Below are 57,671 nucleotides of genomic sequence, written 5' to 3'. Positions count from 1 at the left end.
AGAAAAATAAACAACAATATTCCTCTTTATGATTATTTCAAAATTCAAATTTTCACAGGAGAAAATGAAGAGGCTAAAAAAACATTGATTGAATTTCGTAAAAACAATAGAAATTTAGACGGAACTATTGTATTTCATACTCCTATTTATAAAGTTTGGATTGGTAATTTTAGAACACGAATAGAAGCTGAAAAAAAACTATTAGAGTTAAAGAAAAAATACCCTAATGCGTTTCTAATCAAACCGAACAAGTAATAATTCAGTTATAAATAAAAAAGGGAGATATTTAAAAATTTAAACATCTCCCTTTTTAAAAATATTATTTTTTTATCTTATTACATATAACAAGGCATTTGGAAAGAAACCAATCATCAAATTAGCTATTAAACCTATGATGCCTAACACTAAATAAACGACAGGCATTTTAGCTTTTTCTTCATTATATGGCATTTTTGTGTACATAACTAAAATTAATCTAAAATAGTACCCTACACTTATTATAGACGCTATAATAGCCGCTATAACTAACACTATCCAACCAGAGTTCATAATTTGATTAAACAAGAAAAACTTAGCAAAAAAACCAGAAAAAATAGGAATTCCTGCCATGGAAAGTAATGATGTAGTTACAACTAATGCCGCAATAGGATGTGTTTTTGCTAAACCATTAAAAAGATCAATAGTTTCATTTTCTTTATCTTTTGTAACATATAAAACCACAGTAAAAATAGCTAATCCTGAAATGGCATAAGCAGCTGCATAATAAAACAACATATTGGCTGCTAAATTGGTAATGAGTAAAGTCATTAACATAAAACCTGCATGTGATATTCCTGAAAAAGCTAACATGCGTTTAACATTATTTTGACGTAATGCCATTAAATTTCCTACTATCATAGACAATATAGAAATTACTACAATTAATAATTGAAATTGATAGGTTTGAAAGGGAACTAATATCGTAGTTAATTTTAATAGAGTTGCCAAAGAAATCACTTTTGCTAAAGTTGCCATAGTTGCTGTTGTAAGTGTAGGTGAACCTTCATAAACATCAGGTGACCAAAGATGGAAAGGCACAGCTGCTACTTTAAACAGCATTCCTATTAACAAAAATAGCAAACCTATATTATACCATTGAGGATAAGTTGTAGTATGCACTATTTGATAAATTGTTTGTAAATCAAAACTTCCTGTAGCGCCATAAATTAAAGTAATACCAAACAATATAACACCTGAAGCAAATGCACCCATCAAAAAATACTTCATTCCTGCTTCATTGCTACGTAAATTTAAACGATTACTTGCAGCTAAAACATATAATGAAATAGAAAGTACTTCTATTCCTAAAAAAAACATCGCTAAATTTCCAAAAGATACCATGGCTACCCCTCCTGCCAAGAGAAAAACTTTTATAGAAACAAAGTCCGAAATTCTAGACATTTTTTCTTTATAAAATTCACCTCCCATTGCAATAAGAAAAATGGCAATAACAATAAACAAGCTAGAAAAAGCGACAGAAAAACGGTCAACAAACATCATGTTGTTTAAGTAAGTTCCCAAAAGATTATACTCAGAAATATTATAACCTAAAATGGCTAATAACCCAACGATGGTTATAGGTACAATAGCTTTCCTTGCATTTAGCATTTCAGCTAACATGACAATTACTCCTAATCCTGATATAGCAACTAATGTATTCATCTATAATAATGATTTAAGATTTTTGAAACTAGATTTTAAAATATAATCTCAAAATCTCAATTTAATTTATAATATTAATTTTTAAAACGATTTCTTTTAATGCTGGCGTGATTAAATCACTGATTGGCTTTGGATATAATCCAAAAAATAATAAAAAAGCAATCAAGATTATAAAAACAGTAATCTCTTTTGAGTCTATAGTTTCAAAAGTTTTAACATTTGTTTCACCTAACATCACATTTTGAAACATTTTTAACATATAAAAAGCTCCTAAAATGATCGTTGTTCCCGCAATTACGGCAAACCAAATATTTATATTATACAAGCTATACAAAGCTGTAAACTCACCAATGAAATTAAAAGTTGAAGGTAATGCCACTGATGCTAACATTATAATCATAAACACAGAAGCAAATTTTGAGTCTTGAATACGAATACCTCCCATATCAGCAATTTCTTGGGTTTTAAAACGTCTTTCTATAACTTCAGCAGCAAAGAATAAACCTACTACTACAAAACCATGTGCAATCATTTGTAAGACGGCTCCTCTTAATCCATCTAAAGAAAGTGTATAGATTGAAGCAGCTATTAATCCAACGTGTGCTAATGAAGAATATGCTAATAACTTTTTTAAGTTACGTTGTTTTAAAGCAATTACAGAACCATAAACTATCCCGATTATACTCAATACTAAAAATACATTCATATAGTTTTTAGCTGCTAATGGCGCTAACGGTAATTGCCAACGTATAATACTATATAATCCCATTTTTAGCATGATTCCTGATAATAGCATTGTGCCAACAGCTGGTGCTTTTTGATATGTATTGGCTTGCCATGTGTGAAATGGAAAAATAGGAATTTTAATAGCGTACGCTAAAAAGAAACCTGAAAATATCCATAATTGCTCTGTTTCTGTTAACTGAATAGCATATAAATCTACTAATAATAGAGAGCCTGCCTTTTGAAATAAATACACAAAAGCGGCTAACATAAATAGCGAACCTGCTAGTGTAAATACAAAAAACTTCATAATAGCACGTTTACGCTCCTCTAAATCTCCATTTCCCCATAATAAGGCAATAAAATAGATAGGCAATAAGGCTAACTCCCAAAAAATATAATACACTAATCCGTCTACACTTAAAAAGTTCCGACCATCGCAAAATTCATAAAAACTATTAGGGAATAGAATACTTTACTATTTCCAAATGAATTTCCAAAAGATGTGTAAATTATTATTGTGGTAAGTATCGTTGACAACAAGATCATAGCCAGAGATAAACCATCTACTTTTAACGCTACATATATATTAGGATATTCAATCCATTGATGAATAAAACTAGGATTACTAGCACTTTGAAAAACATTCAAGGTATAAAAAGAGAATACGGTGGCAGCTAAACTAACGATAAGGGCTACACTCTTTGCGAACTTATTTCCTGATAAATAAGTGGCAACTGATCCGAATAATAATAAAACAAGTAAAAATGATACGTTCATTGTACTATTGTATTAAACTAAAAATATATAAACCAAAATGGAAGATAGACCTATTACAAAGGCTAATAAATACACTCCTATATTTCCATTTTGAATTAATTTTCCTTGGTTGGCTAATAGTTGAGCTGTTTTGGCAAAACCTAATACTGTTTCTGAAATAATAACTTCAGTATATTTTCTAAAGAAATGAGACAATTGGTAAATAGGTTTTACAATAACCGCTTCATAGATTTCATCTACGTAAAATTTGTTATACGCTACTTTAGCAAAACCTTCCATTTGTTCATCTTGAACAGGAACTTGTTTTTTCGCAATATATTTTGAATAAGCTAAATAAATACCAATTAACGCTCCAACTGTTGCAATAGCCATTAAAACATAGGCTGTTCCATCTAAATGATGCGCTTCGTGTGCTTTATGGAATAAAGGAGCTAAATAATGCGATAACCACGTACTACCGGTAAATTGATTGCTCCACCTACTACAGCTAAAGCCGCCAAAATCATTAAAGGAGTAGTGATTAACAATGGACTTTCGTGCAAATGTTTCTTTTGTTCTTCTGTACCTCTGAATTCACCAAAGAAAGTCAAATACATTAATCGGAACATATAGAAAGCTGTCATAATTGAAGCAATAGAACCTACAACCCATAAAGCTTTACTACCATGGAAAGCAGTCATCAAGATTTCATCTTTTGACCAGAAACCTGCAAAAGGGAAAATACCTGAAATAGCTAAAGTAGAAATCAACATGGTCATATACGTGATAGGCATTACTTTTTTCAAACCTCCCATATTACGCATATCTTGTTCTCCGTGTAAAGCGTGAATTACTGAACCCGAACCTAAGAATAAACAAGCTTTAAAGAAAGCATGCGTGATTACGTGGAAAACAGCTACTTCATAAGCACCTAAACCTAAAGCTAAGAACATTAAACCTAACTGAGATACTGTTGAATAAGCTAATACTTTTTTGATGTCGTTTTGAACCAAACCGATAGCAGCTGCAAGCACTGCCGTAGCAGCACCAATCATAGCAATGATTTGTTGTACTGCTGGCGCTAAATCAAACACAAAGTTTAAACGTGTTACCATAAAGATACCCGCGGTAACCATCGTAGCGGCGTGTATTAATGCCGATACTGGAGTGGGTCCTGCCATCGCATCAGGTAACCAAGTGTATAAGGGTACTTGGGCTGATTTACCTGTAGCGCCAATGAATAAACATAAAGCAGCTACTGATAATAATCCTGCATTTTTAGTTGCTAAACCTTTATCAAAAATACCGTGAGCAATTTCTGAATATTCTAAACTTCCAAAAACATACGCTAAAATGAAGATTCCGATTAACAATCCTAAATCCCCAACACGATTCATGATAAAAGCTTTCTTTGCTGCATCGTTATAGTCTTGGTTTTTATACCAAAATCCAATTAACAAGTACGAACATAATCCTACTCCTTCCCATCCGATGAATAAAATTAATAAGTTACTTCCCATAACTAACGTAATCATAAAGAATACGAATAGGTTTAAGTAAGCAAAAAACTTATGTATGTTTTCATCGTCGTGCATATAGCTAGCCGAATACATGTGGATAAGTGTACCAATACCTGTTACGAATAATAACCATAAAACTGATAATTGGTCTAATAGGAATGAAAAGTTAATATTGAATTTTTCCAAAGAAATCCATTGGAATAAATCAATTTGAACACCTTTTCCAGTCGATTGGATTAAAGTGAAAAAAATAAGTTGTTGCAAAGAAAGATATTAAAATAGATAACGTTCCTAACAATCCTACAAAGCCTTTTCCTGCTTTTTTACCCCAAAATATATTGGCTAAAAAACCAAATAAAGGCGCTAACAATAATACTAAAGCTAAATTCTTTTCCATTAGTATTTATCCTTTTAAATTCTTTAAATTATCAATATCAATCGAACCTGTATTTCTAAAGATAGAAACCAAGATTGCAAGTCCTACAGCTACTTCTGCTGCCGCTACTGCCATAGAGAAAAATACGAATACTTGTCCTTGTGCATCTTGATGATAGGTTGAAAAAGCAACAAGTAATAAATTTACTGCATTCAACATAATTTCAACCGACATAAACATAATAATTGCATTACGACGGTATAACACACCAAAAGCTCCAATACTAAACAGTAAAACTGCTAAGTATATATAGTTTTCAATTCCTATTTGTGATAAAATATTCTCCATCTTATTGAATTGATTTTTCTTTTTTAGACAATAATACTGCACCTATCATTGCTACTAATAATAATACAGAAGCAAATTCAAATGGTACCATGTATTCATTTAATAACACTTTACCCAACACTTTAATCGATTGGAAATCGGCACCTGCGTTTTTATACTCTTGAATTGTAGGCATTGCTTTAACAAATGTTGCCAATAACACAAAAGCTAATAATCCAAAGGCGAGTGTAGCAGATATTTTGGATAGCATATCTTTATTGGGTTCGTTTTCTTTGTTCAAGTTCATCAACATGATGGTGAATAGAATCAAAACCATAATAGCTCCAGCATATACTATAATGTGTACTAAGGCTAAGAATTGCGCATTGAATAACAAATAATGTCCTCCAATACTAAAGAAACATAACACCAAATAAATGGCACTATGGATAGGATTTTTACTTACCACAGTCATAAAACCTGTAGCAAGAGTAATCGCAGCTAAAATATAGAAAAGCGTAATTATCGACATTTTAGTTTGTTTTTGAGTTCTTAATAGCCATATCTAATGGCATTACTAATTTATCTTTACCGTAAATAAAATCTTCACGATTAGATGCTGATTTTACAATCACTTTTGATTCTGTCAAATAAATCGCATCTTTAGGACAAGCTTCTTCGCATAAACCACAGAAAATACAACGTAACATATTGATTTCATAGGTTGAAGCATATTTTTCTTCTCTGTACAAATGCTCTTCTCCTTTTTGACGTTCAGCAGCTGTCATGGTAATTGCCTCTGCAGGACAAGCTACCGCACACATACCACATGCCGTACAATTTTCACGACCTTGCTCATCACGTTTCAACATATGTTGCCCACGATAAACAGGACTGAACGGACGTACTTGCTCAGGATACTTGATAGTTACCTTTCTTTTGAACAAGTGACGAATCGTGGTAAACAATCCTTTAACAATCGCAACCAGATACAAGCTTTCCCAGAAAGTCATCTTCTTATTAGAGACCTCCTTTTTTCTTCCTGATAATGAAATGGTTTCTATTGACATTTTATCACTTTTTATAACCTATTTGGTTTCTTTCTTTTGTATTATCTTTCTTTTCAATGAGTTCATCTAGATAGTTAAATACTAGTTCGATGTTTTTACTGTGATTAGAAAGTTTCTTTTTAATTTCTTCGATTTCTAATTTAATGTTCAAATTATCTGATAAAGCTTCACGAATTTTAGTAAAAACTCTTATAATTTGAATATTCATCTTAATAGCTGTTGGACTGTTTAGTACGCTAGATAACATAGCAACACCATTTTCAGTAAAAGCTATTGGTCTATATCTTGTACCTCCCCAACTTGAGGTGCCAAATTGGCACCTCAAGATTTCAAATTCTTCCTCGTTTAGTTCGAACATGAAATCTTCAGGAAATCTTTCAATATTTCTTCTAACCTGACGTTTTAAATTTTTAGTCTCAACTTGGTAAAGTTCTGCTAAATCTTTATCCAACATCACCTTTTGACCTCTTATGAAATAAATCTTATTAGAAATAATTTCATCAGGGATTGAAATTTCTTTTTGGCTCATACTAATAAATTAGGCGTTAATAAATTAATTTAAATTTTAATTTAAGAAGCCAAATATAAGCCTCAAAAATTACATTTTATCAGCAATCACAATCACAATTCCTGTAATCGCTACATTGGCAATAGCTAGTGGAATTAACATTTTCCAACCTAAATTCATCAACTGATCATAACGGAAACGTGGAATAGTCCAACGCACCCAAATATAGAAGAAGATGAAAAACAATATTTTTGAAAATAAAGCTAAAATTCCAATGATGTTAGCAGCATTTTGACCTAAGCTTTCAGCAACCATATCCATAAAAGGATAGTTGTAACCTCCAAAATATAAAAGTGAAATGATAGCTGACGAAACAAACATTGCCGCATACTCACCAAATAAATAGAATCCCATTTTCATCGATGAATATTCTGTATGGTGACCACCAATTAACTCCGCCTCACATTCAGCTAAATCGAAAGGTGTTCTGTTAGTTTCCGCAAAAGAACAAACTAAGAAGATGATGAAACCTAAAGGTTGGTAAAAGATATTCCAGTTCATTCCGTGTTGTTGCGAAACAATCTCTCTTAAACTTAAATTACCATTCATCATAATCACAGCAATGATAGCTAATCCCATAGCTACTTCGTAAGAAATCATCTGTGAAGAAGCACGCAAAGCAGACATTAAGGAATATTTATTGTTTGATGCCCATCCACCTATCATAATACCATAAACACTGATAGATAAAACTGCAAAAACATATAAAATAGATACATCTAACTCTGCTGCTTGTAGAATAACTGTTCTCCCGAAAATTTCAAGTGAATTACCCCAAGGCAATACAGCACTGGTAATTAATGCCATACTCATGGAAATAGCTGGACCTAATATGAATAAGAATTTATTAGGTGTATCAGGCATAAACTCTTCTTTAGCAAATAATTTCAAACCATCTGCTAAAGGTTGTAAAATACCTCCTTTACCTGCACGGTTAGGACCAATACGGTCTTGTAACCAAGCTGCAATTTTACGTTCTGCTAAGGTAGTATACATAGCCGCTAACATCGTAATAGCAAAAACGGCTACGATAAGAATTCCTTTTTCTATAATAATCGCACTGTCCATTTCTTATTGTTTTGAATTTTCAGTGTTCTCTAAAGGAACATCAGTCATACTAATTTTCTTACGGTCTTGCTCACGTCCTAATAAGATTTGGTCTTCTGTTTGGATTTCCACTTTTGGAGCGTTAAGCGCATATTTGTTTCGGTTGATTACCGAGAATTTTTCGAATTTACGAGGTCCTTCGATAGTCCAATCTTTAACATCTTTCTTATCAAAACGACATGTATTACAGATAAACTCTTCGACTTCATGGAACTCATCTTTACGACCGGTCACACGTTGAATTTCGTTACCAAACATCCAAACCGTAGTTTTACCACAACATTTGTCACAATCTCTGTGTGCATCATACGGTTTACTAAACCATACACGTGATTTGAAACGGAAAGTTTTATCAGTTAAAGCACCTACTGGACAAACATCAATCATATTTCCTGACATTTCGTTGTCGATAGCTTTAGAAATACAAGTTGAAATATTGGCATGGTCACCTCTATCCATCACACCATGAACACGGTGGTCTGTTAATTGGTCAGCAACCGCCACACAACGTTGACATAAGATACAACGATTCATGTGTAACTGAATATTTGGACCGATATCTTCTGGTTCAAACGTACGTTTTTCTTCAATAAAACGGGTTTCTGATTTACCGTGTTGGAAACTCAAATTCTGTAAATCGCATTCCCCTGCTTGATCACATATAGGGCAGTCTAAAGGGTGGTTGATTAATAAAAACTCTGTTACCGATTTACGTGCTTCTTCCACACGGGTAGAATTTTTACTATTTACTTCCATACCGTCCATTACACCTGTTACACAAGAGGCAACAAGCTTAGGCATAGGAGTTGGGTTTGCATCGCTCCCTTTGGTTACTTCAACCAAACAACAACGGCATTTACCTCCGGTTTTTTCTAACTTCGAATAATAGCACATGGCAGGTGGCACGCTTTCGCCTCCTATCATACGAGCCGCTTGCAGGATGGTTGTTCCTGGTTCGACTTCTATCGATTGTCCGTCTATGGTTACTTTCATATTATCAGCCCCCTAACCCCCAAAGGGGGAATCGGGAAATTTAAGTTAATATTATTTAGTCTCCTGCTCCTCCCCTTTGGGGAGGTTGGGAGGGGCTTTATATTGTTTGCTTCGCTACTAAATGTCTTACTTTTTCGAAAGGTTCATTTACGTAGTGGTCTCTATTTTTAATTTTTTCAGGGAAACGAACGTGATATTCAAATTCTTCTCTGAAGTGACGAATAGCTGCTGCTACTGGCCACGAAGCTGCATCGCCTAATGGACAGATGGTGTTTCCTTCAATTTTTGATTGAATACTCCATAACAACTCGATATCTTCCTCACGTCCTTGTCCGTTTTCAATTCTCCAAAGGATTTTTTCTAACCAACCTGTACCTTCACGACATGGGGTACATTGACCACAAGATTCATGATGATAGAAACGTGAGAAATTCCAAGTGTTACGAACGATACAAGTAGTGTCATTATAAACAATGAATCCACCTGAACCTAACATGGAACCTGTTGCAAAACCGCCATCAGATAATGATTCGTAAGTCATCAAACGGTCATCACCATTGGCTGTTTTATAAATTAAATGCTGTGGCAAAATAGGTACAGAAGAACCACCAGGCACTAACGCTTTCAAAGGACGGTCATCAATCATACCGCCTAAGTATTCGTCAGAATTCATAAATTCTTCAACTGTAAGACCTAACTCGATTTCATAAACACCGGGATTTTTAATATGTCCAGAAGCTGATATTAATTTAGTCCCAGTAGAACGACCCACACCAATTTTAGCATATTCTTCCCCTTTGTTCATTACAATCCAAGGCACTGCTGCAATAGATTCTACATTGTTTACTACAGTTGGATTAGCCCATAATCCAGAAATTGCTGGGAATGGAGGTTTAATACGTGGATTTCCTCTTTTACCTTCTAACGATTCGATTAATGCTGTTTCTTCTCCACAAATGTAAGCACCAGCACCACAATGCACGTGTAAATCTAAATCGTATCCAGTTCCTAAAATGTTTTTTCCTAACCAACCCGCTGCATAGGCTTCCTTAATTGCTCTCTCAAGCGTTTTGAAAACCCACATATACTCACCACGGATGTAGATATACGATAAATTAGCACCTAATGCATAAGAAGAAGTAATCATACCCTCAATTAACAAATGAGGAATGTACTCCATCAAGAAACGGTCTTTAAAAGTACCGGCTCCGATTCGTCAGCATTACAAACTAAGTGACGAGGACGACCTGATTTTTTATCGATAAAGCTCCATTTCATTCCCACAGGGAAACCAGCACCACCACGACCACGAATACCTGAAGTTTTTACTTCTTCAGTTACTTCATCAGGAGTCATTTGCTTTAATGCTTTTTCTACAGAAGCATAACCCCCATTTTGACGGTATACTTCATAGGTTTTGATTCCCGGGATATTTATTTTTTCTAATAATATTTTTCTTCCCATAGCACTATTTATCCAATAATGTTACTTTACCAGCTTTACAGTCCTCTATAAGTTGGTCTATTTTTTCTTTTGTTAAATGTTCGTGGTAAAAATCTCCTAATTGTAACATAGGCGCATAACCACAAGCACCTAAACACTCTACGCCACGCACTTCAAATAATCCGTCGGGGGTAGTTTCGCCTAATTTTACACCTAACTTATCGCAAGTGTAATCCATTAGGTTTTCTACGCCACGTGTAGCACAACAAGAGGTTTGACAAAACTCAAACATATATTTACCAATAGGTCTTCTATTGAACATGGTATAGAAAGAAACTACTTCGTAAACCTCTACTGGTTTGATTCCAAGAATTTCGGCTACTTTGTCTTGCAACGCATAGCTTAACCAGTGATCATGTGCATCTTGTACCTCGTGTAATACCGGGATTAAAGCCGATTTACGTTTATCATCAGGATAATGACCGATTAATTCATTAATACGCGTCATTAACTCTGGTGTGATATTTATTTCTTGTTTATAATGGGTATAATCGTGTTTTTCCATAGCATTAAGCGTCTAATTCTCCCGCAATAACATTTAAACTTGATAAAGTAGCAATAGCATCTGATAAGTTTTGCCCTTTAACCATATCGATATAAGCTTGGTAATAAATAAAACAAGGTCTGCGGAAATGTAAACGATACGGTGTACGGCTTCCGTCAGTTACCAAGTAAAAACCTAATTCACCATTTCCTCCTTCAACTGCTTGATAAACTTCAGTTAATGGAACTGGAACTTCACCCATGACAATTTTAAAATGCCAAATTAGTGATTCCATAGTGGTATATACATCCTCTTTTGGAGGTAAATAATATTCTGGAACATCCGCATGGAAAGGACCTTCAGGCATTTTAGCTAAAGCTTGCTTGATAATGCTGATACTTTCCCAAACTTCTGCATTACGCACACAGAAACGGTCATACGTATCGCCTGATTTTCCAACTGGAATATTGAATTCAAAATCTTCGTAAGACGAGTACGGTTGTGCTACACGCACATCATAATCAATACCCGCTGCACGTAAATTAGGACCTGTAAAACCATAACTCATGGCTTTTTCAGCAGCGATAGAACCCACGTTAATAGTTCTATCCATGAAGATACGGTTACGATTTAGTAAGCTTTCAAATTCAGCCCAAACCGCAGGGAAATCCGCTAAGAAAGAGTCGATTTTTCTCCAAACTTCTGGCGACCAATCTCTTTCAAAACCACCCATACGTCCCATATTAGTAGTCAAACGTGCACCACAAATTTCTTCGTAGATTTCATAAATTCTTTCACGATATTCAAATACATAAAAGAATCCCGTCATAGCACCTGTATCTACTCCTAAAATAGAGTTACAAATAATATGGTCAGCAATACGCGCTAATTCCATTACAATGACACGCATGTACTGTACCCGTTTAGGAACATCAATTCCTAATGCTTTTTCTACAGTCATCCACCAACCCATATTATTGATAGGCGATGAACAATAGTTCATTCGGTCTGTCAAGACATTGATTTGGTAAAAAGGACGGTTTTCTGCAATTTTTTCAAAAGCACGGTGAATATAACCTACTGTTCCTTCTCCATCAATAATTCTTTCTCCATCCATTAAAAGGATGTTTTGGAAAATACCGTGAGTAGCAGGGTGAGTAGGTCCTAAATTCAATATAGCAAGTTCGCTACCATCCTCGTTTCTTCTTTTTTCGATGATGCTAGCATAACGCTCTTCTGGTTTTAATAATAACTCTGACATTGATTTTCAGTTTTATTAACAATTATGAGTAGTTCTTCCAAAGAAACGATCGTCTTTATCTGTACGCCCACCATCTTCTAATGGAAATTCCTTACGCATTGGAAATACTGTCATTTCATCCATATTCAAAATACGTTTTAATTGCGGATGTCCTTTAAACTTGATTCCGTAGAAATCATAGGTTTCGCGTTCTTGCCAGTTAGCACTTAAAAAGAGAGCTGTAACAGAGTCAATTTCAGGGTTATCTATCGGTAGAAAGCATTTGATGCGGATACGAACACCATCAATCCAATTGTGCATGTGATATACTGTACCTAATTGACGACTGTCTTCATATTCAGGATAATGTACACCACAAACATCGGTTAAAAAGTTGAAACGTAAGGTAGTATCTTCTTTTAAGAATTTCATAACTTCTACAATAGCATCTGAAACTACTTCGAAAGTTAAAATATCATGTATTAGAACGAAATCAGATACTTTTAATCCGAATTGTTCCATTAATTTTTGTTGAATAAGAGCGTTCTCTAATGCCATATTATTTGATGTTATAAGAACCTAATAATTCTTTATATTCGTCTGAACTACGACGGCGAACCGACTCATTTTTCACAATTTCTTGTAGTCGCATAATGCCGTCTAAAATTTGTTCGGGTCTTGGTGGACAACCCGGTACATAAACATCTACAGGAATTACTTTATCTATACCTTGTAAAACTGAATAGGTATCAAATACCCCACCTGATGAAGCACAAGCACCTACGGCAATAACCCATTTTGGTTCTGACATCTGCTCATATACTTGACGTAAAATAGGTGCCATTTTTTTAGAAATAGTCCCCATAACTAAAAGCATATCGGCTTGACGAGGCGAGAAACTCATCCGTTCCATACCAAAACGTGCCACGTCATAATGTGCACCTGCTGTTGCCATAAACTCAATACCACAACAAGAAGTAGCAAACGGCAAAGGCCATAACGAGTTAGCACGTGCTAATCCCACTACATCACTTAGTTTAGTAGCAAAAAAACCCTCTCCAGCATATCCGTCTGGTGCAGCTACCGTTTTATATTTTGAAGAATCACTCATTTTAGATTATTTTGAATTTTGAATTTTGAATTTTGAATTAGTTGTTTTTAATCCATTATTCATCATTTAAAATAAATTCATTATTCCCACTCCAATCCTTTTTTCTTAATTACATAGTAAAAACCTACTACTAACAAAAACATAAAAATTCCCATTTTTAGTAGTCCATCCATTCCCATTTCACGAAAATTTACTGCCCAAGGATACATAAATATAACCTCGACATCAAATAAAACAAAAAGAATAGCTACTAGGAAATATTTTACAGAAAAAGGAATTCGCGCATTACCTATTGACTCAATACCACATTCAAAGTTTTTATCTTTATTGGCAGAATGGCGCTTAGGACCTAATAAACTAGAGATAAAGATTGTAGCTCCTACAAACCCAACAGCCAGTCCTACTTGCATCAGAATAGGTATAAAATCCAGTTGATTTGATTGCATAATTATGATAATTAATCCAAGCTACAAAGATAAGGGCGTAGGGCGAAATATCAATTTTTGTAGAAGAAAATCGAGTAAATAATTGTTATTTTTATTCATTCTAAACAATAATTAAAGATATAAAAAAACCGCTTAGGATGCTAAGCGGTTTTTTATTAATCTTCTACAGGATTTCCAGTTTCATCTAAAAACCTATATTCTAAATACGTGTATGCGTCACGTGGTATTATTTTAATCCATCTTTTATGCTCAAAAAACCATTTTGAACGTATTGATGGAAAACCTTTTGTAAGGTAAGCAGCAATAAACGGATGCACGTGCAAACGCACCTTTTTATACTTCTTGATAATTCTTTCCAACTCAGAAGCTATTTTATCAACTATGGCAATAGGAGCTTCAATTTCTCCCTTTTCATTATTTGGATCTTCTTCTCGAGTTTTTATACTTACCTCAGGTCGAACACGCTGACGCGTTATCTGCACAAGACCAAATTTACTTGGAGGTAAGATTTTGTGTTTTGCCTTATCATCACTCATTTCTTCTTTTAAGAAATCAAATAAAACTTTTCGATTATCTGGATTTTGCATATCAATAAAATCGACCACAATAATCCCTCCCATATCACGAAGCCTTAACTGACGCGCTACTTCTGCTGCTGCAATTAAATTAACTTCAAGGGCTGTATCTTCTTGCGATGTTGCTTTATTTGATCTATTACCGCTGTTAACATCAATAACATGCATAGCCTCGGTATGTTCAATAATCAAATAAGCTCCTTTGCTCATGGAAACAGTTTTACCAAAAGAGGTTTTAATTTGACGCTCTATTCCGTATTTTTCAAAGAGCGGAATTTCTTTCGAATTATAGAGTTTAACGATTGATTCTTTTCCGGGAGCTATTTCTTGCAAATACTCCTTAGTTTCCTGTAACAACTGTTCATCATCTGTTAATACTGAGGTAAAAGTATCATTAAAAACGTCTCTTAAAATAGAAGAGGCTCTATTTAATTCACCTAATACTCTAGAAGGATGCTGAGCCGTTGGAATTCGCTTACACATTGCAGACCATTTGTCTAACAAATTATGCAAATCTTTGTCAATTTCGGCTACTTTTTTGCCCTCGGCTACTGTACGTACAATAACCCCAAAACCTTTTGGCTTGATGGATAATACCAAACGTTTTAAGCGTTCTTTTTCTTCTTTTGAGTGTATTTTTTGAGAAACGGATACTCTCTCTGAAAAAGGAACTAAAACGATATACCTACCAGCTAAGGACAGCTCCGAACTAATTCGAGGTCCTTTGGTTGATATTGGCTCTTTTACAACTTGAACTAAAATTGATTGGTTAGCATTTAAAACATCTGTTATTATACCATTCTTATCAATTTCAGGCTCAAACTGAAATGTTTTTAGGAAAAAATCGTTGAATTTACCTGTGCATACTTGTTTAATAAATTTCAATTGAGAAGATAAATTGGGTCCCAAATCATGATAATGCAGGAAAGCATCTTTATCAAAACCTAGATTAACAAAGGCAGCGTTTAACCCTGCTACTGGTTTTCTAATTTTTGCAATATAGATATCCCCTACTTGAAATGCACCTGAACTATCTTCGTCTTTATGTAATTCTATTAGTTTTCCATCTTTTAATAAGGCAAAATCTACAGCACTTTCACTTGATCTAATAATTAGTTCTTTATTCACGGCGTAAATTTTTATCCCGACTTTTTGGCAACAGGCAATAAGCAAAAAACTTATTCCTTATAGCTAATTGTAAGGATGGATTAAACATTTCTTTTACAGGTAATAAACCCGTAGGATTTAAATAATACAGATTAGAAAATATTTAAAGAAACAATCCTTAATCTATAATCTTAAATCTCATTTTCAATGAACGTTTAAAAAGAAAAAAGTAGTTTAAGAACTACTTTTTCTTTTTATGACGATTAGCTCTCGCTCTTTTTTTACGTTTGTGAGTCGCTACCTTATGTCTTTTTCTTTTCTTACCACTTGGCATAACTTTGTTGGTTTTATGTTAATAATTATTTCGATTCTTCTAATACTTCTACGTTAACTTTTTCTTTCACCCCTTCTACAAATACTTTTGCAGGTTTGAAAGCTGGGATATTGTGAGCTGGAATTTTGATAGTTGTATTTTTTGAAATATTTCTACCTGTTTTTTCCGCTCTTGTTTTAATAATAAAACTTCCAAACCCTCTCAAATAAACATTATCACCTGTTTCTAACGAATTTTTAACTTCGTCCATAAAAGACTCTACTGTAGCCTGAACATCTCCTTTTTCTAAGCCTAGTTTATCAGCAATTTTAGCTACGATATCTGCTTTTGTCATTTTATATAATAATTAAGTTTATTGCATTTTTTTGAGTTTGCAAATATAGAAATAAAAAAAGAATAATTCAAGTATAATTGATTAAAATTTAATCACATAAACATTTATTTTTGTAAACCAATTTAAGAACATGAATTTTAGCGATACAATTATAGCTTGGTATCAACTTCACAAAAGAGATCTTCCTTGGCGTAAAACAACAGATCCTTACTTGATTTGGCTGTCTGAAATAATCCTACAGCAAACCCGTGTAAACCAAGGACTTCCCTACTATCAGGCCTTTACAAAAGAGTACCCAAAAATACAAGATTTAGCAAGAGCTGAAGAGCAAGAAGTTCTTAAATTATGGCAAGGTTTAGGCTATTATTCTAGGGCTCGAAATCTTCATGCTACGGCTAAATACTTAACAGAATATAACGATGGAATATTCCCTAACAACTATCAAGATCTTCAAAAATTAAAAGGAATTGGTGAATATACGGCTGCTGCTATTGCTTCTTTTTCTTATAATGAGTGCGTTCCTGTTATAGATGGCAACGTATATCGTGTTATTGCTCGTTATTTTGGCTTAGACACGGATATTAGCTTACCTAAGACTAAAAAGTCTTTTTTTCAACTAGCTTCGGAGATTATTAATCCAAATGAACCTGCTCAATTTAACCAAGCTATCATGGAGTTTGGGGCATTACAATGCACTCCTCAAAATCCGAATTGCACTATTTGTCCGATACAAAATAGCTGCTACGCACTAAGCACAAACAATATCACTAACTTACCTTTCAAAACAAAGAAAACAAAAATAACAAATCGGTATTTTCATTATCTATTAATTATTGATCAAAAGCAAAAGGCTTTATACCAACAAAGAACTCAAAAAGATATTTGGCAAAATTTATATGAACTTCCTTTATTTGAAACATTAAAAAAAGAAAAAAATAAGTGAAATAAAAAATCGTATTTCTGAACAATATTCAAATAGTAAGTCCATTACTCTTTTAGAGCATGAACAAATAATTCATAAATTATCTCATCAAAATTTAGATATTAATTTTTGGAAAATAGAACTTTGCACAGATCATGAAGTTGGATTATCATATAATGAGTTAAAAAAATTACCTACTCCCATTATTATTCATAATTTTTTAGAAAGAACTCCATATTAAAATTTTGATTATATTTGATACTATTATAAAATACATGCCATTATGAACGGAACGTTAAACAAAGTAATGCTAATTGGGCATTTAGGAGATGAAATAAAAATGCACTATTTTGACGGTGGTAACTGCATTGGTAGATTTCCATTGGCAACAAATGATATATATATCAATAAAACAACTGGAGAAAAAATAACTTCAACGGAATGGCATAATGTTGTAGTCCGAAATAAAGCTGCCGAAATTTGCGAAAAGTATCTGACAAAAGGAGATAAAATATACATTGAAGGTCGTATCAAATCAAGACAATGGCAAGCCGAAGATGGCTCAACTAAGTACACTACTGAAATACAAGTAACTGAATTTACCTTTCTAAACACAAAAAAGATTCAGAATCGTTTAAAAATTCGTCAGAAACGCCCAAAAGTGCTAATTTTGACAATCCAATAGAAAACGATTTACCCTTTTAAACATGAATAAAAACATAAAAAGGCTTTTATTAGCACTAACTACTTGCTTCATTACAATTAGCTGCAAAAATGACGTGATGCCTAAACCAAAAGCCTATTTAAATCTAGAATACCCTAATGCTCACTATATTAACTTCAAAAAAGCCTGTCAATATGAGTTTAAATACAACTCATTAAGCAATATCAAAGATCAAGGCGAATGTAATTTTCATATTGATTATCCTAAACTAAAGGCAACTGTTTATCTAAATTATCGCCCCGTACAAAACAATATAGAAACACTTTTACGTGATGCTCAAAAACTAACTTATGAACATGTTGTAAAGGCGGACAACATTACGGAACAGCCTTATATTAACTCTGAGCATAAAAAATTTGGCATGTTTTATGAAGTTGGAGGCAATGCTGCTTCTCAATCGCAATTTTATGTAACAGATAGTACTAAACATTTTTTAATGGGATCTATCTATTTTTACGCAAAACCTAATTTTGACTCTGTTTTACCTGCAGCTCATTATATCAAAAATGATCTTAAAGTACTGATGGAGAGTTTAAAATGGAAGTAATTTTTTAAAATCAAGCAGATACTAGAATACTATTTTTGTAAAAATCTATTTTTAAACGTTTGAGTTTTTCTTTTGATATATATCAAAAGATTTCATTTTTTTAGTTAAAACTTTGCAATGTAAATCAAATGAAAAAAATGGAACATTACAAGAAAATCATTTCTGCATTGCTTTTATTAATACCTCTCATGCTTAATGCTCAAACAGCACCAAGTCTTGAGACATTAATTAGTGAAGCTTTAAAAAGAGACGCTTCTATAAAAAATCAAGTTTTAGAATCTCAAACAATTACTTTAAACAAAAGAAAACTTAAGGATGTATTTTTACCTAAGGTAGATATATCAGGAAAAGCAGGCTATCTTGATATAACAAACATATCGCATTCTAAAGCAATAGACATTGCTCCTATAAGTCCTCTTTTCCCTCGGAATAGCAATTCCTGAGGGAGCCTTAGATAATAACTTTAATTTATCTGGATTTGAGGGAGCTGCAAAAATCGACGCAACTATTCTTCTTTATTCGGGTGGAAAAATAAAACACTTAAAACAAGCACTTGAAGAAAAAAACAAGGCCGTAATGGCACTTAAATTAAAAAATGAAGATGATGTAACCACTCAAATCATACAATCTTATGATCAGTTTGCATTACTAATTCAATCAAAAAAAGTTCTAAATGAGGGCTTGAAAAGATTAGAAGCTAATAAAAAATTAGCAGAAAAAGCACTAGGTTACGGCCTTATAACAAAGTATGACTATCAAAAAATAGATCTAGCGGAGGCTACTCTTAACTCCAAATTGGTCGAGTACGAAGGTAAAAAAGAATTACTGATCATTCAATTACATATTTTAACAGGTATAGAGACTGAAAAAATAGCATTAATAGAACCTACACTACAAAAAATAAATTACACAGTTTCTGACAGTAGTATAGAAAATCGAGCTGAAATAAAGGCGTTAGATCACGGAATGAAAGCCATAGACGCTAAAATAAAAGCGGATAAAACATGGTGGATTCCCAAGGTTCAAGCTGGCACTTCCTTATCTTATCTAGGTTTTTATAATGGTCATTTATCTTCATCCAAAAATTTGACTCCAAATATTAACAAAAAGCTAAACATGGATCTAACGAATAAAAATCTTTTCCCTATTTTTCGAATTGGATTAGGTTTTAAGTGGGAGATTTTTGACGGAAATGAAAGCGATCACGAAATCGAGAAATCTAAAATTGAAAAGGATATTTTAGAAAATAAAAAATCGGATGCGGAAAGAAAACTAACGTTAAACCTAGCTAACAACCAAACAAATTACAAGATAGCTGATGCGCAAATAAATCTAAAGGCAAAAGCAAAAGAAATTGCTCAAAATGCTTTAGATCAAGCTGAAAAGGAGTTCAAATATGGCTTAATAAAATCAAATCAATTAATTGAGGCTGAAAATGATTTACAAATGGCTGAATTAGAATATCAAACATCTATTTTTAATCAGAGAAGAGCTGCAATAGAGCTCATGAAATCAACCCAGAGCTTAGATATTCAGAAACTTTAAAATCAAACTTATTACAATGAAAAACAATACCATAAAAACATTCGCTATAATTAACTTATTTACATTAGTAGCTTGCAACAACCAAGTAAAAGAGAGAGAGATAGAAGGAAAAACTAAAAAAGAAACTGTTTCTTTTGCTCCAAAAGTTACAGGTAGAATTTTAAAAATATATGCTGAAGAAGGACAAATAATACATACGGGAGATACTTTAGCTCTTTTAGATGTACCTGAAGTTTCTGCAAAGATTGCACAAGCAAAAGGAGCTACTACAGCAGCAGTTGCACAAGCACAAATGGCTAAAAATGGAGCTACTTCCGATCAACTTATTCAACTAAGAGCTAAACAGAAGGGACTTTCAGAACAGTTTGAATACGCTAAAAAATCATTCAATAGAGCACGAAACATGTATAACGATAGTTTGATGGCTCAACAACAGTACGATGAAGTATTGGCAAAATACCAAGGAGCTAAAGCACAATTAGATGCTGTTAATGCGGAATTACATGATGTAGAAATCGGAACAAGAATTGAAAAAATAAATATGGCAGAAGGACAAGCGTCTCAAGCAAAAGGTGCCTTACAAGAAGCTAATGTAGTCTATTCTGAACGCTATATTATAGCCACTAATGATATGGAAATTGAAACCATTTCGTTAAATGTGGGGGAATTAGCTACTGCTGGATACCCTTTATTTAATGGTTATATTCCTAATTCTACATTCTTTCGTTTTACTATACCAGAAAGTAAAATTTCTAAATATCAAAAAGGAATGAAAATAAACATAATATCTAAGTATAGTAATCAAGAATTTACAGGTAATATAGTAGCCCTAAAACAACTAGCTAAATATGCTGATATTACGACAGCGTATCCTGATTATGAACCAGGAGAGGCCGTTTATGAAATAAAGGTTATACCAACAGACAGAGTCAAACTAAATAATTTATTAGTCAACTCAAGAGTTACTTTGAAATAATCTTAACACTTAAAAAACATGACACAGTTAAGATATTTATTAAAAAGAGAGTTTAAATTATTTTTAACAAACAGAACCATTTTTTCTGTATTTTTTATAGGCCCTATCATATATGCACTATTATTAGGTTTTACTTATCAGAAAGGCAAAATAACAGATATCCCTGTCATTATAATTAATCAGGATCAATCGCCTATGTCTAATCAAGTAATTGAAATGCTTGAAGACAACAAGACTATTAAAGTTTTAAATTATCTAAATGAACCTTCTAATTTAAAAGAAGAAATAATAAAAACGCAAGCAAGCGCCGCTATAGTTATACCCAAACGGTTTGAAGCTAATATTCTTCAAAAAAAATACCCTGAAATAAATGTGTATTTTAATAATTCGAATGTTTTAACAGCTAATTTTGCTTCAAAAGCCATTCAGTTAACGTTAGGTACATTTTCTGCTGGTGCAGAAATAAAATCCTTTCAAAGAAAGGGGATGAATTTTAATCAAGCTAAGGAAAACATTGAATCTTTTAAAGCTAATTATATTTCATTATTTAACACTACGGGAAACTATCTACTTTTTATGTGGCCTGCTATAATGGCTGTTGTGCTACAACAAGTAATTCTTTTAGCTATGGCTGTTACGTTTTCAGAAGAATTCAAAAGAGATTCATTTATAAGAGATTTTACAGGAAAACATCAATATCCTATTTTAATAATGTTCATTAAATGTTTACCTGTTTGGTTATTTTCGTATCTAAACATTTTGGTTTTTTATATATGTGCTTTGTATTTTAGAATCCCTATTCCAGATAACATTCTAAATTTCTTTTTACTAACAAGTGCATTTATAATAGCAACGACTAATTTAGGTGTCTTTTTAGCATTCTAATACCCGATGCTCTTAAAGCAACGCAAGTTTTAATGGTAATTGCATCTCCAGCATTCATTATTAGTGGCTTTACTTGGCCTAGTAATGCTATGCCTGCATTTATAGAAAATTTCAGCAAAATAATCCCTTTAACACCTTATTTGGAAGCTATGAAAATCATGGTAATAGAAAAAGGCCCAAGTTATTTGACTTCAAAGTTTTTCTGGCATTTATTTATTCTAGGCTTGGTATTCTTTTTCCTAGGGTGGGGCGTTTTAAAAATAAAAATCAAACAAATTTTTAAAGATCTCCATATTTCCTGAGATCTATTTTTCTTAGGCGTTTAAAAAAACAAAACAGTAAAGGCGTTTCAATGTATTGGAACGTCTTTTTTTATATTTTTGCAAAAACGTTGTAAGAATGAATTTAATTGAAGAGCTAAAAAAACATATAAAAGTTGATAATGAAATTGAGCGTTTTTTAAGAGATGAATGCAAGACTAAGACCTTTAAAAAAGGGGAAATACTAAGCCAACAAAATCATTTTAACCATACTGTTTTTTTTGTTAACGAAGGCTTAATAAGGATGTTTTATTTTGAAAATGGAAAAGATATTACTGCTGATTTTTATGATGAAGGAAGAACAACTGCCAATATTGACACTCTTTTTGAAAACAAACCTACTCGCTATAACATCGAAGCCTTAGAAAACTCCGTTATTACCACTTATAATTATGAGAAACTACAAGAACTTTGTATGAACTCTATAGCGGCAGCTAATTTTAGTCGATATCTTTTAAGTAAATTAACGCTTCAAATGTCTAAAAGAATCTCTTCACTACAATACATGACAGCCAAAGAGAAGTACATCCAACTTTTAGAAGAAAACAGAAATATCATTCAAAGGGTTCCTCTAGGTATGATTGCTTCTTTTTAGGAATATCACAAGAAACTTTAAGTCGTATAAGAAGTAATATTTAAATTATATGCCTTTTTTGAATAATATTTTCCGAGTTTACTGTCCTTTCACTTATTAAAAAACGAAATTCTTTTCTAAAATTTATTTTTTATATATTATCACTTGCATACCATTCTGCAAAAGAGCTTTCTGTTTCTTGTAATCGCAATGAGTGTAACTGAATTTGAGCAGGCAAACGTTTCTTAATTTTAGCAGCAAAATCAACTACCATATTCTCACTGGTAGGCTGGTAATCAACCAATATAACATGATGCCCTCTTTGTTTTAATTCATTTGCTAATTCTATGTGTGGTGTAGTTTCGTTAAAAACTGTGGCATGATCAAAAATATCTACTATTTCTTCTTTCACAATTTTTTTTAAATCTGAAAAATCAATAACCATTCCGTATTTTACATTTTCTTTATCTGTTATTGGACTTCCGATAACGGTTACAGAAAGTTTATAACTATGTCCGTGAACATTTTTACACTTACCGTCATACCCATAAAGGGCATGCCCTGTTTCAAAATTAAACTGTTTGGTAATTCTAATTTTACTCATAATAAAAATAAAAAAGCAAAGGTATAAAAAAAGCGCTCACATAGCGAGCGCTTTAAGTTTTTATTGTTCTATTAAGACTATGCTTCAAAAGGAACCACAGAAACATAAGACTTATTGTCTTTCTTTTTCTGAAATGCTACAACACCGTCAACTTTAGCGTGTAAAGTATGATCTTTACCCATATAAACGTTTTCACCAGCATTATGTTTTGAACCTCTTTGTCTTACAATGATGTTACCTGCAATAGCAGATTGACCACCAAAAATCTTAACACCTAAGCGTTTCGATTCTGATTCTCTACCATTCTTAGAACTACCGACACCTTTCTTGTGAGCCATGATGTAATGGTTTTAAAAGTTAATATTATTCGTTAGTATCTTCTTTTTTAGCTTTAGTAGCTCTTTTTTTAGGAGCTGCTTCTTCAGTAGCTACTTCTGCTTTAGGAGCTGCTTCTTTTTTAGGAGCTGCTTTTTTTTGAACCACTAGCGGATATTCCTTCTACTAAAATTTGAGTAAGATACTGTCTGTGACCGTTTCTTTTTTGTAACCTTTTCTTCTTTTCTTTTTGAAAACGATTACTTTGTCACCTTTTAAGTGTTGTAATACTTTTGCTTCTACTGAAGCACCTTCTATAGCTGGGGCGCCTAAAGTTACGTTTCCGTTATCATCCAATAAAAGAACTTTGTCAAAAGTAACTTTTGAACCTTCTTCATTAGCTAGACGGTGTACGAATACTTTTTGGTCTTTGCTTACTTTAAATTGTTGCCCTGCTATCTCTACGATTGCGTACATAACAATAATGGTTTATTAATTTTTAAGTTTGCAAATATACAATTTCTTTCGAAATCAACAACTTATCATTTAAAAAATTCTTACTATCTTTAAAAAAAACTAATTACTTTTATTACAATGATTTAAAATGTATTTTTGACATTTATCATAATCTTTCTATAATCGTATCTACACAATTATTTTAATTACTTATGCACATACCCAATATATCTCCTCTAGGTGGAACTCTTCAAAATACGCCGCTAGATTTTACGCTTTATAATTTAGAAAACGGATTAGAAGTCATTTTATATTCTGATTGCACTATTCCTGTAGTCGTTACATCTATCATGTATCATGTAGGATCTAAAGATGATCCAGAAGACAGAAGAGGATTTGCTCATTTTTTTGAACACCTTCTTTTTGAAGGTACTCAAAATATAGCACGAGGAGAATGGTTTAAGCTGGTTTCTGCTAATGGAGGTACTAATAATGCCAACACTAGTGAAGACCGAACGTATTACTACGAAGTATTTCCTTCACATCAATTAGAACTTGGTTTATGGATGGAAGCAGAACGTTTGCGCCATGCCGTTATCAACACCATAGGGGTTGACACACAAAAAGAGGTTGTGAAAGAAGAAAAAAAAATGCGTTATGACAATCGTCCTTATGGTCAATTATTAGCACAAGTAAAAAAACATCTTTTTCTAGTCCATCCTTATAAAAACACTACCATTGGCGAGATAGAAGATATTAACGCTTCAACCTTGACAGAGTTTCAAGATTTTTATAAAAAATATTACACTCCAAATAACGCTGTTTTAGTAGTAGCTGGCAATATTGAAATAGAACAAACACAAAATTGGATTCAAAAATATTTTAGTTCTATTCCTTCTAGCTCTAGTATTGAACGAAAAAAAATACTTGAAGAACCTATTAAGAAAACTATTTTTGCTGAATATGAGGATCCTAATATACAAATTCCAATGTTGGTTCTTGCTTACCGAACACCTTCTATGAAAGAAAAAGAATCGAGAGTATTGGACTTTGTGTCTAGTTATTTTAGCGATGGACAAAGCTCTAAACTCTATAAAAAATTGGTAGATGAAAAAAAAATGGCACTTCAAGTTGGTGCTCTCAACATTTCCTTAGAAGACTATGGATTGTACATTATTTATGCACTTCCTATGAATGGCATTGATTTAAAAGATCTAAAACAAGAAATTGATAAGGAAATAAAACAATTACAAGAGAATCTTATCTCAAATCATGATTTTCTAAAATTAAAAAACAAATATCAAAATCATTTAATTGATGGTAAAACAAATTTAGAAACTATTGCACACGATTTAGCTTCTTTTCATCTCTTGTACAAAAACATTCATTTAATCAATACTGAATCAGACTTACTAAACAGTATTAATCCAAATGAGATACAATTAGTTACCCAAAAATACTTAAACACTAATCAACGTTTAGAATTAATCTATAAGCCTAAAAAAACAGTATGAATTTAGCTATACAACCCTTGGCAGGTACACTTCCCCAATTACAATTTCAAGAACCTAATTGTTTTGATCTACCTAATGGTCTAAAAGTATTGGTCGTTGAAAATCATACGCTTCCTCGTGTTTCCTTACATTTACAAATTGACAATCCTCTTTTTAATGAAGGTAACAAAAAGGAGTCAGCACCCTTACTTCTTCTTTATTAGGTAAAGGTTCAAAAAAAACACTTAAAGAAGATTTTTACGAAGAAATTGACTTGTTAGGTTTTGAATTTTATTTACATGCTTCTGGTGGAAAAGCCATTGGTCTATCAAAATATGCAGGTCGAATGATAGAACTTTTTTCAGAAGCTCTTTTATCCCCTCATTTTACAGAAGAAGAATTAGAAAAGGAACGTTTAAAAATAATAGAAGCATTACGTTCAAACGAAAAAAACATTCAAAACATACTCAATAAGGTAGAAAACACCTTGGTATTTGGTTCATCTCACCCAAAAGGTGAATATGTTACAGAAGAAACATTAAATAATGTTAAGCTTATTGATATACAGAATTATTACAACACTCATTTTACGCCTCAAAATGCTTATTTAATCATTATAGGCGACGTACAATTTGACATTGTAAAAGAAAAAGTTATTTTCGAATTCTCTAAATGGATCAAAAATAGTAGCCAAACATTTATCATTCCAGATCCTCCCGTAATTGATGAAACCGAAATAAACTGGGTCGATCTCCCCAATGCTGTTCAAACCGAAATTAGTATTGTAAATACAATATGCTTGCCCATGAATAGTCCAGATTATTTTTCAGTTCTTATGGCTAATCAAATTTTAGGAGGAGGTGCTGATGGTCGCTTATTTCTAAATTTAAGAGAAGACAAAGGTTGGACCTATGGTGCTTACTCTTCTGCATCAGCCAATAAGACGATAACAAAATTTAAAATTTCAACACAAGTTCGCAATGAAGTAGTGGCTGATGCTGTTAATGAAATATTAAAAGAAATTCATAAATTACATAATGAATTAGTTCATACTAACGAATTAGCATTAGCCAAATCTAAATATATTGGTCATTTCATCATGCAGTGTCAAAAACCAGAATCAATAGCTCGCTATGCTCTTAATCGCAAAATACAAGAGCTTCCTATTGATTTTTATTCCAATTACATTCAAAAAATAAATACTGTACAACCAGAAGATATTTTGCGCGTAGCTCAAAAATATTTTTTAGCCAATAACTGTCTGATTATCATTGTAGGAAATGGAACTGAAATCAAATCACAACTTATTAAAACCAAATACAAAATAAAAGAGTTTGATAATAATTGTAATTTATTAAGCTCTGATTAATCATACTAAACCAATTATTTAATTTTAACCCAAATTACGTAACAGAAACGCACTACAGATAAAAATATCTTTGGATCTAAATTTTTTTGTACTTTTTTATTTCCTTTACCTTTCCATCTTCACCATAGAGTCTAATGCGTAATTCTATCTAACTTAATTTAAGGAATTGATAAAGAAGTAGTTTCGATTCCGTATTTTTTAATCATTTTTTTAATTTGTATCGTTTTTTTATTCTTCATTTCTTGAATATATTGGTCTGTATTTATTGGTATATAATGTTGTTTTTTGACTATCATATTCCAAATTATAACTGCTATTTTTCTTGCTGTTGCTGTAATTGCAGCACCTCTTCCTTTTTTAAAAGAAATCCTTTTAAAGAACATAACGAGGTAACCTTCTTTTTTTCTTTCAATTGTATTTGCCGCATTTCTTAATGTCAATGCAAATTTATTTTTCCCTTTTGGAGTTCTGCTACTCAAAACCTTACCTCCACTAATTTTATTATTTGGAGCTAACCTGAGCCAATTCACAAATTGCTTGGAGGTCTTGAATTTATATATATCGGTGCCTATTTCGGCTAAAAAACTAGTAACGGTTCCTGAGCAAACTGATTCTATAGCAAAGAGATCTACTCCAAAAAGTTTTAAACTATATTTCTGTACATCAAATTTGGGTTGGTTTTTCCCTTTATTCTGTTTCTTTACCAATTCGATATCTTCTGATAAAACAATTTCTCTGGTTTGATTTTTCAGCACTTGATCAATACGAGTATCGGTGTTTTTTATTTTATCTTGAATAAGTCTGTAAATATCATAACAATCGGAAAGCTCATGTAGGTATTCATTGTTTATTTTACCTTGCAAAGCGTCGGCTATTTCTTCTTTGCTTTTTTTAACTCGTTTGTCGCAATATTCAGCTAATTTTTCACCTGAAGTTTCACCTGATAGTATCATCTCAATTACTCTTATTCCAGAAACTCCTGTGATGTCACTTATCACAACGTCGAGTCTGAAGTTCATTAAACGTAATGCTTTTTGCATTTTGTTTACAAAGCTTGAACTTTGTTCAATCAAACTAGAACGATGTCTATGAAGTGTTCTTATCTGCAAAGTGCTTTCAGAGGGCAAAAAGAACCTCGTAATAGCCCTAAAGAATGAAGTTTCTGTATCCATTGTGCATCTTTCACATCTGTCTTTGCTTTGAGGTTTTTTGTTTGAGTCCCTTGAACCAAAAGAACTTCAAAACCATTTCCCTGCAAGATCATAAACAAAGATTGCCAATAACTCCCTGTGGACTCCAAAGCAACACTACGAATCTTGTTCTCTTGAAGATAAGCTACCAAAGCGCATAATCCTGATTGATAAACATTAAATTCTCTAATTTGATTTTCATCCTGTCCTATGGCTACAAAATGAGAACGTGACCCAACATCAATTCCTGCAGCATTGGGATTTACAATTTGCATTTTTTCGAAACTTTTCATAAAATATTTTTTTATTAAAATGCGAGGAAATGTAATATCTTTGCTTAAATTATTCTATACGAGATAACATGGTGTTTCATCATTGATTGTCTCAAAGGGCTTCCAAATGGAAGCCTTTTTACATTTCAGCCAAAATCTGGGAGGGGATAAATTCACCATTTTATACATAGGCTTCGCTCGCAAGTACAAGTTAGCTCTCATTTGTCAAAGAACAATACTTTCTTGAAATCTGGGTTAATGCTTAGATATACTATTAATATCCATTTCTTTCTTAAAACGATCCTTTTCAATCTGCCTTAGAAAAAGTAACTTTGCCTAATAGAAAAGTTAAAATTATGATTCTTACGGACACTCATACGCATTTATATTCATCTCAATTTACTGAAGATCGTTCTGAAAGTATAAAAAGAGCAATAGATCTTGGCATAAATCGTTTTTTTATCCCAGCAATTGACTCTAGCTATTTAGAAAGAATGTATAAATTAGAAAAAGAGTATCCTGAAAACATTTTCCTAATGATCGGATTACATCCATGTTATGTAAAACCCGAAAGCTATAAACAAGAATTAGCCTTAATAGAAGAAGAATTGACCAAAAGAAATTTTTATGCTATTGGAGAAATTGGAATTGATTTATACTGGGATAAATCAACTTTAGAAATTCAAAAAAAAGCCTTTAGACATCAAATACAATTAGCAAAAAAATACAAACTTCCTATTAATATTCATTGTCGTGATGCGTTTGATGAAGTATTTGAAATATTAGAATTAGAAAAAGGAGAGGGTCTTTCAGGAATTTTTCATTGTTTTACAGGAACTTACGAACAAGCATTAAAAACGATTGGCTATGGTTTAAAATTAGGCATTGGAGGAGTTGCTACCTTTAAAAATGGACAAATAGATCAATTTTTAAATCAGATTAATCTTAATCATATAGTATTAGAAACAGATGCTCCTTATCTGGCTCCTACTCCTTATAGAGGGAAAAGAAATGAGAGCGCATATATCATGCTCATTGCTCAAAAATTAGCTACGCTTTACAACTGTAGTGTTGAAGAAATAGCATCTATAACGACTCTTAACTCCAAAGAAATATTTGGTATTTAATATTTTAACAAAATAAGGAAAAGCTAAATCTGATGCACTATTTAGGTTTTTAAAATTTCTTTATTCAAAATTGTTTATTTTTTTGTTCATTTGTATTAGAAATTTGAATTTGCGATGCCAAAATTTGATGCTATAAGACCGTATTATGATGCCGAAGTAAATCAAGCATTACAAAATGCTGCAAATCATCCCATTATCAAAGAAATAATGAATTTTGCTTTTCCAAACGTAGAAGATAGCGTTTGGAAAGAGCAGTTGTTGCGTACGCACTCTATTCGTGATTTTCAATGTAACTTTTTATATCAAGCTATTCAAAAGATAGTAAAAAAGAGCTCAGATGGATTGAGTACTTCTGGATTTGAAAAATTAGAGCCTAACACCTCTTATCTTTTTATATCCAATCATCGTGATATTATACTTGACACCTCTCTACTCAATATTTCATTATTTGACCATGGATTGGTAATGACAGCATCAGCAATAGGAGATAATTTGGTTAAAAAGACTTTTTACGTTCATTATCTCGATTAAATCGTAATTTTATTGTTCAGAGGGGACTTCCTCCTAGAGAACTTTTACAAAGTTCGCAATTAATGTCTGAATACATAGAACAACTATTATTACGTGAAAACCGATCTGTCTGGATTGCTCAACGAGAAGGAAGAACTAAAGACGGACATGATGCCACCCATACAGGCGTTTTAAAAATGCTCGCAATGGCTGCTAATGAACGAAATGTTTTAGATTATTTCAAACAAATTAAAATCGTTCCTGTTTCTATTTCTTACGAATACGACCCAACTGATGCTTTAAAAATGCCACAACTAATGGCAGAAGCTAACAATGAAACGTATCAAAAAAGTTCCAATGAAGATTTTGATAATATATTAAGAGGTATTATAGGTCAAAAAAAACATATTCATATTCATATAGGGAATATACTAGATACTGAATTGGATCATATTAAATTGGAAACATCAAACAGCAACAAACAAATTCAAGAAGTTGTCAAAATCATAGATGATTCTATTCTTCAATCTTACCATCTATGGCCAACAAATTATATTGCTTATGATTTACTTTTCAAATCCAATCGTTTTGAATTAAAATACAGTCTACAAGAAAAATTACTTTTTGAAAGACGTTTAGAAATGCGAATAGATAGTAAAAATCAAAAAATAATGGAAAGCTTCTTAGCAATGTATGCCAATCCTGTTGTTAATAAATTAAAGTATGAGCCTAATCTCTAAATCCAATATATTACTAATTTATACTGGAGGCACTATCGGGATGGTAAAAGATACCGAAACAGGTGCTCTAAAAGCTTTTAACTTTAATAAATTATTAAAGAATATCCCTGAGTTAAAGCTATTAGATTGTAATATAGCAACTATTTCTTTTGAAAAACCAATAGATTCTTCCAACATGAATGTGGAAGGATGGGTAAAAATAGCTCAAATTATAGAAACTCATTATGATCAATATGATGGTTTTGTAGTTCTACATGGCTCGGACACCATGTCTTATTCTGCTTCTGCTTTGAGCTTCATCTTAGAAAATTTAGAAAAACCCGTCATATTTACCGGATCTCAATTACCTATAGGTGATTTACGAACCGATGCCAAAGAAAATTTAATAACAGCTATTCAAATTGCGTCTTTACAAGAAAGAGGAAAACCCGTTATTTCAGAAGTTTGTTTATATTTTGAGTATAAACTTTATAGAGGCAATCGTACAACTAAAATAAGTGCTGAACACTTTAATGCCTTTATTTCGCCCAACTTTCCTTTTTTAGCGGAGTCTGGTGTTCATTTAAAAGTAAATGAAGAATATCTCCTTAAAAAAAGCATAGACAAAAAATTACACGTTAACCTTCAATTTGATACACATGTTGCAATTCTAAAGATGTTTCCCGGCATATCAGAATCTGTTATTAATGCTATTCTATCAATACCTCATCTAAAAGGCATTGTATTAGAAACATACGGATCAGGCAATGCCCCCACTCTTGATTGGTTTATTAATCTATTAGATCAAGCTATACAAAAAGGGATTCACATTGTAAATGTAACACAATGCTCTGGCGGGAGTGTCAGTATGGGACATTACGAGGTAAGCTCACAATTGAAACAAATAGGGGTAATTTCTGGAAAAGATATAACTACTGAGGCAGCCATAACAAAATTAATGTTTTTATTAGGCCAAAATATTGGATTTTCAATTTTTAAAACTATCTTTGAAACCTCTATTCGAGGTGAAATGGAATAGCAAAACTAGAGAGGTGTCCGAGTGGTTGAAGGAGCAAGCCCGGAAAGTTTGTATGTGGGTAACTGCATCGAGGGTTCGAATCCCTTCCTCTCTGCTAGAATATTAATAAACAATTGCAAAACCCTTTAAATATAGTATTTAAAGGGTTTTTTAGCATTATCAAATAATCATTTAAATAAAATTTACAGCGCACTTCTTGGGGCTCTTTATGAAGACACAACAAATGACTAAAAAACGAGGCGATCCTTTTCGGATCGCCTCATTATATTATTCTAAATTTACATTTAGAATAAGAAAAAAAAACAATTAACTATAATCTAAATAAACTAATTATTAACTAAAAAATTGATATAAAAAGCATCTCTTAATTCCTTTAACAACTAACATCATTTTATATCTTTTCACATTTAGATTTAATATTTTAACTTTATAAATCTACTCCTGCTACTTTCATCTTTATCAACTAAAACAATATTTTTTAAGTAATTACTTCCCTTATTATATTGATCCATATAATCGGCAGTTATCAAACAAAATGTATTCGATTATAATTTATAAAATTAAAAAGTTGATCCCATTAAAAAAGTATACTACCAAAAAGTCTTTCTCTTTTTATCTAAAAAGCGAATAAACAGCCGCATTCTATTAATCATAATTCATTTTCCTTTCATCACTAACACCTTACAAATATAACATTTTGAATTGAAAAATAAAAATTATATAACAAATTATATTTTATTTAACAAATATTTAAAATAAAAGCCAAATACTAGTCTTTGTCATGAAGATAAAAAGACAGAGAGAATAAAAATGTATACAAATTTTTATCGCAGACCTATTTTACTACATTGGGGCAAAAAATAGGCGTTTATTTTACGTTTAAGGTCATTTATAACTTGTATTAAATTTCGAAAATGTAACTTATTAAAATTTTAAATCATACAGCAGGTAATTATTAGCAAGCATCAGAAAAATACCTTTTGAAATCATATAATAAAAATTCATGATAAGAAAAGCATCATTATTTTAATTATTTATTCATCTTATATCATTAAGTTCATAGCATAAATATCTAATTTTAACCAAACAATCAGTCGGATCTATTTTTTTGAAAATAGCTTACACAAAATATTTCCAAGATTATCGGAATGTTTTAGTAAAAAAGAGGTTGTCCAAAGTTTAGGACAACCTCTTTATAGTATTTTTAAATTGTTACTTTGAATAGGAATATTAGTTTATACGGCTATTTCCTTTACCTATAATCGTAAAATTCACATACGGCGCGGCTTTTCCTCCAATACTTCCTCTAATTCTAATATTATTTTCTAGTTTTTCCATAGAAGGTCTTACACTATTATTGTATAACTCGTTTTCTGTTATTTCTTTAAAACCAACTAAAACATTATTGGTTCTAGCTGCTTCTACAGGCGCATAGGAGCCAAAACTTATCGTTTTATCATCAAATGAATATGAAATTTGGTTATATGTCCCTTTTGAAGTACCATATTGATTAACTGCTAAAGCATATCCATATTTTCCAGCTGGAATAGAGCTTGGTGGTAAGTTTAAGAAACCACTACCAGACCAAGGAGTATAATTTTTTAATATAATTTCTCTATCTGTATTATTAAATATAATAATTTTAGCACAACTATTATAACCATACTCCTCGTGTAATTTATCTACTCCTTTTTAGCATCTTCAAGAGTTTTGGTTGTGTATAAAGATTCTTCACATTCTGAATATGTAGATACTCCATTAACATTATGAGTAGCATCAAGGTTAGATTCTATATTTACAGCTGTATACTCTATTGGATACCCTGGATTATCTTTAGAAACCTCTGCTCCATTCACAACGAAATCTCTTACTTTTTCAAAATTTCCTGCAAAAGCTCCAAATGCTGCATCTAATCCACCGGCTGCATTACCTCCTAATTGTTTTGCATATACTTTTGTATTTTGTAATGTAGTAGAATATTTTGATTTTTGATCTACCGATATTGTTGCGGCTGGATTCTTATATGCAAAATTTAAAGCTTGTTCCATTTCGAAAGAACTTTCATCTGATTCATAAACTAAAGTATATAATCTACCATATGTTACAGATGATATATAAACAGCTGGGTTATTTGGCCCAATATATTTATCAAATTCAGCTCTCGGATAACCCTTTTTTATCCAACCAAAATCTCCCTGAAGACCTGGTTTTGCAGATACTGACACGTTAAAGAATTTTTGCTTAAGTGTTACAGCATAATATGTCTTATTCTTTTTAAAGTTTATACCTAAACTAGCTGATAAACCTACAGAAGGTCCTGTATAACCTACTCCTAATGCTACTTGTAATTGTTTACTGTCATACGTTCTCTGAATTTCAACTGCATAATTAGCTGGAAACTTAGTTCCTGATGTATAATATGAATTTAATATCTTTTCTAAAGCACCTTGTACTTTACCAGCTGTTGGATCTTCTACTTCCAAACTTGATGGTTTTGATTCATTGGATGAAAAAGCATCTACTTTTACCTCAATAACATTTCTTCCTTTTGGATCGATAGGAATAGACGCTAAGTTTCCTGAAATAATAGTTGATCCTTGAACAATGTTTCCCCGGCCACAATAAATGAGTCCCTCCTCCTAATTTTGAAAAGTTATCAAATGTCTTGTTATAACTTTCCTCAATTGTCTTACAACTAGAAGATCCTGCTTGATCTTGTGGTGACGAAACGATTCTTCTACTAATTTGTAATTCCGATTTAGGACCATCGTGAATACTCCCTTGCTTAAGTTCTTTTCCTTCGTTATCTGATCCCTTAGTTGCAACATCTTCTTTATTACAACTCAAAACAGACAATTGCATTACCGCTAGTAATGCCCATTTGGCGTTTAATTTTAAAAAATTCATATATTTATTTATTTGTAATTATTTCTCCTATATATTCTTTATATTTTTATTGGTTATAAAAAATACTACATAAACCTCATTCCTATTTCCTTATAAAGAATCCAAATAAATGGACTATCTTCTTTACCAATCTTTCTGTTTATTTAATATTTTTTTCATTAATAAGGCTATTCTTGTATTTATTAGGTCTAATTTAGATTACTTACTTTTCAAACGACTTAGAATATGATGCTATAAAAAATAAGTAACAAAAATTAAAAACATTACACTTTCTTCTCTCCCATTTGGTTGATAACCATTACATCAAATAGCGATAATTCAATTTCTTTTTAAATATTATTCTCTTGCACAAAGATAACATTTTTTATTCAAAACATGTTTTTTATAACAATTTTATGTTTTATTTAACTTCATATAATTTATTTAAGCTGAAAAAAACACATTTAAGCATAAAATATATTTTTAAATAATAAAACAACTAAAAAATCACAAAGTATTATAAAGCAAAGTAAAGAATAACAAAAAAAACAATTGTGCTTTTTCAATAATTAATCATGATAGTGTTAGTGTTTTAATTTATAGTTATTGTTTTTAAATGTTTACAAAACAATTATTCTTATCTTAATCAGAAATTAACCAACGGAAAACCTGAAATAAATACTTACGAAGCCATTGTATTTAATTTAATTTTATTATATCATCTTATCTTTAATTAACAAATACTGCTAAATAAAATGAAATACAATAAAGGTTTTCTGAGAAACTTATATCTGTTGATATAAATTTTACTAGAATCATAATTTATAAAATGATTTTTATTGAGAGCAATGATAAAAACTGGCCTGACTAACTGAAGAGGAAATTTGAGTTATTAAAAAGACAAGGACATAAGTAAATTCCTTATATGACTCCAACGAATTGACACGATAAAATTATTAGTATGAATTTAAAATCATTTAAGCTTTTCATTATAGTAAATATTTTACTATGAATAGTTCTAATAATGTTTGAATAGCTTTTTAAACAACTTGAATTAGTCAAAAAAATTAGCATCTTGTTCAAATGCTGTACCTATTACAACCATATCGGCACCAGCTCTGTAAGTTTCTTCTATAGATTCTATCGATCGTATTCCTCCTCCAACAATAATGGGAATTGTAAGATTTTGAGAAACTTCACGAATCATTTCTAGTGGAACTTTTTCTAAAGCCCCACTTCCTGCTTCTAAATAAATAAGTTTACTACCTAAATACTCTCCTGCTTTAGCTGTTTTGTACACTAAACTAACATTTTCTCGTTCTATGGGTTTCGTTTTGCTAACACGCTCAACCGCAGTTTCTATTCCTCCATTTATTAGAATATAAGCGGTAGAAATAATCTCCAAATTCATTTTTTCCAACAAATCTATTGAATTGATATGGTGCTCAATTAAATATTCTGGGTTACGACCAGAAAGTAAAGTTAAAAACAATAAACCGTCTGCTTGATGTGAAATTTGTGAAGGATGCCCTGGAAAAATTAATATAGGTAATTTACATTCTTTTTTTAACTCTACAATTAATTCGTCTATAATCAAATTTTGAACAATACTTCCGCCTATAAAAACATGAGTAGCAGAGGATTGATTAATTTTTTTAGCTAACAAATTAGCATCCGAAATCTTAATTTTGTCTGGATCAATTAAAATAGCTAATAATTTTTTGTTTACTTTCTTTGCTTTAAGGATGGACTCATAAATCGTAATTGGCATCATCAAATTAATTTAACGATTCAAATTTAATCTTTTTATCTAAACAAATATTTTATTCTTATAAGCTGTATTTTATGATAATTATTTCATTTAATATGATATTCTATACAGTTTTAATAAGATCTAAAGGCACAAACCAAGATATAATCTTCTATCATACAAAAATTTATATTAAAATCTTCGACTTGATTATTAAAACGTAATTGTGCTTTGCAGTGATTATCTTGTAAATCAAATGTTTCTTCAAAAATATGATCCGGAAAACTAATCCCTGTTTCATTTTTTATTTTAAATATAGATTCTTTTATCCCCCAAATAGTAACAGCTTTTTGTATTTGTTCTTTTTTGAAAGGTTTTCTATATGTGCCATATTCATATAACGTGGTGCTATACGAAGGACTTTTTCTTTTATTTTCTCTATATCTAACCCTATAGCTTCTTTACTTAATGCAATTGCTGAAAATTCATAAGAATGTGAAATACTTATTACTAATGGTATTTCATTGTTTTTAGAGTTTAGAAAAGGTTTACCACTAATATCATAACTCAAGTCATAATCTGTATAACCGCAATATTCTAATAACATTCGAACTCCTAAAAAGCTTTTTCGATGACTTTCAGAACGCATACTTTTCAATCTATCTAACGATTGATCCTTTAAATATACCTTTCTTAATAACTCCTCATAAGTTTCTGAATTTTTCCACAGGTATACGATAATTTTGTCTGAAAAATGTATTTTTTTATAAAAAGGCATCTTACATTTAATTAATTCCAAAAGTCCACAACGATTATTTTAAAACAAGTTAGACGACTTGCTTTTTTATTTTGAAATAATTACAAACCACAGAAAACGCCCAAAAAGACAAACGCACTGATAATTAAATAGTTATAACAAAAAAACAATTATTAATTTATCTAAATCTGTTGGCAAATCAAAAACTAATCCGTAGTTTTGTACCCGATTTATTTAATTTAATATTAAAAAACAAATATACTAATATAGATGAGTACTACAACAATTCCGTATGTACCTTATAAGGTTAAAGATATTTCTTTAGCAGAATGGGGAAGAAAAGAAATTCAATTAGCAGAAGCTGAAATGCCCGGTTTAATGGCTATTCGTGCTGAGTATGGGCCAAGTCAACCATTAAAAGGTGCTCGTATAGCAGGTTGTTTACACATGACTATTCAAACAGCTGTATTAATTGAAACTTTAGTTGCCTTAGGAGCTGAAGTAACTTGGTCTTCTTGTAATATATTCTCAACACAAGATCATGCTGCTGCTGCTATTGCTGCTGCTGGTGTTCCAGTATATGCTTGGAAAGGCATGAATGCCGAAGAGTTTGACTGGTGTATTGAACAAACGTTATTTTTTGGAGAAGACAGAAAACCTCTAAATATGATTCTTGATGACGGTGGTGATTTAACTAATATGGTATTTGACAAATACACCGAATTGGTTGAAGGGATCAAAGGTTTATCTGAAGAAACAACAACAGGAGTTCACCGTTTATACGAAAGAATGAAAAACGGTACGTTATACATGCCAGCTATCAATGTAAACGATTCCGTTACCAAGTCAAAATTTGACAACAAATATGGTTGTAAAGAATCAGCAGTTGATGCTGTTCGTCGTGCAACTGACGTAATGTTAGCAGGTAAGAGAGTAATAGTTTGTGGTTACGGTGACGTAGGTAAAGGTACTGCTGCTTCTTTCCGCGGAGCAGGTTCTATTGTTACCGTTACAGAAATCGACCCAATTTGTGCTTTACAAGCAGCTATGGACGGTTATGAAGTAAAACGTTTAGATACTGTTATAGGAAATGCTGATATTGTAATTACTACAACAGGAAACAAAGACATTGTTGTAAGTCGCCATTTTGAAGCAATGAAAGACAAAACGATTGTTTGTAACATAGGTCATTTTGACAATGAAATTGATATGGCATGGCTAAATGCTAATCATGGTTCTACTAAAAAGAAGTAAAACCACAGGTAGATATCTACAATGTAAATGGTAAAGAAATCATTATTCTTGCAGAAGGGCGATTAGTAAACTTAGGCTGTGCTACAGGTCACCCATCATTCGTAATGAGTAACTCTTTTTCTAACCAAACATTAGCACAAATCGAATTATGGACTAACAGTACAGCTTACAAAAACGAGGTGTATATGTTACCTAAACATTTAGATGAAAAAGTAGCAGCTTTACACTTAACTAAATTAGGTGTTGAGTTAGAAACCCTATCAAATGACCAAGCGGCTTATATTGGTGTAGAAGTTAAAGGACCTTTTAAACCTGAATATTACCGCTATTAATATTGCTTTCTTATAAAAATAAGGCTGTTCAAAATCAACATTCTCTTACTTTTACTCTAGTTAATCAACAAAAAAACTGAGCAAATTAAGAAAAAGACAATAGAACAGCCTTGTTTTATTTTGTTTGAATTTATTTAAACAAACATGCTAAACTACTGTACTCTATCAAAAAGATAGAAATACACAGAATTTATTCTACCTCAAATGTAATTTCACTACGTTGAAAGCAGAAATAATATACTTTTTTCTAAAACTCAACATCTTTTTTATCTGTAAAAAATCACTTCATTCAGGACTAAAGTATAATCTAGAAAAATATAACATATTATTACTCCTATTTTTAACTCACTTTTTACTAGTTTTGTTCATAAACATTTTACATTCTATTAATTAAGGCTAATTTACATTTTTCAAATTATTTAAAGATCATGCTTAATCAGATACTAATACAATACCAAAATGTTCCCTATTGGCAAATTGGACTAGAAACTATTGCTTTTATTTTTGGGATTTTGAGTGTATGGTTTGCAAAAAAGAAAATTACTTAGTTTTTCCTACTGGAATTATTGCCACAAGCATAACCGTTTACATTATGTATAAAGCTCAATATATGGCTGATATGAGCATTAATATATACTATACTTTTATGAGTATCTATGGCTGGCATAAATGGGGGCAATTTAAGTTGAACAAAAAAAACATTGTACAAATTACCCAAACCAATAAAAAGAAAAAATAATGGGATTTATTATGTTCTTACTAACAGCCATTGTTTGTATTGGTATTTATACTATTTTCAAAATCAAAATACAACAAAATAATTGGATTGATATTTTTACTACTTGTATATTTTTCACAGCCATGTGGTTTATGGCCTTAAAAAAAATAGAAAGTTGGAGTTTATGGATTATTGGAGATTTTCTTATTATTCCTATACTTTGGTCAAGAGAACTTTATATATTTGCCCTCCAATATATTATTTTCACAATTTTAGCCATATTGGCCTATTTAGAATGGAAGAAAATCTTAAGCAAAGAAAAACAAATACTCTCAGAATAACCACTTACGGACCAGAAAGTACTGGAAAAACAACGCTCGCACGCGATCTAGCAAATCATTTTAATACCGCTTGGATAGTAGAATATGCTAGAGATTTTTTAACAGAAATTCTTGATAAAGAAGGACGTATTTGTGAAGAAAAAGATTTACTACCCATTGCTATTGGACAAATTACTATTGAAAATGAAGCGCTAAAAAAAGCCCAAAGATTTTTATTTTGTGATACAAATGCCCTTGTTACTAAAGTATACTCTGATATTTATTATAATCAGTGTTCTCCTCAATTAGAAGAAGCCGCTAATTTACATCACTATGATCTTTATTTTCTAACAGATAAAGATATTCCTTGGGAAGCAGACGGTTTAAGAGACAGTGCTGAATACCGCAATTTATCATTTGAAGTATTTAAAAAAAATTTAATACAATACAACAAACCCTTTATTCAAATAAGTGGTAATAGAGAGGAACGTTTAAAAAAAGCAATCAAAATTGTAGAAGATCTAGAAAAAGCACTAAATGCAGGCTTTACAAGCCATGAATTTGTAGAACTCTACAACCAAAACAAAAATATTGATTTAATCATTAAACAAATTCATTACTTACGAAAAGGAATTACTAAAACCGAATTAATAGCTCCTGCTACAATTGGAAAAGGAATAATAAAATTAAGCCCTGAAGAACAAATTTATTACATTAACTATTTCAACTCAAACAAGATAGATAAAACATTAGAAAAATTTATTCCTGCTTCAGGTGCTGCCACTAGAATGTTTAAATTTTTACATGATTTTATACTCGATTTTAATCCCGAGGAGGAAACTATCAATGGTTACATCAACCGAACCAATAATACTGCTTTAGAAACTTTTATCGCAGGAATTGAAAAGTTTCCATTTTATCAAGAAGTCATTACAAAGTTAACCATTCAAAACAATCATTACAAAAAATTATCTGCTGCTATAAAAAAATATCTTTTCATTAAAACAATATTAGAAGACCCCGATTTTAATTTTCTTAACAAACCAAAAGCTGTACTTCCTTTTCACAAAAACGAAGAGAGAATTAATACTCCTATTGAAGAGCACTTCAAAGAGTCTAATCAGTATGCTTGCAATAATAACGGAAATATTCATTTTACTATTTCAGCCGAACATGAAACTTTATTTACGGAATTAATTAATCAGCTCCCTAAAGAATTAAAAGAAAAAACACGTGTTAGTTTTTCTTATCAAGATCCTTCTACTGATTCTATTGCATTAACTAAAAACAATAAGGTATTAAAAAATAAAGAAGGTAAATTTCTTTTTCGCCCAGGGGCCATGGTGCTTTACTTTATAACTTAAACGATAGAAATGCTGATATTATTTTCATAAAAAACATAGACAATGTTTCTCAAAATCATTCTGAAATCATAACAGAATACAAAAAAACCTTAGCTGGTATTTTGTTAGAAATTAGTACCAAAAGTCATAATTACCTGAAAGAACTAAATAAAAACAAATACAATAATGCTCTAATACAAGAAATAAAAAATTTCATTGAGAATAAACTTTCTATAATTATAAATACTGACTTTGATGAGTATAAAGAGGAAAGTCAAATCAGAATTTTAAACTATTTTCTAAACAGACCAATACGTGTGTGCGGAATGGTAAAAAACGAAAATGAACCCGGTGGTGGTCCTTTTTGGATAAAAGATAAAAAAGGAAACTCAACCTTACAAATTGTTGAATCCGCACAAATTGACCTAGAAAATGAGAATCAAAAATCAATTTTTAAGTCTGCTACTCATTTTAACCCTGTAGATATTGTCTGTTCTATAAAAGACTACCAAGGTAATAAATTCAACTTATTAGAATTTACAGACCCTAACACAGGATTTATAGTTAAAAAAAAATAAAGACGGAATCCAATATAAATCATACGAACTACCGGGATTATGGAATGGTAGTATGGCCAATTGGATTACTCTTTTTGTAGAAGTCCCTCTTGATACCTTTAATCCTGTCAAGACTGTTAATGATCTTTTAAAATCGGCCCATCAACCTGAAATTTTATAATTTAAAATCAATTCTATCCAAAGAAAAAGTCACACAATAAGCTCATGGATATCATTTGTTTTTTTATTTCTTGAAACATTATCTATAGGGCATCTGTAAGATCTATAAAGTCTAATCCAAAAATACAAACCCCATTTTTAAAGTAAAAGCCTAAAAACGGGGTTTAAAAATTTAAAATCCTGAATTGAAAGAAAATAAAGTGAAATAAATTTTCGCCTATTCACTTCGAGTCTAATGCGAAATTTGAATTTATAGATACATTATGATTTTTGAATCATCTATAAAGTCTCTTTAAGCCATTTAAAAAATTCACGTTGCCATACTAACGCATTTTGAGGTTTTAAAACCCAATGATTCTCTTCTGGAAAATGCAAAAAGCGACTTTTAATTCCTTTTAATTGAGCCGCTTGAAAAGCTTCTTGCCCTTGTCCTAGCGGAACTCTATAATCTTTACCTCCTTGAATCACTAAAATAGGCGTATTCCAGTTATTAATTAAATTAATAGGATTAAAATCATTATATGTTTTTTGTGCAACAAGATTGTTTTTTTCCCAATACGCTCCTCCAGAATCCCAGTTAGTAAAAAATATTTCTTCTGTTGTACCATACATACTTTGGGTATTAAAGATGCCACAGTGTGAAATGAAAGTTTTAAAACGATTATTGTGAATTCCAGCTAAATAAAATACAGAGTATCCTCCGTAACTAGCACCCACCGCTCCTAGTCGTGTTTTGTCTACATAGGATTCTTTTGCTACATCATCAATAGCTGATAAATAATCGTCCATAACTTGACCTCCCCAATCTTTACTTATTTGTTCATTCCATTTTACACCATGACCAGGCATACCTCTACGATTTGGAGCAACTACAATATAACCTTGTGATGCAATTGTTTGAAAATTCCAACGGAAAGAATAATATTGAGTTAATGCGCTTTGCGGTCCTCCTTGACAATATAATAACGTAGGATATTTTTTGCTCGGGTCAAAGTTTGGAGGAAATACAACCCAAACTAGCATTTTTTTCCATCTGTAGTAGTCACATAACGTTTTTCGGTTTTACATAAATCTAATTTGTTGTAAGTTTCCGTATTAACGTGTGTTATTTGATGCCAAGATTTGTTTTTTAAATGATACGAATAAATTTCAGTAGCGTGATTCATATCATTTCGAGACAAAAGAATTTGGTCTGTAGTAAAATCTATAATTTGAGTAACATCAAAATCGCCATTTGTAATTTGTTTAACGCTAATAGCTGCTTTAGTTAGCCCGGAAAATTTACCTCAAATAATTGTTTGGTACCGTCTATAGGAGCAAGAAAGTACACTTTTTTACCCTCTTTACTCCATTTAAAACTTTCTACAGTACCATCCCAGTTCGCCGTTAAATTAATCTCTAATCCTTTATGTTTTACAATAATATCATTTTTATCTGCCTCATAACCGTCATTTTTCATTTGTAACCAAGTAAGATCTCCATTAGGTGAAAATTCAGGATGTGTATCATAACCAAGATTATTAGGTGTCAAATTTAAAGTTTCCTTCGTTTCAATATTGTATTGGTATAAATCGGTATTTGTACTAGTAGCATAAGCCGTTCCTGTCTTTTTTTTACAAACATAGATGATGTTTTTACTGTCAGGAGACCAAATATAATCCTCATCACCTCCAAATGGTTTCTGTGGAGCGTCATAAGGTTCGCCTTCCATAATATCTACAGGCGGTGCTAAACGTACATTAGGAGCTGGCACACCACCAAAAAAAAACATGGTTGTATGTACCATCTCGCCAAGTATCCCAATGACGATAATCAAGACCATCATATACTTGAGCATCTGATTTAGACAACTCGGGATAAATATCTTTTCCTAAAACAGGTGTTATTTTTACTTCTTTATCTGAAAGTAAATACATTCCGTCAGGAGAAATGTTTTTGTTTTTTATTAATTCTTTGTATTCTTCAATTTCAATAGGACTACCACCTGTGACAGGAATACTATAAAATTTATTAGTAGACTTATTTTCTTCAACAGATGGAGTTCCTACTTTATAAATTATATTTTTACCATCTTTTGATAGTCCAATAGGAGTAACACGACCGAGTTTCCAAAGTAAATCAGGAGTCATGATATTTTGTGAAATTCCAGAATTAATACTCATAAGCGTTACGCTTAATAGCGCTAGTTTTTTCATCTTTAATCTTTTTGCTAAAATAATCATTTTATCTGCAAAAAAAGCTATCTCTAAGAGATAGCTTTTTGGCTGGAGGTTGGGTTAATTATCAAAGTTATTCTTTGATAAAGCGTTTAGTAACCGTTGTATTCAGATCAGAAACTTCTAATACATAGTTTCCAGCACTACAATTGGTTACATTTATTTTTTCGTCATTTATTTTTCCTTCCAAAATAATTTGTCCAACTAAGTTATACACTTTATAGGTAGCTGATTCAGAAGTTCCTTTAACTGAAAGTATATCAGAGGTTGGAATAGGAAATACCGTAATATCAAGTTTTGATATACTATTTTTTTCAACTTCTTTTGCGCTGGAAGAAATGTTAATAGTATAATCTTCTACCTGACCATAAGAAAAAGCTTCACATGCTGTAGGAATACCATTATATTTCATAGAAACTCTCATTCGTGTTGTTCCTAAAGTAGCCGTTGTTGGAACTGTAAATGTACCCGAAACCGATGTTGTAGTAGAAGCCGCTTTAGTCCAAACTGTTTCACCTGCATCTGCAAAATCACCATCTTGATTGTAATCAATAAAAACCGCATAGCCTTCAGGGTAAGTTGTTGAAGCCCAAGAAGGAGTAATTGTTATAGTTTGTGCATTACCTCTTATGGCTGAAGTTGATAAAGTGGTAAAATTTTCATAGCCAACAGTTCCTGTAGAAGAGTTATTTATTGATCCAATTACAACTTTTGCTATTTTTTCATCAGCAGTACTATTTCCTTTGGATGTACAATATGTTAAAGAGTTAGAAGATGTAGTTACGCTAACAATGTTACTTGCATTAGAAATGTTACCAGCAGCATCTTTAGCTTTAACAGTAAATGAATAGGTTGTAGCTGCAGTTAGTCCAACAACATTATATGAGGTAGAAGAAGTTGTTCCTAATAAAGTTGTTCCTTGATAAACGTTATATGCTGTAACGCCTACATTATCAGTAGCCCCGCTCCATGATAAATTAGTAGTCGTAGTCGTAGTACCTGATGCGCTTAATGTTGGAGCTGTTGGAGCTGTTGTATCAATTACAGGAGCTGAAGTCGTTACTGTTATAGCATTACTAGCATTGGAAATGTTACCAGCAGCATCTTTAGCTTTAATAGTAAACGTGTATGATGTAGAAGCTGTTAACCCTGTTACATTATAAGTAGTAGCAGTAGTAGAACCAATTAATACTGTATCCTGATATACATCATACCCCGTAACACCTACATTATCTGTTGAAGCAATCCAAGACAAACTAGTTGATATTTCTGTAGTACCAGAAGCCGTTAAGGCAGTTGGAGCAGTTGGAGCGATTGTATCAGAGGAACCGGCAACAACTGTAATGTTAGCATTATTAACATCAAAAAGATATGATTTGAACCTTTTACCATGATTCTACCTGTAGTAGTTGCGGTATTAGGAATCGTTATATTTTCTGTACCATCATTCAAAGTTCCAGTTAACAAGGGGATCCAAGTAGCACCATTATTGGTTGACCATAAAATGTCTACATTAGCACAGTTAACACCATTTGCAGTTGTACCTGCCACATTCCAAGTTACCATTTGAGAGGTTCCTCCTGTATAAGAAGTAGCACTTCCTTGTGATGTAATAGAAAAAGGTCCTGCCGTTCCATTTACAGTTACAATCATATCATCTGAGTTATTTGCAGATCCTCCTGCTCTGTTATCACGAACAGTAAAACGGAAATTCATAGTTCTTGCAACAGAAGGTAACGCTTCTACTACAATATCTGTTCCTTGAGTAGTTGTTCCTCCTGCTAAAACAGAAGTCATTTGAGGAAAATATCTCGAAGGAGAGGTAGTTGGATTGTATGATCTAAATGTAGGACCAGCTGTTTTGGTAGCACTAGCGGCAGAACTTGTTCCTGTTTGTGATGAAGTAGCATTATCAAATTGCTCCCAAGCATACGTTAAAGCATCTGCATTTGCGTCAGTACCTGCACCTGTAAGTATAAAAGGAGTGCTTTTAGGGATGGTAAAATCTAAACCTGCATTTGCTGTAGGTACAGCATTACCTGTTGCTGTGTTTACAGAACAATTTTTATTTTTGATATTATTTGTAACTTGTTGGATACTAAAAGCATGAAAATAAGCGTCTGAATGAGGTTGTACATCTTGAGCCGTAATACCTGCATATCCCATAATAGTAGAGCCTGATCCTCGGTTCCATGTTGGCACCAGTACCTTCATTTCCATGTGAAAAAGTATGATTAGCTCCAAACTGATGCCCCATTTCATGCGCTACATAATCAATATCAAAATTATCTCCTTGTGGTACTCCATCACCAGGCGATGTATAGCCAGAACCTTTATTTTTGTCCGTTGTACTTACAGTATCATCTACACAAATACAACCAATACAGCCTGCATTACCTCCGCCACCAGAAGCACCAAATAAATGTCCAATATCATAAGCTCCATTGCCAATAGTATTGGTTAAATTATTTTGTAATTCAGTATTCCATGCGCCTCCAGAACCTGTAGATGCCACAGAATAAGGATCTGTAGAAGCATTTGTATAAATAAGAACATCATTGTTAGCGATTAAGTTCATTCTAACATTGAAATCTTTTTCAAAAACGCCATTTACGCGAGTCATTGTGGCATTCATAGCCGCCAATGCTTGTGCTCTAGTGCCTCCAAAATAAGCCGTATATTCTCCTGTTACAGAAAGGGCTAGACGAAAAGTTCTCAAAATAGCATCATCAGCGTTTGGTCGTAAATTTGTCCCCGAAGTCCTAAAACTAGGTACTACTTTATCTATCACTTTACATTCAAAAGGAGATAAATCTTCTTTTTTATCAGTTTTTTTATAAACAGAATATGTTTTCAAATCTTTTGAATATGGTTCAATAAAAGAAGCTGATTTGCCTGCATTTAACGTCATAGACTTAAATCCTAATGGAGACATACTAAAATAGGCCGTTGAAGTAGGATTGTCAATACCTATTCCTATATAGGAACGGATTTGAGGGTATTTAGCCTGTAAAACAGGATCCATATTAGAATTTTCATAAACTCTAAATTTTTCCAAATTTCCTTCTGAATTAGGAAGCGAAATAACTAATGTTGAAGAAGAACGACTAAAACGATTCGTTGATTTGGCTAATTGCTCTTTGATTAAATCTATATTTAAATCAAAGAGATTTTTTTCAGGAAGCTGTATTTTACTGTTTAACAAGGCTTTACGACTTGTACCTGTACGTTTCCACAAGTCATTTTGCCCCAATACAACCCCTGTTGCCAATAAGGCAATTAAAAGTAGTTTATTTTTCATTTTATTTATTAGTTGGTATTAATAATAATTGCGAATATATTTATATTATTTTAATAAAATGGAATAAATTATAACAAAATACACTAAAAAAAACAGATTAAAATAAATGAACTATAATTTATCTTTTAAATACTTATTAATACTACTTTTATTAAATAAAAAAAGCCGCTTAAATAAGCGGCTTTTTTTTATTACAAAATAGTATTTAACTAATTCTTACGATAAAATAGTTTTTTTTACCTCTTTGAAGCAAAACAAATTCATTATTAATAAGATCCTTTTTTGTAGTATAAATTCTTCGGTTACTTTTTCTCTGTTCACAGAAATTGAATTTTCAGTCAACGCTCTACGCGCTTCACCGTTTGATTTCAAAAAACCTGTTTTAGCATTAAGCACATCTACAATAAGAATACCTTCCTCTATCGCTTCTCTTGAAATGGTTGCTTGAGGCACTCCTTCAAATGCTTCTAAAAAAGTTTCTGAATCTAATTTTTTTAAATCCTCAGAAGTAGAATTTCCAAATAATATATTAGAAGCAGCAATCGCTTTATCTAAAGCTTCTTTATCATGTACGAAAAGGGTTATTTCCTCAGCTAATTTGCGTTGTAAAACTCTTAAATGCGGAGCTTGACGATGCTCTTCAATTAAAGCTTCAATTGTTTCTTTATCTAAGAAAGTAAATATTTTAATGTACTTTTCTGCATCTGCATCTGTTGTATTAAGCCAAAATTGATAAAATTTGTAAACAGTGGTTTTGTCTGCTGTTAACCATATATTTCCGCCTTCTGTTTTTCCAAATTTTGATCCGTCTGCCTTCGTTATTAAAGGACAAGTTAAGGCATAAGCCTTTGCTCCTTCTTCTTCTGTATCTACATTCATTCTACGGATTAACTCAGTACCTGTGGTAATATTACCCCATTGATCACTCCCTCCCATTTGCAACTTACATCCGTATGTTTTGTGCAAATGATAAAAATCATATCCTTGAATTAATTGATATGTAAATTCTGTAAAGGACATACCGTCCCCCGTTTCTCCTGAAAGACGTTTTTTCACAGAATCTTTAGCCATCATATAGTTAACCGTAATTCGTTTTCCTACATTTCGAGCAAAATCTATGAAAGAAAAGGTTTTCATCCAATCATAATTATTTACTAATACAGGCGCGTTGTCATCGGTAGCATTAAAGTCAAGAAATTTAGATAAAACCCCCTTAATGCCCTCTACATTTTTAGAAAGACTTTCCTCATCTAATAAATTGCGTTCGTTGCTTTTTCCAGAAGGATCGCCAATCATTCCCGTAGCTCCTCCTACTAATGCAAATGGTTTATGACCAAAATTGCGAAGGTGAACTAATAAAATGATCGGAACTAAACTTCCTATGTGCAGAGAATCTGATGTTGGATCAAATCCTATATATGTTGCCGTGCTTTCCTTTAACAATTGTTCTTCTGTTCCTGCATCATATCGTGTACCAGTCCACGCCATTGTAATTCAGCAATTATGTTTTTCATTATTTAAAAAATTTTTGCAAAGATAAGTTTTTAGTTTTTAGATTGTAAATCTCCTATATCAGATTTTAACCCAGATTACGCATTAGAAATCTATTCCACTTTATTTTTCTTCAAATTCAAGCACGTACTCAAATTTTAATCATCAAAATAGTTCACTATTTCTTCTTCTAAAATTTTCCGTGAGCACTTGAATTTATTGAAAAATTTTGTTTCACAACGAAGTCTAATGCGGAATCTGGGTTTAATAAGTTCAACAAACTTTAAAAAATAATTCTATCAAAGTAGATTAAAGAATTTGTAGTTCGTATAAATAGTAAATTCCACGGAGTAAGCGGGATTTTAGACTTTCGTCTACGGCATATAGTCTTATTGTGATAAGATTAAAGATTAGAATAATTTTATCTGTTGCTGAGATAAAAAAAATGTAAAATATTTTTATTTTTTTAAGCAAATGTATTTTTTATAAGTTTAGGTGTAAGCTAAACAACATAAAAACTATTATGACAAAAATTTTAGGTGTCGACTTAGGGCCCAACTCCATTGGTTGGCAATTAGAGAAGATGAAAACGAAGGAATAAACACAAGACTATCGTGTGACACAAGGAGGGATCACATAACGTTTGAAACAATATACTGGAATTAGATTATGCAACTCCTCCTTCCCAGAGTGACAAACAAAACGGTGATTTATTTATTATAAAAATGATTCGTAATCTTATCATTTATAAAATAGAAGCGAAATCACATACGTTAGATAATGTAATTTCTCCCTTGAGCTCAAGTGACAAACTACAACTGGATTACGGCTTTTGCTCCCTACCTACAAGATTTTTTTGTTCCTTTTTATCTTTTCATCTCGCGTATGAAGTCTAATACCAAATTCTAGTTAAAAAACGTTTCAAAATTTTCATATAAAAAGTGTGTAAAAAAAATGTTTCAATTATTTTCACACAAGGAAAGAGTGAAGAGGAAAGAGTAATTTCAAATCTTAAACAATTCAAACCCTACTCCTTAACCTCCTAACCTTCTAAAATCAAAAAAATTAATAATAAACTCAGATGCCGCAGTTGAATGTGACAGCTCTCTAAGTTTAAAAACATTCCGTTGGGAAGATGATTTTTATGGCAAATAATTACCACTGAATTATGTTGTATTAACAAATTTATAGCAGGAATACTTATGTATATTTCAGGATTATCAAGAATAATAAAACCTATATCTTCTATAGGTAAAGCGTTTTCTCTTTCTTCTGACTTAATATGTAGCTGATTGTTTTTTGTAACAATAAAACATTTGTTTTCTATAAGTACGGTTTTTTTAGCATAGTTAATGTTTGCTATTTATAACAATTTACTAACTAAAAAAATAAAAAGGATGAAATCGTTTAACGACTCTTATTAAACGATAATATGTATAAAAGCGTTTTAAAGTAATGAAAATGGAAGATATAATTTTAATCTTTTTTATATTTGAACCATGATTTTAGTTACAGGCGCAACAGGGTTAGTAGGTTCACACTTGATTTTGAGTTTAATCAATTCAGGGGAAAAGGTAAAAGCTTTATTTCGTACAGAAAAAAACAAAGAACGGGTAAAAAGGTATTGGCTCATTATCAAAAAAAAGAGGCGTTTGATAAAATAAATTGGGTAGTAGGCGACATACTAGACATTCCTTCTTTAGAATTAGCATTTCAAGATGTTACGCAAGTTTATCATTGTGCAGCCTTGGTGTCCTTTGATCCAAAGGAGGAAGATAATTTAAGAAAGGTGAATATTCAAGGAACCGCCAATGTAGTCAATTTGTGTATTGATTTTGGTGTTCAAAAATTATGTTATGTAAGTTCTATTGCTGCTTTAGGAGATCTAAAAGAACATGAAAAAAAAATAACGGAAGCAACAGAGTGGAATCCTGAGTTGTCACATAGTGATTATGCTATTTCTAAATATGGCGCGGAAATGGAAGTATGGCGCGGCTATCAGGAAGGATTGCCTATTGTAATTGTTAATCCAGGGGTTATTTTAGGTCCACTATTTTGGAGAGAAGGAAGTGGTACTATTTATAATAAGGTAGCTTCTGAAATACCTTTTTATACAAAAGGAAGTACTGGTTTTGTATCAGTAGATGATGTCGTTTGTATCATGAAAAAACTAATGGAAAGTACTATTGTAGGCCAGCGTTTTATTGTCGTATCGGAAACGAAATCATACCAGGAAATAACAAATCTTATAGCAGCGAAATTAAATGTCAAAAAACCAACCATTTTAATACAATCCTACGCACTAAAATTGGCCTATAGCTTTGATTGGTTTTTAGGATTATTCGGTAAAACCAACGTTTTATCTAAGGATATGATTCGTACTTTACAAACGATGAACGATTATGATCATTCTAAAATACTAAAAACTTTTCATTTTGAGTTTACAAGCATAGAAGATTACCTAAAATCAAATTAAAGAACTACTGTTGATTGGCTTTTGGTTTTTTTAATTTTTCTTTTTTAATTCCGCTTGTCGTAATTTTTCTATCTGAATTCTTTCTTTTTTTATTTTTTCTATAGCATGGTCGTATATTTTTTTGTAGTTAACGATGTCTACAGAATAATATTTGTTACTATTTACTAATTGTAAGCTGTCTATATGATACTTTTTGTAAACGTATTTTTTAGGATCAATCTGATTTGTCGGGAGTAATTTGGCATCATATCCTTTAATAGCCTGAATTAATGCCAAATCATATAATATTTTCTCCATAGTTGCTTCATCTATAAGGTTTTCAGGCTTTTTGATAGCTGAATCCCGGCAAGAAATAAAAAAGATAATTAAAAAAAAGCAAACTATTTTGTTCATATAAAAGGGTTTATCGGTTAAACTCTAATCGCATTCCTTGTTGAATATCTTGGACTTGATTATTTTCATATACTAAATTACCGTTTACAAAAGTATGGGTAATTTTTGATTTAAATGTATAATTTTCAAAAGGTGACCAACCACATTGGTATAAAATATTATCCTTAGAAACAGTCCAAGAAGAATGAGGATCTACAATAACTAAGTCTGCATAATATCCTTTTCTTATAAAACCACGACGATCTATCTGAAATAATTTAGCTGGGTTATGGGCCATTTTTTGAACAATTCGTTCTATTGAAATTTTGCCCTGATGAAAGGCTTCAAATAACGCAACAACAGCGTGCTGAACAAGAGGCCCACCCGAAGGAGCATTTGTATAAGGGTTTTGTTTTTCTTCTATAGTGTGAGGTGCGTGGTCTGTAGCAATAACATCAATACGATCGTCTAATAAAGCTTCCCATAAAGCATTTTTATCTGTTTCTGTTTTTACAGCAGGATTCCACTTGATCAGTGTTCCTTTATCAGCATAATCTTTATTGGTAAACCATAAGTGGTGCACGCATACTTCGGCTGTTATTTTTTTATCTTCTAACGGAATCGAATTATCAAATAAGTCCATTTCTTTAGCTGTAGAGAGATGAAAAATATGCAAGCGAGCTCCCGTTTTTTTTGCTAATTCTATAGCCTTAGAGGAGGAAATATAACAAGCTTCTTCACTTCTTATTAAATGATGGCAATCCACAGGAATATTGTCACCATATTTTTCTTTATAAATCGCTAAATTATTTTGAATAGTTGTTTCATCTTCACAATGTACACAAATAATCATATTCGTATTGCTAAATATTTTTTCTAGTACCTCTTCTCGATCTACTAGCATATTACCAGTAGAAGACCCTAAGAAAATTTTTATAGCAGCTACATTGCGCGGATTGGTTTTTAACACTTCTTCTAAATTATCATTAGTAGCTCCCATCATAAAGGAGTAATTAGCATAAGAAGTTTTAGAGGCTATTTCATATTTTTGTTCTAATAACTCTTGCGTTACCGCATTAGGTACGGTATTAGGCTGTTCCATAAAAGTCGTAATACCGCCCGCTACAGCCGCTTTAGATTCAGAAGCTATAGAACCTTTGTGGGTTAGACTCGGTTCACGGAAATGAACTTGATCATCTATAGCACCGGAATTAAATAATTATTTTGGGCATCAATAACCTGAAAGTGTTCGAGAGGAACTATGTTTTCCGAAATATCTATTATAAACTGATTTTCAATTAAAACATCCCCTTTAAAAATTTGGCCTTCATTGACTATCTGAGCATTTTTAATTAAAATAGTTTTCATGATGTGTTGTGTTTTTTTTTATAATAGATTAAACATTTTACGTAGTCGTAACATGATAACGCCAAAAATAGCTTCACGTATAATAGCACCACTCATTTTAGACTCCCCTTTAGTACGATCAGTAAAAATAATAGGAACTTCTATGATTTTAAAATGATTTGCAAAAGTTCTGTATTTCATTTCTATTTGAAATGCGTAACCTGTAAACTTTAATTGGTTTAGATTTATTTTTTCTAACACTTGTCGCTGATAGCAAATAAAACCAGCGGTAGCATCCTGAATTTGCATACCTGTAATCATTCGAACATAAACAGAAGCAAAGTAAGATAACAAAACCCGATTTAAAGGCCAGTTTACAACATTTACCCCTGTAATGTAACGAGAGCCTATAGACATACTGGCATTATTTGTTTTGCAAGCTTCATAAAGTTTTATAAGATCATTAGGATTGTGCGAAAAATCAGCATCCATTTCAAAAATATAATCATAATGATGTTGTATAGCCCATTTAAAACCATGTACATAGGCCGTTCCTAATCCCGCTTTTCCTTGTCTCTTTTCAAGAAATAATGACTCAGGATATTCTTTTTGCAACGCAATTACATGGTCGGCGGTACCATCAGGAGAGTTATCATCTACAATTAGCACATCAAATTTTTTGGGCAAAGTAAAAACAGCTCTTATAATAGCATCAATATTTTCTATTTCGTTGTAAGTAGGGATGATAACAATGGAGTCCTGCATAAATTTGTTGAATTGTGTTGCAAAAATAATCTTTTTAAATTATGTGTGTTCTAAATTATTTATAATTCGATAAAGGGAATGAATATTTTGTAATTTTGTCCTATGAATCACTATGAGTTAATTCCTCGAATTGTAGAGAATAAAAATTGGATTACTATAGTTTTTATTGTAGCTATAGGAGTGGTAACGGTTACTAAAGCAGTTTTTGAAAAACGCTTTATTGATTTTGTTCGATTATTATTTGATAATAAATATATAAAAATTTACAAGGATCCGAGTAACCTAATGACTTGGTTTACGATTTTGTTATTTTTTGTACAATTAATTTCGTTTTCCTTTTTTATACAATTAGTTTTATCCTATTATGGATATACGACGAAGACTAATTGGATCAGTTTCATTCAAATTATTACTTTCTTAACCTTTTTTGTTTTATCAAAATATTTGATAGAAAAAATTATAGCTACCTCATTTGACACAGAGTTGTTTATTGAACAATTTAATCTTTTTAAAGTTAGTTATAGAACCTATTTAGGAATATTATTATTACCTGTTGATATGGTGTTATATTATACCAATTTGACAAATCAATATGTTATTCTTGGAATTTTGGTTATAATTTTAATAATAAACACCATAACTTATCTTAGGTCATTGCGAAATTATCAAAACTTACTTTTAAGGAAGTTGTTTTATTTTATTTTGTATATTTGCGCCCCGGAAATTGCACCTTATTTTTTCGTGTATTATTACATCACAAATAGGTAAAGCATAATTGTACAAAACAACATTTTTTGACTATGAAAGTGAAAACGATTTTAGTATCGCAACCTGAGCCAAAAGTTGAGAACTCGCCTTATTTTGATTTACAAAATAAGCATAAAATAAAAGTTGATTTTAGACCCTTTATTCATGTCGAAGGAGTGCCTGCTAAAGATGTTCGCGCTCAAAAAATTGATTTGAATAATTATACAGCGATTATTTTAACCAGCAAGAATTCTGTTGATCATTTTTTTAGAGTAGCAGAGGAAATGCGTTATAAAGTTCCAGAAGATTTGCGCTATTTTTGCCAATCAGAAGCAGTAGCTTATTATCTACAAAAGTATGTAGTTTACAGAAAGCGAAAAATTTACGTTGGACAAAAGGATTTTGCGGATATGTCTTCTTTCTTTAAAAAGTATAAGGATGAAAAATTTTTATTACCTGCGTCTGACAAATTAAATGCAGATGTCCCACAAACTCTAAATAATTTAAAATTAGATTGGACTCCGGGTACTTTTTACAAAACAGTAATGAGTGATTTATCAGATCTAAAAGATGTATATTATGATGTATTAGCATTTTTTAGCCCAACAGGAATACAATCTTTATTTAAGAATTTTCCTGATTTCAAACAAAACGATACCCGTATAGCGGTATTTGGAAGTACAACTCAAAAAGAGGCTGTTGATCATGGTTTGCGTATAGATATTATGGCACCTGCTCCAGGCGTACCTTCCATGACTATGGCACTTGAAAAATATGTAGCAGAAGTAAACAAAGGAAAATAATTTTTATTTATATATTCCCAAATCCCGATTTTGTCGGGATTTTTTTTTAAAGCGTGGTAAAATTCTATTAAACAAAATTCAAAAAGATGAAAGGAACCATCCATACAACCATAGAGAACAAAATAGCAACCATTACTTTTTCACATCCCGCCAGCAATTCATTTTCTAGTGAACAATTAAAATTATTAACAGAAGAAATAAATACAATCAGTGAAAATGAAGAAGTTGTATTAGTTGTTTTACAAAGTGAAGGAAAAGGCGCTTTTTGTGCAGGAGCCTCTTTTGATGAGCTACTAGAAGTAAATGATTTGGAAACAGGAAGTGTTTTTTTTAGTGGTTTTGCTAATGTGATTAATGCTATGAGAAAATGCAAAAAAATAATCATAGGAAGGGTACAAGGAAAAGCAGTGGGAGGAGGAGTAGGTCTTGTATCTGCATGTGATTATACTTTTGCAACTCATAATGCTGCTATAAAATTATCTGAAATAGCCATAGGAATAGGTCCTTTTGTAATAGAACCAGCTGTTTCAAGAAAAATAGGCAAATCGGCTATGGCAGAAATGACGCTTTCACCTACAGAGTGGAAAAGCGCAGAGTGGGCATTTCAGCATACATTATATTCTAAATTATTTGATGATTTAGAAGGTATGGATCAAGCCTTAAATAAATTAGCAAAAGAACTAGCCAGTTATAACCCCGAGGCATTATTAGAATTTAAAAGGGTTTTATGGGAAGGTACTAGCCATTGGGATGAGTTATTGTATGATCGTGCTGCTATTTCAGGTAAATTAGTTTTATCTGACTTTACAAAAAAGGCTTTGAATTCTTTTAAAAAATAAATAACATAAAATAAAGGGCGCTTTAACCCAGATTACGCATTAGACCCGAGCGTAGCGAATAGACGAAGTAAATCTATTCGACTTTATTTTTCTTCAAATTCAAGCACGTACTCAAATTTTAATCATCAAAATAGTTCACTATTTCTTCTTCTAAAATTTTCCGTGAGCACTTCAATTTATTGAAAAATTTTGTTTCACAACGAAGTCTAATGCGTAATCTGGGTTTAAAAATTTGTCTTTATAAGAGCAAAATAAAAGCGGTAGTTTTTAGGACTACCGCTTTTTTAACCTTATAATATATATAGCAAAACGATTATTCTACTGTAACTGATTTAGCTAAGTTTCTTGGTTGATCTACATTACAATCTCTAAGCACCGCTATATGGTAGGATAACAATTGCAATGGAATAGTTGTTAATAATGGCGATAAAGCGTCTGAACATTCTGGAATTTCAATTACATGATCAGCCAAAGAACGTACTTGTTCGTCTCCTTTAGTTACTATTGCTATAATTTTTCCACTACGTGATTTTATCTCTTGAATATTACTTACTACTTTATCATAGTGTCCTTGCTTAGGTGCAATAACAATAACAGGCATGTGTTCATCTATTAAAGCTATAGGCCCGTGTTTCATTTCTGCCGCTGGATATCCTTCAGCATGTATATAAGAAATCTCTTTTAATTTTAAAGCTCCTTCTAAAGCTACTGGGAAGTTATACCCTCTACCTAAATACAAACAGTTTGTAGCTTCTTTATAAACTTCTGCTATTTCTCTTGAAACTTCATTTGTTAATAATGTTTCTTCTACTTTTTCTGGCATTGCCTCTAGCTCCGATAAGTAGCGATGATAATCCGATTTTGACAAACTACCTTTTGCTTTAGCTAAACGTAAGGCAATCATAGTTAAAACTGTAATTTGTGTAGTGAATGCTTTTGTTGAGGCAACTCCAATTTCGGGACCCGCATGTGTATAAGCTCCTGCATGGGACTCTCTAGAAATAGAAGAACCAACAACGTTACAAACACCAAATACAAAGGCTCCTTTTTCTTTTGCTAACTTAATAGCTGCTAAGGTATCTGCTGTTTCTCCTGATTGTGATATAGCAATTACGACATCTTTATCGCTAATAATTGGATTTCTATAACGGAACTCTGAAGCATACTCTACTTCTACAGGAATACGAGCAAATTCTTCAAAAATATATTCTGCCACTAATCCTGCATGCCATGAGGTACCACAAGCAACGATTAAGATTCTATTAGCATTGATGAATTTTTCTAGATTATCTTCAACTCCAGCCATTTTAATTACGCCTTCATTAGAGTACAAACGTCCTCTATAAGTATCT

General features: G+C 31.9%; 47 protein-coding genes, 1 tRNA gene and 15 pseudogenes (2 of these 63 only partly in view). 25 read left to right on the top strand and 38 right to left on the bottom strand.

The window, feature by feature from the left end; genetic code table 11:
• Positions 1 to 255, top strand: partial view of a sporulation protein gene (locus JJC05_RS10535; RefSeq protein ID WP_105195316.1) — the 3' portion only. The gene continues 135 nt to the left of window position 1, outside the view; 255 of the gene's 390 nt are visible here — the last part of the coding sequence; the start codon falls outside the window, past its left edge; its stop codon occupies positions 253 to 255.
• Positions 256 to 327: 72 nt separating this feature from the next.
• On the opposite strand, the gene JJC05_RS10530 is transcribed toward JJC05_RS10535, so the two are convergent.
• From JJC05_RS10530 to JJC05_RS10450, 17 genes and pseudogenes are all read right to left on the bottom strand, one after another.
• Complete coding sequence (locus JJC05_RS10530) at positions 328 to 1,701, bottom strand: NADH-quinone oxidoreductase subunit N (RefSeq protein WP_105195317.1); 1,374 nt, start codon at positions 1,699 to 1,701, stop codon at positions 328 to 330.
• Between the two features lie 61 nt (positions 1,702 to 1,762).
• A pseudogene (locus tag JJC05_RS10525) lies at positions 1,763 to 3,204 on the bottom strand (complex I subunit 4 family protein).
• Between the two features lie 12 nt (positions 3,205 to 3,216).
• A pseudogene (nuoL, locus tag JJC05_RS10520) lies at positions 3,217 to 5,100 on the bottom strand (NADH-quinone oxidoreductase subunit L).
• 6 nt (positions 5,101 to 5,106) lie between these two features.
• The gene (gene nuoK, locus JJC05_RS10515) at positions 5,107 to 5,427 is read right to left on the bottom strand and encodes an NADH-quinone oxidoreductase subunit NuoK (protein WP_041253135.1); all 321 of its coding nucleotides are present in this window, start codon (positions 5,425 to 5,427) and stop codon (positions 5,107 to 5,109) included.
• Position 5,428: 1 nt separating this feature from the next.
• Positions 5,429 to 5,938 (bottom strand): NADH-quinone oxidoreductase subunit J family protein, encoded by a 510-nt coding sequence (locus tag JJC05_RS10510; RefSeq protein WP_088391680.1) that lies wholly within the window; start codon positions 5,936 to 5,938, stop codon positions 5,429 to 5,431.
• Between the two features lies 1 nt (position 5,939).
• Complete coding sequence (gene nuoI, locus JJC05_RS10505; protein ID WP_105195321.1) at positions 5,940 to 6,476, bottom strand: NADH-quinone oxidoreductase subunit NuoI; 537 nt, start codon at positions 6,474 to 6,476, stop codon at positions 5,940 to 5,942.
• 4 nt (positions 6,477 to 6,480) lie between these two features.
• Positions 6,481 to 7,005, bottom strand: coding sequence for an ORF6N domain-containing protein (locus JJC05_RS10500; protein ID WP_105195322.1), 525 nt, complete (start codon positions 7,003 to 7,005; stop codon positions 6,481 to 6,483).
• 69 nt (positions 7,006 to 7,074) lie between these two features.
• Positions 7,075 to 8,112 (bottom strand): NADH-quinone oxidoreductase subunit NuoH, encoded by a 1,038-nt coding sequence (nuoH, locus tag JJC05_RS10495; RefSeq protein WP_105195323.1) that lies wholly within the window; start codon positions 8,110 to 8,112, stop codon positions 7,075 to 7,077.
• Between the two features lie 3 nt (positions 8,113 to 8,115).
• A complete protein-coding gene (locus JJC05_RS10490; RefSeq protein ID WP_105195324.1) occupies positions 8,116 to 9,144 on the bottom strand; it encodes an NADH-quinone oxidoreductase subunit G in 1,029 nt (342 codons plus the stop codon).
• A gap of 97 nt (positions 9,145 to 9,241) precedes the next feature.
• Positions 9,242 to 10,608: pseudogene (gene nuoF, locus JJC05_RS10485) on the bottom strand (NADH-quinone oxidoreductase subunit NuoF).
• Between the two features lie 4 nt (positions 10,609 to 10,612).
• A complete protein-coding gene (locus JJC05_RS10480; RefSeq protein WP_235877356.1) occupies positions 10,613 to 11,152 on the bottom strand; it encodes an NADH-quinone oxidoreductase subunit NuoE family protein in 540 nt (179 codons plus the stop codon).
• Between the two features lie 4 nt (positions 11,153 to 11,156).
• Entirely contained in the window at positions 11,157 to 12,392 is a 1,236-nt protein-coding gene (locus JJC05_RS10475) for an NADH-quinone oxidoreductase subunit D (RefSeq protein WP_088393509.1), read from the bottom strand.
• Positions 12,393 to 12,407: 15 nt separating this feature from the next.
• Positions 12,408 to 12,929 carry an NADH-quinone oxidoreductase subunit C gene (locus JJC05_RS10470; RefSeq protein WP_105195327.1) on the bottom strand — a complete coding sequence of 174 codons (522 nt, stop codon included), beginning with the start codon at positions 12,927 to 12,929 and terminating at the stop codon, positions 12,408 to 12,410.
• A gap of 1 nt (position 12,930) precedes the next feature.
• A complete protein-coding gene (locus JJC05_RS10465; protein ID WP_088393505.1) occupies positions 12,931 to 13,482 on the bottom strand; it encodes an NADH-quinone oxidoreductase subunit B in 552 nt (183 codons plus the stop codon).
• Positions 13,483 to 13,562: 80 nt separating this feature from the next.
• Entirely contained in the window at positions 13,563 to 13,928 is a 366-nt protein-coding gene (locus tag JJC05_RS10460) for an NADH-quinone oxidoreductase subunit A (protein WP_088393503.1), read from the bottom strand.
• 155 nt (positions 13,929 to 14,083) lie between these two features.
• A complete protein-coding gene (locus JJC05_RS10455; protein WP_127823264.1) occupies positions 14,084 to 15,631 on the bottom strand; it encodes an Rne/Rng family ribonuclease in 1,548 nt (515 codons plus the stop codon).
• Between the two features lie 338 nt (positions 15,632 to 15,969).
• The gene (locus JJC05_RS10450) at positions 15,970 to 16,278 is read right to left on the bottom strand and encodes an HU family DNA-binding protein (protein ID WP_014164151.1); all 309 of its coding nucleotides are present in this window, start codon (positions 16,276 to 16,278) and stop codon (positions 15,970 to 15,972) included.
• 130 nt (positions 16,279 to 16,408) lie between these two features.
• On the opposite strand from JJC05_RS10450, the gene mutY reads away from it, so the two are divergent.
• From mutY to JJC05_RS10415, 8 genes and pseudogenes are all read left to right on the top strand, one after another.
• Positions 16,409 to 17,221 carry an A/G-specific adenine glycosylase gene (gene mutY, locus JJC05_RS10445; protein WP_309597313.1) on the top strand — a complete coding sequence of 271 codons (813 nt, stop codon included), beginning with the start codon at positions 16,409 to 16,411 and terminating at the stop codon, positions 17,219 to 17,221.
• Positions 17,222 to 17,483: 262 nt separating this feature from the next.
• A pseudogene (locus tag JJC05_RS10440) lies at positions 17,484 to 17,905 on the top strand (single-stranded DNA-binding protein).
• 2 nt (positions 17,906 to 17,907) lie between these two features.
• On the top strand, positions 17,908 to 18,471 hold the full coding sequence (gene gldD, locus JJC05_RS10435; protein ID WP_105195330.1) for a gliding motility lipoprotein GldD: 564 nt from the start codon (positions 17,908 to 17,910) through the stop codon (positions 18,469 to 18,471).
• A 137-nt stretch (positions 18,472 to 18,608) separates the two neighbouring features.
• Positions 18,609 to 18,914 carry a hypothetical protein gene (locus JJC05_RS17325; protein ID WP_258928600.1) on the top strand — a complete coding sequence of 102 codons (306 nt, stop codon included), beginning with the start codon at positions 18,609 to 18,611 and terminating at the stop codon, positions 18,912 to 18,914.
• A 133-nt stretch (positions 18,915 to 19,047) separates the two neighbouring features.
• Positions 19,048 to 20,016 (top strand): TolC family protein, encoded by a 969-nt coding sequence (locus JJC05_RS10430; RefSeq protein ID WP_508624972.1) that lies wholly within the window; start codon positions 19,048 to 19,050, stop codon positions 20,014 to 20,016.
• Positions 20,017 to 20,032: 16 nt separating this feature from the next.
• Entirely contained in the window at positions 20,033 to 20,992 is a 960-nt protein-coding gene (locus JJC05_RS10425) for an HlyD family secretion protein (RefSeq protein ID WP_105195332.1), read from the top strand.
• A gap of 18 nt (positions 20,993 to 21,010) precedes the next feature.
• Positions 21,011 to 22,179 (top strand): annotated as a pseudogene (locus JJC05_RS10420) (ABC transporter permease).
• Between the two features lie 97 nt (positions 22,180 to 22,276).
• Positions 22,277 to 22,792 (top strand): Crp/Fnr family transcriptional regulator, encoded by a 516-nt coding sequence (locus tag JJC05_RS10415; RefSeq protein WP_235877355.1) that lies wholly within the window; start codon positions 22,277 to 22,279, stop codon positions 22,790 to 22,792.
• A 130-nt stretch (positions 22,793 to 22,922) separates the two neighbouring features.
• Here the strand turns inward: JJC05_RS10415 and JJC05_RS10410 are convergent, their stop codons facing one another.
• The 3 genes and pseudogenes from JJC05_RS10410 to rplU form a co-directional block, all read right to left on the bottom strand.
• Positions 22,923 to 23,375 carry a 6-pyruvoyl trahydropterin synthase family protein gene (locus JJC05_RS10410; RefSeq protein ID WP_105195335.1) on the bottom strand — a complete coding sequence of 151 codons (453 nt, stop codon included), beginning with the start codon at positions 23,373 to 23,375 and terminating at the stop codon, positions 22,923 to 22,925.
• Between the two features lie 77 nt (positions 23,376 to 23,452).
• Entirely contained in the window at positions 23,453 to 23,713 is a 261-nt protein-coding gene (gene rpmA, locus JJC05_RS10405) for a 50S ribosomal protein L27 (RefSeq protein WP_088393666.1), read from the bottom strand.
• Between the two features lie 25 nt (positions 23,714 to 23,738).
• Positions 23,739 to 24,167, bottom strand: a pseudogene (gene rplU / locus JJC05_RS10400) (50S ribosomal protein L21).
• Between the two features lie 191 nt (positions 24,168 to 24,358).
• Between rplU and JJC05_RS10395 the strand changes: the two are divergent.
• From JJC05_RS10395 to JJC05_RS10385, 3 genes are read left to right on the top strand one after another with little or no spacing between them, the layout of a single operon-like run.
• The gene (locus JJC05_RS10395) at positions 24,359 to 25,660 is read left to right on the top strand and encodes a M16 family metallopeptidase (protein ID WP_088393662.1); all 1,302 of its coding nucleotides are present in this window, start codon (positions 24,359 to 24,361) and stop codon (positions 25,658 to 25,660) included.
• Positions 25,657 to 25,863 carry a hypothetical protein gene (locus JJC05_RS10390; RefSeq protein WP_235877354.1) on the top strand — a complete coding sequence of 69 codons (207 nt, stop codon included), beginning with the start codon at positions 25,657 to 25,659 and terminating at the stop codon, positions 25,861 to 25,863. Before JJC05_RS10395 ends, JJC05_RS10390 begins: the two co-directional genes overlap by 4 nt.
• A gap of 50 nt (positions 25,864 to 25,913) precedes the next feature.
• Positions 25,914 to 27,008: a M16 family metallopeptidase gene (locus JJC05_RS10385; protein WP_235877353.1), complete on the top strand. Its 1,095-nt coding sequence runs from the start codon at positions 25,914 to 25,916 to the stop codon at positions 27,006 to 27,008.
• Between the two features lie 158 nt (positions 27,009 to 27,166).
• Here JJC05_RS10385 and JJC05_RS10380 read toward each other — a convergent pair whose 3' ends face one another.
• Positions 27,167 to 28,048: a transposase gene (locus JJC05_RS10380; RefSeq protein WP_235877352.1), complete on the bottom strand. Its 882-nt coding sequence runs from the start codon at positions 28,046 to 28,048 to the stop codon at positions 27,167 to 27,169.
• A 59-nt stretch (positions 28,049 to 28,107) separates the two neighbouring features.
• A complete protein-coding gene (locus JJC05_RS10375; RefSeq protein ID WP_235877351.1) occupies positions 28,108 to 28,491 on the bottom strand; it encodes an IS110 family transposase in 384 nt (127 codons plus the stop codon).
• 335 nt (positions 28,492 to 28,826) lie between these two features.
• Between JJC05_RS10375 and JJC05_RS10370 the strand changes: the two genes are divergently transcribed.
• The 4 genes and pseudogenes from JJC05_RS10370 (at position 28,827) to JJC05_RS10355 (ending at position 31,959) form a co-directional block, all read left to right on the top strand.
• On the top strand, positions 28,827 to 29,597 hold the full coding sequence (locus JJC05_RS10370) for a TatD family hydrolase (protein ID WP_105195337.1): 771 nt from the start codon (positions 28,827 to 28,829) through the stop codon (positions 29,595 to 29,597).
• Between the two features lie 114 nt (positions 29,598 to 29,711).
• Positions 29,712 to 30,847, top strand: a pseudogene (locus JJC05_RS10365) (1-acyl-sn-glycerol-3-phosphate acyltransferase).
• Entirely contained in the window at positions 30,831 to 31,865 is a 1,035-nt protein-coding gene (locus JJC05_RS10360; protein ID WP_088393654.1) for an asparaginase, read from the top strand. Before JJC05_RS10365 ends, JJC05_RS10360 begins: the two are co-directional and overlap by 17 nt.
• A 7-nt stretch (positions 31,866 to 31,872) precedes the next feature.
• Positions 31,873 to 31,959, top strand: a tRNA-Ser gene (locus JJC05_RS10355).
• 1,313 nt (positions 31,960 to 33,272) lie between these two features.
• Here the strand turns inward: JJC05_RS10355 and JJC05_RS18890 are convergent.
• The 5 genes and pseudogenes from JJC05_RS18890 to JJC05_RS17305 form a co-directional block, all read right to left on the bottom strand.
• Positions 33,273 to 33,500 (bottom strand): annotated as a pseudogene (locus JJC05_RS18890) (thiol-activated cytolysin family protein); the annotation flags it as partial.
• Positions 33,501 to 33,547: 47 nt separating this feature from the next.
• Positions 33,548 to 34,348 (bottom strand): thiol-activated cytolysin family protein, encoded by an 801-nt coding sequence (locus JJC05_RS17315; protein WP_258928586.1) that lies wholly within the window; start codon positions 34,346 to 34,348, stop codon positions 33,548 to 33,550.
• A 46-nt stretch (positions 34,349 to 34,394) separates the two neighbouring features.
• A complete protein-coding gene (locus JJC05_RS17310) occupies positions 34,395 to 34,772 on the bottom strand; it encodes a hypothetical protein (protein WP_258928584.1) in 378 nt (125 codons plus the stop codon).
• A 1,033-nt stretch (positions 34,773 to 35,805) separates the two neighbouring features.
• Complete coding sequence (locus JJC05_RS10345; protein ID WP_088392562.1) at positions 35,806 to 36,522, bottom strand: phosphoglycerol geranylgeranyltransferase; 717 nt, start codon at positions 36,520 to 36,522, stop codon at positions 35,806 to 35,808.
• A gap of 304 nt (positions 36,523 to 36,826) precedes the next feature.
• Positions 36,827 to 37,150, bottom strand: coding sequence for a 4'-phosphopantetheinyl transferase family protein (locus tag JJC05_RS17305; RefSeq protein ID WP_258928582.1), 324 nt, complete (start codon positions 37,148 to 37,150; stop codon positions 36,827 to 36,829).
• A gap of 378 nt (positions 37,151 to 37,528) precedes the next feature.
• On the opposite strand from JJC05_RS17305, the pseudogene ahcY reads away from it, so the two are divergent.
• The 5 genes and pseudogenes from ahcY (at position 37,529) to JJC05_RS18315 (ending at position 41,963) form a co-directional block, all read left to right on the top strand.
• Positions 37,529 to 38,844: pseudogene (ahcY, locus tag JJC05_RS10335) on the top strand (adenosylhomocysteinase).
• A 469-nt stretch (positions 38,845 to 39,313) separates the two neighbouring features.
• Positions 39,314 to 39,583 (top strand): nicotinamide mononucleotide transporter, encoded by a 270-nt coding sequence (locus JJC05_RS18330; protein ID WP_309597312.1) that lies wholly within the window; start codon positions 39,314 to 39,316, stop codon positions 39,581 to 39,583.
• Complete coding sequence (locus JJC05_RS18325) at positions 39,583 to 39,903, top strand: nicotinamide mononucleotide transporter family protein (protein WP_309597311.1); 321 nt, start codon at positions 39,583 to 39,585, stop codon at positions 39,901 to 39,903. Before JJC05_RS18330 ends, JJC05_RS18325 begins: the two co-directional genes overlap by 1 nt.
• Positions 39,858 to 41,803 (top strand): annotated as a pseudogene (locus JJC05_RS10325) (DUF4301 family protein). Before JJC05_RS18325 ends, JJC05_RS10325 begins: the two are co-directional and overlap by 46 nt.
• Before the next feature lie 52 nt (positions 41,804 to 41,855).
• On the top strand, positions 41,856 to 41,963 hold the full coding sequence (locus JJC05_RS18315) for a DUF4301 family protein (protein WP_374226294.1): 108 nt from the start codon (positions 41,856 to 41,858) through the stop codon (positions 41,961 to 41,963).
• Positions 41,964 to 42,241: 278 nt separating this feature from the next.
• Here JJC05_RS18315 and JJC05_RS18885 read toward each other — a convergent pair whose 3' ends face one another.
• The 7 genes and pseudogenes from JJC05_RS18885 to JJC05_RS10305 form a co-directional block, all read right to left on the bottom strand.
• Positions 42,242 to 42,985: an alpha/beta hydrolase family protein gene (locus JJC05_RS18885; RefSeq protein WP_374226293.1), complete on the bottom strand. Its 744-nt coding sequence runs from the start codon at positions 42,983 to 42,985 to the stop codon at positions 42,242 to 42,244.
• Positions 42,979 to 43,128, bottom strand: coding sequence for a hypothetical protein (locus tag JJC05_RS18880; protein ID WP_374226291.1), 150 nt, complete (start codon positions 43,126 to 43,128; stop codon positions 42,979 to 42,981). Before JJC05_RS18880 ends, JJC05_RS18885 begins: the two co-directional genes overlap by 7 nt.
• A 101-nt stretch (positions 43,129 to 43,229) precedes the next feature.
• The gene (locus tag JJC05_RS18875; RefSeq protein WP_374226290.1) at positions 43,230 to 43,733 is read right to left on the bottom strand and encodes a TolB family protein; all 504 of its coding nucleotides are present in this window, start codon (positions 43,731 to 43,733) and stop codon (positions 43,230 to 43,232) included.
• Positions 43,702 to 44,157: a hypothetical protein gene (locus JJC05_RS18870; RefSeq protein WP_374226289.1), complete on the bottom strand. Its 456-nt coding sequence runs from the start codon at positions 44,155 to 44,157 to the stop codon at positions 43,702 to 43,704. Before JJC05_RS18870 ends, JJC05_RS18875 begins: the two co-directional genes overlap by 32 nt.
• A gap of 94 nt (positions 44,158 to 44,251) precedes the next feature.
• Positions 44,252 to 47,479 (bottom strand): annotated as a pseudogene (locus JJC05_RS19065) (reprolysin-like metallopeptidase).
• Positions 47,480 to 47,684: 205 nt separating this feature from the next.
• A pseudogene (gene tyrS, locus JJC05_RS10310) lies at positions 47,685 to 48,993 on the bottom strand (tyrosine--tRNA ligase).
• A 1,019-nt stretch (positions 48,994 to 50,012) separates the two neighbouring features.
• Positions 50,013 to 50,297 (bottom strand): CRISPR-associated endonuclease Cas1, encoded by a 285-nt coding sequence (locus JJC05_RS10305; protein WP_258929699.1) that lies wholly within the window; start codon positions 50,295 to 50,297, stop codon positions 50,013 to 50,015.
• A 172-nt stretch (positions 50,298 to 50,469) separates the two neighbouring features.
• On the opposite strand from JJC05_RS10305, the pseudogene JJC05_RS10300 reads away from it, so the two are divergent.
• Positions 50,470 to 51,446: pseudogene (locus JJC05_RS10300) on the top strand (SDR family oxidoreductase).
• Between the two features lie 30 nt (positions 51,447 to 51,476).
• Here the strand turns inward: JJC05_RS10300 and JJC05_RS10295 are convergent.
• The 3 genes and pseudogenes from JJC05_RS10295 to JJC05_RS10285 all read right to left on the bottom strand — a co-directional run bounded on the left by JJC05_RS10295 (position 51,477) and on the right by JJC05_RS10285 (position 53,930).
• Positions 51,477 to 51,839 (bottom strand): DUF4296 domain-containing protein, encoded by a 363-nt coding sequence (locus JJC05_RS10295; protein WP_235877350.1) that lies wholly within the window; start codon positions 51,837 to 51,839, stop codon positions 51,477 to 51,479.
• A gap of 10 nt (positions 51,840 to 51,849) precedes the next feature.
• A pseudogene (locus tag JJC05_RS10290) lies at positions 51,850 to 53,186 on the bottom strand (dihydroorotase).
• Between the two features lie 18 nt (positions 53,187 to 53,204).
• Positions 53,205 to 53,930, bottom strand: coding sequence for a polyprenol monophosphomannose synthase (locus JJC05_RS10285; protein ID WP_088393881.1), 726 nt, complete (start codon positions 53,928 to 53,930; stop codon positions 53,205 to 53,207).
• Positions 53,931 to 54,032: 102 nt separating this feature from the next.
• Here JJC05_RS10285 and JJC05_RS10280 point away from each other — a divergent pair, with 102 nt between their 5' ends.
• From JJC05_RS10280 to JJC05_RS10270, 3 genes are all read left to right on the top strand, one after another.
• Positions 54,033 to 54,698 (top strand): DUF4271 domain-containing protein, encoded by a 666-nt coding sequence (locus JJC05_RS10280; RefSeq protein WP_235877349.1) that lies wholly within the window; start codon positions 54,033 to 54,035, stop codon positions 54,696 to 54,698.
• 32 nt (positions 54,699 to 54,730) lie between these two features.
• Positions 54,731 to 55,480, top strand: coding sequence for a uroporphyrinogen-III synthase (locus JJC05_RS10275; RefSeq protein WP_105195347.1), 750 nt, complete (start codon positions 54,731 to 54,733; stop codon positions 55,478 to 55,480).
• A gap of 86 nt (positions 55,481 to 55,566) precedes the next feature.
• Complete coding sequence (locus JJC05_RS10270) at positions 55,567 to 56,319, top strand: enoyl-CoA hydratase/isomerase family protein (protein WP_235877348.1); 753 nt, start codon at positions 55,567 to 55,569, stop codon at positions 56,317 to 56,319.
• A gap of 313 nt (positions 56,320 to 56,632) precedes the next feature.
• On the opposite strand, the pseudogene glmS reads toward JJC05_RS10270, so the two are convergent.
• Positions 56,633 to 57,671 (bottom strand): annotated as a pseudogene (gene glmS, locus JJC05_RS10265) (glutamine--fructose-6-phosphate transaminase (isomerizing)); it runs 808 nt beyond the window's last position.

It is taken from the genome of Flavobacterium davisii (assembly GCF_019565505.1).
GTDB classification, from domain to species: domain Bacteria; phylum Bacteroidota; class Bacteroidia; order Flavobacteriales; family Flavobacteriaceae; genus Flavobacterium; species Flavobacterium davisii.
Note: the sequence above shows the minus strand (reverse complement) of the source record. Positions and strands in the feature narration are given on the sequence as shown.

What these genes read in the sequence shown, in the direction of transcription:
- JJC05_RS10530 (WP_105195317.1), bottom strand. Translation starts at nt 1,701, where the DNA reads ATGAATACATTAGTTGCTATATCAGGATTAGGAGTAATTGTCATGTTA.
- nuoK (WP_041253135.1), bottom strand. Translation starts at nt 5,427, where the DNA reads ATGGAGAATATTTTATCACAAATAGGAATTGAAAACTATATATACTTA.
- JJC05_RS10510 (WP_088391680.1), bottom strand. Translation starts at nt 5,938, where the DNA reads ATGTCGATAATTACGCTTTTCTATATTTTAGCTGCGATTACTCTTGCT.
- nuoI (WP_105195321.1), bottom strand. Translation starts at nt 6,476, where the DNA reads ATGTCAATAGAAACCATTTCATTATCAGGAAGAAAAAAGGAGGTCTCT.
- JJC05_RS10500 (WP_105195322.1), bottom strand. Translation starts at nt 7,005, where the DNA reads ATGAGCCAAAAAGAAATTTCAATCCCTGATGAAATTATTTCTAATAAG.
- nuoH (WP_105195323.1), bottom strand. Translation starts at nt 8,112, where the DNA reads ATGGACAGTGCGATTATTATAGAAAAAGGAATTCTTATCGTAGCCGTT.
- JJC05_RS10490 (WP_105195324.1), bottom strand. Translation starts at nt 9,144, where the DNA reads ATGAAAGTAACCATAGACGGACAATCGATAGAAGTCGAACCAGGAACA.
- JJC05_RS10480 (WP_235877356.1), bottom strand. Translation starts at nt 11,152, where the DNA reads ATGGAAAAACACGATTATACCCATTATAAACAAGAAATAAATATCACA.
- JJC05_RS10475 (WP_088393509.1), bottom strand. Translation starts at nt 12,392, where the DNA reads ATGTCAGAGTTATTATTAAAACCAGAAGAGCGTTATGCTAGCATCATC.
- JJC05_RS10470 (WP_105195327.1), bottom strand. Translation starts at nt 12,929, where the DNA reads ATGGCATTAGAGAACGCTCTTATTCAACAAAAATTAATGGAACAATTC.
- JJC05_RS10465 (WP_088393505.1), bottom strand. Translation starts at nt 13,482, where the DNA reads ATGAGTGATTCTTCAAAATATAAAACGGTAGCTGCACCAGACGGATAT.
- JJC05_RS10460 (WP_088393503.1), bottom strand. Translation starts at nt 13,928, where the DNA reads ATGCAATCAAATCAACTGGATTTTATACCTATTCTGATGCAAGTAGGA.
- JJC05_RS10450 (WP_014164151.1), bottom strand. Translation starts at nt 16,278, where the DNA reads ATGACAAAAGCAGATATCGTAGCTAAAATTGCTGATAAACTAGGCTTA.
- mutY (WP_309597313.1), top strand. Translation starts at nt 16,409, where the DNA reads ATGAATTTTAGCGATACAATTATAGCTTGGTATCAACTTCACAAAAGA.
- gldD (WP_105195330.1), top strand. Translation starts at nt 17,908, where the DNA reads ATGAATAAAAACATAAAAAGGCTTTTATTAGCACTAACTACTTGCTTC.
- JJC05_RS17325 (WP_258928600.1), top strand. Translation starts at nt 18,609, where the DNA reads ATGGAACATTACAAGAAAATCATTTCTGCATTGCTTTTATTAATACCT.
- JJC05_RS10430 (WP_508624972.1), top strand. Translation starts at nt 19,048, where the DNA reads ATGGCACTTAAATTAAAAAATGAAGATGATGTAACCACTCAAATCATA.
- JJC05_RS10425 (WP_105195332.1), top strand. Translation starts at nt 20,033, where the DNA reads ATGAAAAACAATACCATAAAAACATTCGCTATAATTAACTTATTTACA.
- JJC05_RS10415 (WP_235877355.1), top strand. Translation starts at nt 22,277, where the DNA reads ATGAATTTAATTGAAGAGCTAAAAAAACATATAAAAGTTGATAATGAA.
- JJC05_RS10410 (WP_105195335.1), bottom strand. Translation starts at nt 23,375, where the DNA reads ATGAGTAAAATTAGAATTACCAAACAGTTTAATTTTGAAACAGGGCAT.
- rpmA (WP_088393666.1), bottom strand. Translation starts at nt 23,713, where the DNA reads ATGGCTCACAAGAAAGGTGTCGGTAGTTCTAAGAATGGTAGAGAATCA.
- JJC05_RS10395 (WP_088393662.1), top strand. Translation starts at nt 24,359, where the DNA reads ATGCACATACCCAATATATCTCCTCTAGGTGGAACTCTTCAAAATACG.
- JJC05_RS10390 (WP_235877354.1), top strand. Translation starts at nt 25,657, where the DNA reads ATGAATTTAGCTATACAACCCTTGGCAGGTACACTTCCCCAATTACAA.
- JJC05_RS10380 (WP_235877352.1), bottom strand. Translation starts at nt 28,048, where the DNA reads ATGCAAAAAGCATTACGTTTAATGAACTTCAGACTCGACGTTGTGATA.
- JJC05_RS10375 (WP_235877351.1), bottom strand. Translation starts at nt 28,491, where the DNA reads ATGAAAAGTTTCGAAAAAATGCAAATTGTAAATCCCAATGCTGCAGGA.
- JJC05_RS10370 (WP_105195337.1), top strand. Translation starts at nt 28,827, where the DNA reads ATGATTCTTACGGACACTCATACGCATTTATATTCATCTCAATTTACT.
- JJC05_RS10360 (WP_088393654.1), top strand. Translation starts at nt 30,831, where the DNA reads ATGAGCCTAATCTCTAAATCCAATATATTACTAATTTATACTGGAGGC.
- JJC05_RS17310 (WP_258928584.1), bottom strand. Translation starts at nt 34,772, where the DNA reads ATGAATTTTTTAAAATTAAACGCCAAATGGGCATTACTAGCGGTAATG.
- JJC05_RS10345 (WP_088392562.1), bottom strand. Translation starts at nt 36,522, where the DNA reads ATGCCAATTACGATTTATGAGTCCATCCTTAAAGCAAAGAAAGTAAAC.
- JJC05_RS17305 (WP_258928582.1), bottom strand. Translation starts at nt 37,150, where the DNA reads ATGCGTTCTGAAAGTCATCGAAAAAGCTTTTTAGGAGTTCGAATGTTA.
- JJC05_RS18325 (WP_309597311.1), top strand. Translation starts at nt 39,583, where the DNA reads ATGGGATTTATTATGTTCTTACTAACAGCCATTGTTTGTATTGGTATT.
- JJC05_RS18315 (WP_374226294.1), top strand. Translation starts at nt 41,856, where the DNA reads ATGGCCAATTGGATTACTCTTTTTGTAGAAGTCCCTCTTGATACCTTT.
- JJC05_RS18885 (WP_374226293.1), bottom strand. Translation starts at nt 42,985, where the DNA reads ATGCTAGTTTGGGTTGTATTTCCTCCAAACTTTGACCCGAGCAAAAAA.
- JJC05_RS18880 (WP_374226291.1), bottom strand. Translation starts at nt 43,128, where the DNA reads ATGAATCACGCTACTGAAATTTATTCGTATCATTTAAAAAACAAATCT.
- JJC05_RS18875 (WP_374226290.1), bottom strand. Translation starts at nt 43,733, where the DNA reads ATGTTTTTTTTTGGTGGTGTGCCAGCTCCTAATGTACGTTTAGCACCG.
- JJC05_RS18870 (WP_374226289.1), bottom strand. Translation starts at nt 44,157, where the DNA reads ATGAAAAAACTAGCGCTATTAAGCGTAACGCTTATGAGTATTAATTCT.
- JJC05_RS10295 (WP_235877350.1), bottom strand. Translation starts at nt 51,839, where the DNA reads ATGAACAAAATAGTTTGCTTTTTTTTAATTATCTTTTTTATTTCTTGC.
- JJC05_RS10285 (WP_088393881.1), bottom strand. Translation starts at nt 53,930, where the DNA reads ATGCAGGACTCCATTGTTATCATCCCTACTTACAACGAAATAGAAAAT.
- JJC05_RS10280 (WP_235877349.1), top strand. Translation starts at nt 54,033, where the DNA reads ATGAATCACTATGAGTTAATTCCTCGAATTGTAGAGAATAAAAATTGG.
- JJC05_RS10275 (WP_105195347.1), top strand. Translation starts at nt 54,731, where the DNA reads ATGAAAGTGAAAACGATTTTAGTATCGCAACCTGAGCCAAAAGTTGAG.
- JJC05_RS10270 (WP_235877348.1), top strand. Translation starts at nt 55,567, where the DNA reads ATGAAAGGAACCATCCATACAACCATAGAGAACAAAATAGCAACCATT.